The sequence below is a fragment of the Streptomyces sp. NBC_01268 genome (genome assembly GCF_036240795.1).
Classification (GTDB): domain Bacteria; phylum Actinomycetota; class Actinomycetes; order Streptomycetales; family Streptomycetaceae; genus Streptomyces.
On sequence record NZ_CP108454.1, the window covers coordinates 2,288,338 to 2,344,629 of the forward strand.

Sequence of the window (56,292 nt, forward strand, 5' to 3'; positions counted from 1 at the left end):
CCGGGCGGCAGGGTCGCCCCGTCGCCGAGGCGGACGGTGACGCCCTCCGCCTCCAGCTCCGCGGCCTGCGCCCGGGAGCGCTCGTCGTCGCCGTCGTTGACGACCGTGACGACCGCGCCCAGGCCGTGCAGGACACGGGCGGCGGGGATGCCGCTCACGCCGAGCCCGGCGACGGTGACGCGCTTGCCCTGCCAGTCCAGCTCGCTCACTTCTCTGCTGCCCATCCCGCGTAGAAGAGGCCCAGGCCCACGATCACGCACATGCCCTGGATGATCCAGAACCGGACGACGACCAGGACTTCCGACCACCCCTTGAGTTCGAAGTGGTGCTGGAGCGGTGCCATCCGGAAGACGCGCTTGCCGGTCATCTTGAACGAGCCGACCTGGATGACCACGGACATCGTGATCATCACGAAGAGGCCGCCGAGGAGGGCCAGCAGCAGCTCCGTACGGGAGCAGATGGCGAGACCGGCCAGCGCGCCGCCGAGGGCCAGCGAGCCGGTGTCACCCATGAAGATCTTGGCGGGCGAGGTGTTCCACCACAGGAAGCCGAAGCAGGCGCCCATCAGCGCGGAGGCGACGACGGCGAGGTCGAGTGGATCGCGGACCTCGAAGCAGGCGTTCGGGTTGGTCAGCGTCATCGCGTTGGCGCAGGACTCCTGGAACTGCCAGAGCCCGATGAAGGTGTACGCGCCGAAGACCATCACCGACGCGCCGGTGGCCAGGCCGTCCAGACCGTCCGTCAGGTTCACGCCGTTGGACATGGCCAGGATCATGAAGAGCGCCCAGACCACGAACAGCACCGGGCCGATGGACCAGCCGAAGTCGGTGATGAAGGAGAGCTTCGTGGAGGCCGGGGTGTTGCCGCGCAGGTCCGCGAACTGCAGCGAGAGCACGGCGAAGGCGATGCCGACGATGAGCTGGCCGGCCATCTTCGCCTTGGCCCGCAGGCCCAGCGAACGCTGCTTGACGATCTTGATGTAGTCGTCGAGGAAGCCGACCAGGCCCATTCCGGCCATCAGGAACAGCACCAGCACGCCCGAGTACGTCGGGTCCTCGCCGGTGATGACCTTGGCCAGGGCGTACGCGATGATCGTGGCCAGGATGAAGGAGATACCGCCCATGGTGGGCGTGCCCTTCTTCCCGGCGTGGCCGCGCGGGCCGTCGTCGCGGATGAACTGCCCGTATCCCTTGCGGGCGAGCAGCTTGATGAGCAGCGGGGTGCCGATCAGGGTCAGGAAGAGGCCGATGGCCCCCGCGAAGAGGATCTGCCTCATCGGCCGGCGACCTCGCCCTCGGCCGTGTCGAGCAGTGCCAGGGCGATCCGCTCCAGACCCACCGACCTGGACGCCTTCACCAGGACGATGTCCCCCGGTCGCAGCTCACTGCGCAACAGGTCGACCGCCGCCTGCGCGTCGGACACGTGCACCGACTCCTCACCCCACGAACCCTCGTTATAGGCGCCCAGTTGCAGCCAGGACGCTTCCCTGTCCCCGACCGCCACGAGCTTGCTGACGTTGAGCCGGACGGCGAGCCGTCCGACCGCGTCGTGCTCGGCGAGCGACTCGTCCCCGAGCTCGGCCATCTTGCCGAGCACCGCCCACGTCCGGGAGCCCCTGGCCTGTGCGGGCCTGCCCATGGCCGCGAGCGCGCGCAGAGCGGCTCGCATGGACTCGGGGTTCGCGTTGTAGGCGTCGTTGACGATCGTCACGCCGTCCGGACGCTCGGTGACCTCCATGCGCCAGCGGGACAGGTTGCCTGCCTCGGAGAGCGCGGTGGCGATCTCCTCGACGGGCATGCCGACCTCATGGGCGACGGCGGCCGCGGCGAGCGCGTTCGACACGTGGTGCTCACCGTACAGGCGCAAGGTCACGTCGCTGCACCCGGTGGGTGTGTGAAGCCTGAAAGAGGGCTGTCCGTTCTCTGTGAGCCGGACATTCTCGGCACGTACGGCCGCGTCCTCGGCCTCGCCGAAGAGGATGACCCGGGCCGTGGTGCGGCTCGCCATGGCCCGTACGAGCGGGTCGTCGGCGTTGAGGACGGCGACGCCGCCGTCGGCCGCGGCCGGCAGCGACTCGACCAGCTCGCCCTTGGCCTGGGCGATCTGCTCGCGGCCGCCGAACTCGCCGATGTGCGCGGTGCCCACGTTGAGGACCAGGCCGATCCGCGGCGGGGTGAGACCGGTGAGGTAGCGGATGTGGCCGATTCCGCGCGCTCCCATCTCCAGGACGAGGTGCCGGGTCCCGGCGTCGGCCTTCAGCGCGGTCAGCGGCAGGCCGATCTCGTTGTTGAGGGAGCCGGGCGTCCACACGGTCGGCGCGTGACGCTCCAGGACCTGGGCGATCAGGTCCTTGGTGGAGGTCTTGCCGGCCGATCCGGTGAGCGCGACGACGTCGGTGCCGAGGCGTTCGACCACCGCGCGGGCCAGCGCCCCGAGCGCGGCCTGCACGTCGGGCACGACGATCGAGGGCACGCCGACGGGGCGGGCGGCGAGCACCGCCGCCGCGCCCGCCTGGACGGCGCGCTCCGCGTAGGCGTGGCCGTCGACGTGCTCGCCGGCGAAGGCGGCGAAGAGGCTGCCGGGCTTCACCTCGCGGGAGTCGATGACGACGGGACCGGTGACCTGGACGGCCTGATCCGGTATGTCGTGCGGCTGCCCGCCGACGATTTCGGCGATCTCGGCGAGGGAGAGGGCGATCACTGCTTCATCCCTGACTGTTCTCGTGACGGTGTGCGTCCCGCGTGTCCTGCGCGTTCTGCGCCTGCTGTGCGTCCTGCTCGTTCCGCGGGTCCTGTCGGGCGCCGCGGGCCAGGACGGCCTCGCGCAGCACCTGGCGGTCGTCGAAGGGGCGGACCACTCCGGCGGCCTCCTGGCCCTGCTCGTGGCCCTTGCCCGCGACCAGGACGGTGTCACCGGGCCGGGCCCGGGCCACGGCCGCCGCGATGGCGGCCGCCCGGTCGGCGTCCACGAGGACCTCGCCGCGCTCGGCGGCGGGGACCTCGGCGGCACCCGCGAGCATCGCGGTGAGGATCGCGAGCGGGTCCTCGGAGCGCGGGTTGTCGGAGGTGAGCACGGCGGTGTCGGCGAGCCGGGCCGCCGCGGCGCCCATCGGGCCGCGCTTGGTGGTGTCGCGGTCGCCGCCGCAGCCGATGACGACGTGCAGCCTGCCGCGGGTCACCTCGCGCAGCGAGCGCAGGACCGATTCGACGGCGTCCGTCTTGTGCGCGTAGTCGACGACCGCGAGGTACGGCTGGCCGGCGTCGATCCGCTCCAGGCGGCCCGGGACGCCGGGGACGGCGGCGACGCCGTCGGCGGCGGTCTGCGGGTCGAGCCCGGCGGTGGCGAGGGTGACGATCGCGGCGAGGGTGTTCGCGACGTTGAACGGACCGGGCAGCGGCGCGGTGGCCGAGATCCGCTGTCCGTCCGGGCCGAGGACGGTGAAGGAGGAGTCGGCGGGGCCGGTGACGACGTCCACGGCGCGCCAGTCGGCGTCCGGGTCGCCGGCGGCGGAGAAGGAGACGACCGGGACGCCCGACTCCTTGACCAGCCGGCGGCCGTAGGCGTCGTCCAGGTTCACCACGCCGCGTTTGCTGCGCTCGGGGGTGAACAGGCGCGCCTTGGCCTGGAAGTAGTCCTCCATGTCGGAGTGGAACTCCATGTGCTCCGGGCTCAGGTTGTTGAAGACGGCGACGTCGAAGACGCAGCCGTCTACCCGGCCGAGCACGAGGGCGTGGCTGGAGACCTCCATGGCGACCGCCTCGACCCCGCGCTCGCGCATGACGGCGAAGAGGGCCTGGAGGTCGGTGGCCTCGGGGGTGGTCCGCTCGGACTTGATGCGCTCGTCGCCGATGCGCATCTCGACGGTGCCGACCAGGCCCGTCGCGCGGCCCGCGCCGCGCAGTCCGCCCTCGACGAGGTAGGCGGTGGTGGTCTTGCCGGAGGTGCCAGTGATGCCGATCTGCAGCAGGTCGGCGCCGGGCCGACCGTAGATCTCCGCGGCGAGCTCGCCCATGCGTCCGCGCGGGTCCTCGGCGACCAGGACCGGCAGGCCGGTCGCGGCGGCGCGTTCGGCGCCGGCCGGGTCGGTCAGGATCGCGGCGGCGCCGAGTCCGGCGGCCTGGGCGACGAAGTCGGCGCCGTGCATCCGGGCGCCGGGCAGGGCCGCGTACACGTCACCCGGACGCACCGCCCGGGAGTCGTGCGTGATGCCCGTGACCTCCGTGGAGCCGGTCGTGGTTCCGGCGTCGGTGGGCTCGGTGCCCAGCCGTGCGGCGAGCTCGCCCAGGGGTGTCGGGCGGAGCCGCTCCGGGCGGGGCGGGGTGGTTCGGTACTGATCAGCGTGTGGCACGGCGGTGAGCGTACCGGGCGCACCGGCCGAGGGGCTAAATGAGGCCACGGCCTCGCCGGAGTTCGATTTCCGGTTCCCGGAACGGGGGGTGATGGTGGTCACTGGTGCTCCCGGTGTGTCACGGGGTCGGTTTGAACGTCGTGGGCAGGCGGGCGGGCTCGCTGCCGGTGGGGGCGACATGGAGGGTCTTGAGGGCGAACTCCATGACCTTCTTGTAGATCGGTCCGCAGATCTGGCCGCCGAAGTAGCTGCCCTTGGTGGGGTTCTGGATGGCGCAGTAGACGGCGATCCGGGGCTGGTCGGCGGGGGCGAAGCCGGCGAAGGAGGCGGTGTAGCCCTTGTAGACGCCGAGTTCGGGGTCGACCCGGTTGGCGGTGCCGGTCTTGCCGGCGACCCGGTAGCCGGGGATGGCCGCCCTGCTGCCGGTGCCCTCCTCGTCGTCGACGACGGACTCCAGCATCTGGCCGAGGGTCTTGGCGGTCTTCTCGCTGACCACCCGGCTCTCCTTGGGCGCCGGCGCGGGGGTGAAGCGCCCGTCGGGCCCCTTGGTGCCGCGTACCAGGGTCGGCTCGATCCGTACGCCTCCGTTGGCGATGGCCTGGTAGACGGAGGTGGCCTGCATGGCGCTGAGCGAGAGGCCCTGGCCGAAGGGGATCGTGTACTGCTGCGAGGTCGACCAGTCGTCGGGCTTGGCGAGGATGCCGGGGGTCTCGCCGGGGAAGTCGAGGCCGGTCGGGCTGCCGACGCCGAACTTGCGCAGATAGCTGTAGAGCACCCGGTTGGCCTCGGCCTGGTTCTTGCCGAGCTGCCCGGTGGCGAGGATGGTGCCGATGTTGCTGGACCGGGCCAGGACGCCGTTGAGGGTCAGGTACCAGGTGATGTGGTCGATGTCGTCGCTGAAGAGGCGGTCGCCGCGGTGCAGCCGGTTGGGGACCGTGACCCGGGTGCCGGCGGTGGCGGCGCCCTCCTCCAGGACGGCGGCCATGGACATCACCTTGCTGGTGGAGCCGGGCTCGTAGGCGTCCTGGAGGGCGGCGTTGCCCATGGCGGTGGCGTTGGCCTGGGAGAGGTCGTTGGGGTCGAAGCCGGGGGCGTTGGCCATCGCGAGGACCTCGCCGGTCCTGGTGTCCTGCACGACGACGTAGCCGCGGTCGGCCTTGGACTTCCTGACCTGGTCGGTGATGGCCTGCTGGGCGGCCCACTGGATGTCCCGGTCGATGGTCAGCTCGATGTCGGAGCCGGGCACCGCCGGGGTGCCCTGGGAGCCCGCGGTGGGCACCCGGCGCCCGCCGGACTGGGCGAACCTGATCTTGCCGTCCTTGCCGGCCAGGTCCGCGTCCAGCATGGACTCCACGCCGCCGGCGCCACGGCCCTCGGCGTTGACGTAGCCCAGTATCCCGGCGGCCAGCTCGCCGTTCGGGTACACGCGCTTGGTGACCGGCTCGCTGAGGATGCCGCCGAGCAGGCTGACGCCGTTGCCGCCGTTGGCCGGCTTCGCCTTCTGCTCGTAGACCTTCTTCAGGTCCTTGATCTGGTTCCAGACCTGCGGGGTCTGCTTGCGGGCGAGCAGGGTGTAGCGGGACTTGGGGGTGCGCAGCTTCTTCGCGAGGTCGGCGGGCTCCTTGCCGAGGAGCGGGGCGAGGAGCGCGGCGGCCTGTTCGGGGGCGTCCCTGACCTTGGACTCCTCGGGCGTGAAGAGCTTGGGGTCGGCGGTGATGTCGTACGCGTCGACGCTCGCGGCCAGCGCGACGCCGGACCGGTCGGTGATCTCGCCGCGGTCGGCGGAGAGCGTGTACTCCTGGTAGCGGTGCTTCTGGGCCTTGGCCGCGTAGGCGCTGGCGTCCACGGCCTGCACCTGGAGCAGCCGCACCACGAACACCAGCATCACCAGGGTCAGCCCGAGGGAGACCAGGCGCAGCCGGGGCTTGGGGCTGCCGAGCCGGATGGTGCGCGGCCTGGCCGGCGGCCGGGGCGCGGGGCGCCGTGCCTGCGCGGGCCGCGGCGCGGGGCGGCCGGGGGCCGGGGGGCGCGGGCGGGCGGGCCGGGCGGGGCCGGGGACGCGGCGGCGCGGGGGCTCCTTGGAGGGCACGGGGTCACCTGCCGGAGGTCGTGGGGGCGGTCGCGGTGCTGTTCGGCGTGTCGGGGTTCTTCGACGCGGGCGGCTTCGGCGTGTCGCCGGATCTCGCGGGCCCGCCGGTGGCCGGGGTCCGGCCGGCCGGCGGAGTCGTGCTCGCGGCGTTCGGGGTGTTCGCGCCGGTGGCCGGGTCGGCCGCGGGCGGGGTGGGCGTCGGCGTGGGCTTCGGCGAGGCGGCCTTCGAGGGGACGCCGCGCACCGTGCCGTCGGGGTCCAGGAAGACGGGGCTGCCGCCCGGCACCATGCCGAGCTCCCGGGCGCGCCGCTCCAGGGCGTCGGGGGCGGAGCTGTCGTCCACGTCCCGCTGGAGGGCCTGCTCCTCGTCGGTGAGCTCGGTGGTCTTCTTCTTCAGCTCGCTGAGCTCGAAGGAGCCCTGGTTGAGGGCGGAGTTGAGCAGCAGCAGGCTGATCAGGCCACCGCCGAGCAGCAGCACGACGAGCAGGACGAAGGGGGTCCGGGCCGCGCTGCTCGGCCCGGACGGCATCAGCCTCCCGAGCCGCGCGGCCCGCCCTTTGAGGGGCCCCTGTCGCGTCACGCGGATTCGTCCTCGCGGATCCGCTGGGCCCCCCGGAGCCGGGCCGGGGCCGCGCGGCGGTTCTCGGCGACCTCCTCCTCGGTGGGGAGTTCGGCGCCGCGGGTGAGCAGCTTGAGGCGGGGCTGGTAGCGCTCGGGGACGACCGGGAGGCCGGGCGGCGCGGTGTTCGCGGCGCCCGCCGCGAACACCTGCTTGACCAGCCGGTCCTCCAGGGAGTGGTACGAGAGGACGGCGATCCGGCCGCCGACGGCGAGGGCCTTGACGGCCGCCGGGATCGCCTCCTCCAGGACCGAGAGCTCCCCGTTGACCTCGATGCGCAGGGCCTGGAAGGTCCGCTTGGCGGGGTTGCCGCCGGTGCGCTTGGCGGCCTGGGGCAGCGAGTCGCGGATCAGCTCGACCAGCCGCGCGCTGTTGCTGAACGGCTCCTTCTCGCGCTCGCGCACGATCGCGGAGACGATCCGCTTGGCCTGCTTCTCCTCGCCGTACGCGCGCAGGATGCGGACCAGCTCGCCGGCCGGGTAGGTGTTGAGGACCTCGGCCGCGCTGATGCCCGTCGTCTGGTCCATGCGCATGTCGAGCGGGGCGTCCTGCGCGTAGGCGAAGCCGCGGTCGGCCTCGTCCAGCTGCATGGAGGAGACGCCCAGGTCGAACAGGACGCCGTCGACGCGCGGGATGCCGAGCCGGTCCAGGACCTCGGGCAGTTCGTCGTAGACCGCGTGGACCAGCGTGGCGCGCTCCCCGTACGGGGCGAGCCGCTCGCCGGAGAGGCGCAGCGCCTCCTTGTCCCGGTCCAGGGCGACGAGCCGCGCTTCGGGGAAGTTCCGCAGCAGCGCCTCGCTGTGGCCGCCGAGGCCGAGGGTGCAGTCGACGACGACCGCGCCGGGGCGCTCCAGTGCGGGGGCCAACATGTCCAGGCACCGCTGGAGCATCACCGGGACGTGTCGGTCGTTGCTCAATGCGCCCTCTCAGGTCCGGCGGAAACAGGTACCACCGGCGAGCGGAAGGAGGCCGAGCCGCAGGTACCGCCGCACATACGGGGGAGAAACGGCGAAAATCGCTCGATGTCTCCGTGAACTCCGCGTCACTTTAGTCCACCGGCCGGGCCGGTCAACCAACCGGCTGGCGCGTCGCGCACCCCGGTCGGCGCTCCCGGAAGGCTCCCGGAACCCTCCGGGCGGCTCACCCGGACGGCCCCGTCCCCGGACGGGCTGTGGGTTCCCTCACAACAAGGTTCATTGGCGCTCTTTGTCCACTCTCACAGCGGGCTCGGACAGTCCGTGACCGTTAACGTCGGAGACATGTCGACCTCTGCGCACTCCCCTGCCGACGCCATACACGACGCGAGCGCGGTCACCGATCGCCTCGTCACGGCGAACGCGCGTTACGCCGCCGACTTCACCGACCCCGGAATGGACGCGCGCCCCGTGCTGCACGTCGCCGTGGTCGCCTGTATGGACGCCCGCCTCGACCTGCACGCCGCGCTCGGCCTGGAGCTCGGCGACTGCCACACCATCCGCAACGCCGGCGGCGTGGTCACCGACGACGTGATCCGCTCGCTCACCATCAGCCAGCGGGCGCTCGGCACCCGCAGCGTGATGCTGGTGCACCACACCAACTGCGGCCTGGAGTCGCTGACCGAGGACTTCCGGCACGAGCTGGAGGACGAGGTCGGCCAGCGTCCGGCCTGGGCCGTGGAGGCCTTCCGCGACGTCGACCAGGACGTGCGCCAGTCGATGCAGCGGGTGCGCACCTCCCCGTTCCTGCTGCACACCGACGACGTCCGCGGCTTCGTCTTCGACGTGACGACGGGGCTGCTGCGGGAGATCAGCCCGGCCTGATCAACCCGGCACAAGGCAGCAAACCCCGGCAATTCACCCCGAGTTATCCACAGGGCGGTGGCCGGCAAGTGACACAACCCGGCCACGGCAACAAGAATGCACGGGTGACACCCCCCGGACCTCGTTCCGGGGGCAGGTGTCGGTGCTGCCGGAAGGGCCGAGGAGGGCCGGGTGACGACCTATGACGATCGAGCGAGCCTCACAGATCTGACCACCACAGCGGAGCGGGTGCGCAGGTCGGTGGAAGGCGTGATCGAGGGCAAGCCCGAGGTCGTACGGCTTGCGCTGACCGTGCTGCTCGCCGAGGGACACCTCCTGATCGAGGACGTCCCCGGCGTGGGCAAGACGATGCTCGCCAAGACGCTGGCGCGGTCCATCGACTGCTCGGTCCGCCGCATCCAGTTCACGCCCGACCTGCTGCCGTCGGACATCACCGGCGTGTCGATCTTCGACCAGCAGCGGCGCGAGTTCGAGTTCAAGCCCGGCGCGATCTTCGCCCAGATCGTGATCGGCGACGAGATCAACCGGGCCTCCCCCAAGACCCAGTCCGCGCTCCTGGAGTCCATGGAGGAGCGCCAGGTCACGGTCGACGGCCAGACCTACGAGCTGCCCGGACCGTTCATGGTGGTCGCCACCCAGAACCCGGTCGAGATGGAGGGCACCTACCCGCTGCCCGAGGCGCAGCGCGACCGCTTCATGGCCCGGGTCTCCATGGGATACCCGAGCGCCGAGGCCGAGCTCCAGATGCTCGACGTGCACGGCTCGGTCTCCCCGCTGGACGACCTCCAGCCGGTCGCCCACGCCCACGACGTGGTCAAGCTGATCGACGCCGTGCGCGGGGTGCACGTGGCCGAGGCCGTCCGCAGGTACGCGGTGGACATCGTGTCCGCCACCAGAACGCACCCGGACCTCAGGCTCGGCGCCTCCCCGCGCGCCACGCTGCACCTGCTGCGCGCGGCGAAGGCCTCCGCCGCGCTCAGCGGCCGCGATTTCGTGCTGCCCGACGACCTCCAGGCGCTCGCCGCGCCCGTGCTCGCCCACCGCCTGCTGCCCACCGCGCAGGCCCAGCTCAACCGGCGCACGGCCGAGCAGGTCGTCCAGGACATCCTCCAGCGCACGCCCGTCCCGGCCGCCGCGCCCCCGGCGCCGCCCGCCGGACCGCTCTACGGCCAGCAGCAGCCCGGCGCCCGGCGGCTGTGATGACCACCGCCGCCCCGCCGGGACAGCGGGAGGACGGCGACGACGACCGGGGCGGCCTGCGGGCCGCCCTCGGCGGACTCACCACCCGCGGCCGGTCCTTCCTGGCCGCCGGGATCGCCGCCGGAGTCTGCGCCTACGTGCTCGGCCAGGCCGACCTGCTGCGCGTCGGTCTGCTGCTCGCCGTGCTGCCGCTGGTCTGCGTCGTCGTGCTGCACCGCACCCGCTACCGGGTCGCGGGCAGCCGCCGGCTCTCCCCGCAGCGCGTCGAGACCGGCACGGAGGCCCGGGTCCACCTGCGCATGGACAACGTCTCCCGGGTGCCCACCGGGCTGCTGATGCTCCAGGACCACGTGCCGTACATGCTGGGCCCCCGCCCCCGCTTCGTGCTCGACCGCGTGGAGGCGGGCGGCCGCCGCGAGGTGTCCTACCGGGTCCGCTCCGACCTGCGCGGGCGCTTCGCCCTCGGCCCGCTCCAGCTGCGGCTCAACGACCCCTTCGGCATGTGCGAGCTGACCCGCTCCTTCAGCGCGTACGACACGCTGACCGTCATCCCCCGCACCGAACCGCTGCCGCCGGTGAGGCTGGCCGGCGAGTCCGCGGGGTACGGGGAGGGCCACCAGCGGGCGCTCGCCCTCGCCGGGGACGACGACATCATCCCCCGCGCCTACCGGCACGGCGACGACCTGCGCAGGGTCCACTGGCGCTCCACGGCCCGCTACGGCGAGCTGATGGTGCGCCGTGAGGAGCAGCCGCAGCGGGCCCGCTGCACCGTGCTGCTCGACACCCGCCGGATCGCCTACGAGGGCGGCGGACCCGACTCGGCCTTCGAATGGGCCGTCTCCGGCGCCGCCTCCGTCCTCGTGCACATGCTGGAGCGCGGCTACGCGGTGCGGCTGCTCACGGACACCGGCAGCAGCCTCCCCGGCGACGGCGCGGAGGGCTTCACCGGCTCCGGGCAGAACACGGCCGAGGCCGCCGGACTGATGATGGACACCCTCGCGGTCGTCGACCACTCCGACGGGGCCGGACTCTCCCGCGCGTACGACGTGCTGCGCGGCGGACACGAGGGCCTTCTGGTCGCCTTCGTCGGCGACCTCGACGAGGAGCAGGCGGCCCTGGCCGCACGGATGCGGCAGCGCGGCGGCGCCGCGGTCGCCTTCCTGCTGGACTCCGGGACCTGGCTGACCGGCGGCGCCGTCACCGGCGCGGTCGAGGACCGGCTGCGGCGGCTGCGGGAGGCCGGCTGGACGGCCCTCGCCGTTCCCCCGGGCACCCGCCTCGCCCAGCTCTGGCAGCAGGCCGGCGGCGCACAGAACCAGGCCCCCGCGGCCGACACGTACGGAGGTTGGTCATGAGCGGGCGCGGACGGCTGACGCTCGCGGCCTTCGGCGCGACGCTCCTGGCGTCGGCCGCGCTGCTGCCGCTGGTGAAGCCGGCGACCTGGATCTTCACCGCGGCGCTCGTGCTGGGCCTGCAGAGCGCGATCGGCACGATCACCCGGCGGGTGCCGCTGGCCCGGCCGCTCACCCTCGGCGCCCAGGCGGTCGTCACGCTCCTCGTGCTGACGGTGGTCTTCGCCCGTGAGCAGGCCGTCCTCGGCCTGCTGCCCGGGCCCGAGGTCCTCAGCACCTTCGGCTCGCTCTTCCAGGCGGGCGTGGACGACGTGGGGACCTACGCGATCCCCGCCCCCGACACGGCCGGCATCCGCCTGCTCCTCGTCGTCGGCGTGGCCGCCGTCGGGCTCCTCGTGGACGCCCTCGCGGTGACCTTCCGCACCGCCGCCCCCGCGGGACTCCCGCTGCTCGCCCTGTACTCGGTGGCCGCCGGACTCTCCGGCGGCGGTGCGGGCTGGCTGTACTTCCTGCTGGCCGCCACCGGCTATCTGCTGCTGCTCCTGGCCGAGGGCCGGGACAGGCTCTCCCAGTGGGGTCGGGTCTTCGGCGGCGCGCCCCGCTCGGGCCGGGCCGGCTCGGCCGTCGGTGACAGCGACTCCGCGTCCGCTCCGGTCCGGTCCGGACGGCGGATCGGCGCGGTCGCCCTGGGCATCGCGCTGGTGGTGCCGTTCGCCCTGCCCGGGCTGAGCGGCGGCATCTTCGGCGGCGCCGGGAAGGGCGAGGGCGCCGGCGGCAAGGGCGGCACGATCTCGGCGGTGAACCCGCTGGTCTCCCTCCAGAACGACCTGCGCCAGCCGGACGACCGCGAGGTGCTGCGCTACCGGACCAACGCCCGGGACACGTCCGGGATGTATCTGCGGCTCGTGGCGCTCGACCAGTTCGACGGGACGGCGTGGAAGTCCTCGGTCCGCCCCATCCAGGACGTGCCCGAGCTGCTGCCCTGGCCGGACGGCCTCGCCCAGGACGTCACCACCACCGAGGTCACCAGCAACTTCGTCGCCTCCACGGCGTACGAGCAGAAGTGGCTGCCGATGCCGTACCCGGTCTCGAAGGTCTCCATCGGCGGCAGCTGGCGGTACGAGCCGGCCGGGCGGATGCTCGTCGGCGACAACGGGCAGAACACCAAGGGCGCGCGGTACTCGGTGACCAGCCTGGACATCCGGCCCACCGCCGATCAGCTGGCCGCGGCGGCGCCCGCGCCGGAGAAGCTGCTCCGCGAGTACACCAAGGTCCCGGCCTCGCTCCCGGCCGACGTGCGGTCGACGGCCGTCGAGGTCACCCGCGGGGCGCGCAACGGGTACGAGCGGGCGGTGAAGCTGCAGAACTGGTTCGCCCGGGACGGCGGCTTCCGCTACGACGTCGAGGTCGACTCCGGCACCGGGGTCCAGGCGATCTCCCGCTTCCTGAAGGACAGGGAGGGCTTCTGCGTCCACTTCTCCTTCTCGATGGCCGCCATGGCCCGCTCCCTGGGCATCCCCGCCCGGGTGGCGGTCGGCTTCATGCCGGGCACCCCGCAGCCGGACGGCTCCCTGTCCGTCGGCATCCGGGACGCGCACGCGTGGCCCGAGCTGTACTTCGAGGGGGCGGGCTGGACCCGCTTCGAGCCGACGCCCTCGCGCGGCACGGTGCCGGAGTACACGCGCGAGCAGTCCGCCGGCGGGGCGGCGACCCCGTCGGCGCAGCCCTCCACCGGCGCGTCGGCCCAGCCCTCGGCGGCGCCGAGCGCCGCGGAGAGCTGCCCGCCGCAGCTGCGGCGGCTGGGCGAGTGCGGGCCGGACCAGGCGGCGGGGAGCGAGGCGGCGTCCGACTCGGGCCTGCCGCCCCTGCAACTGGCCCTGCTCCTGCTGGGCGTCCTGGTCCTCCTCGCCCTGCCCCTCCTGCCCTGGCTCTGGCGCACCCGGCTGCGGGCGAGGCGGCTGGGGCAGGGGGAGGTCCTCGCGGTCTGGTCGGAGATCAAGGACACGGCCTGGGACCACGGGGTGGCCCCGGACGACTCGCTGACACCGCGCGGGACGGCGGCGCGGCTGATCCGTCTGGGTGAGCTGCCGCCGGACGCGGCCGACGCGGTGCACCGGGTGGCGCGGGCGGTCGAGCAGGCGCTGTACGCGCCGCGCCCGCAGCCGGTTCCGGGCCTCTCCGAGGAGGCCGAGCCGATCCGCCGGGGCTTCCACGCGGCGGCCTCCCGCTCGAACCGCCTGCGGGCGGTGCTGGCGCCGCGCTCGACGGTCCGGGTGGCCTGGGCGACCCGGACCCGCTGGGACGCCCTCCGCACCACCGCCTCGACCCGCGCCCGCACCCTCTTCCGGCGCCCGTCGAGCGAGTCGCCCTGACGGGGGGGCGGGGCCGCGGTGCGCGGCCCCGCCCCCCCGTCGGGCCGACGCCGCCGGGTCCCGGACATGCCCGGTGTCGGGCCGAGGCGGACGGGAGTCCCGGACCTGGCCGGTCCGGGGTCGACGCGAAACGGGAGTCCCCGGTGTGGCCGGGTGCGGGGTCCGCGCCGACGGGAGTCCCGGACATGGCTGAGCCCCGGTCGGCCGTGAAGACGGCCTCGCGGGGCTCAGCGGAGTGTGAGGGTGGGGCGGGTCAGTGGTGACCGCCGCCCTGCTCGTCGCGGCGGCGCTGCCACCGCTCTTCGATCCGGTTCATCATCGAGCGGCGCTGCCGGGCCTGTCGCCCGCCGCCGCCCACTGTCCGGGCCTGCTCGCCCGGCTTGGGCGCCTTGCGCCATCCGGTGACCGCAAGGACGGCACATCCCAGCATGATGAGGAACCCCACCACACTGAGCGGCCAGATCTGCGGAGCGATCATTCCGGCCATGAGGAGCGCGATACCCACCAGGAAGCCGGCGACTGCCTGGTAGACCCGTCGCCGGGTGTACGTACGCAGCCCGCTTCCCTCGAGCGCTGTCGCGAACTTGGGATCTTCGGCGTACAGCGCTCGCTCCATCTGCTCGAGCATTCGCTGCTCGTGCTCCGAGAGCGGCACGGAGTCCTCCTAGTCGTCGGTCGCGGGGGCGACCGGTTTGCGGCCCTTTCAGGATAGGCAGGGAATCGCCCCCGTGAAACCCGCCCTCAATGCCAAATCGCCAATCCGGGCCGCCATGCGGTTCGGATGCTGAGGCGTTGATTCCCCAGCCCCCTGCCCGTCATGCCGGATCGTGTCTCCCGATCATACGGGGACATGTCCCCGAACGGGCGGCCTGTGGCGTACTCCATGTGCGGTTGCGCCGCTGCTCAGCAGGTGCGGCGGTGTCCCGGGGGCCGGGCCCGGGGGCACCGCCGGGCGGGTGTCAGGCCCGCTTCTCGCCCAGGACGTGCAGCTGGGTGGCGATCGCGTGGAAGGACGGCAGCTCGGCCGCCGCCGCCTCCAGCTTGAGGAGCGCCTCGGCGGCGCCGGGCTCGGTGTCGACGAGGACGCCGGGCACCAGGTCGGCGAAGACCCGGACGCCGTGCACCGCGCCGACCTCCAGGCCCGCGTCCTCGGCGAGCCCGGTGAGCTGGTCCGCGCTGAAGCGCCGGGGCACGGGGTCGCCGTCGCCCCAGCGGCCCGCGGGGTCGGTCAGCGCGTGCCGCGCCTCGGTGAAGTGGCCGGCCAGCGCGCGGGCGAGCACGGCGCCGCCGAGGCCCGCGGCGAGCAGGCTGAGGCCGCCGCCGGGGCGCAGCGCGGCCACCGCGTTGCGCACGCCCTCGGCGGGGTCGTCCACGTACTCCAGGACGCCGTGGCAGAGGACGACGTCGAAGCCCTCGCGGTCGACGACGTCGAAGAGGCCGCGGATGTCCCCCTGGACCCCGCGCACCCGGTCGGCGACGCCCGCCTCGGCGGCACGCCGCTCCAGGGCGAAGAGCGCGTTGGGGCTGGGGTCGACGACGGTGACGCGGTGTCCGAGGCAGGCCGCCGGCACCGCGAAGTTCCCGGAGCCGCCGCCCGTGTCGAGGACATCGAGGCAGTCGTTCCCGGTGGCCTTGACCCGGCGGTCGAGGGCGTCTTTGAGGACGTCCCAGACGACGGCGGTGCGCAGGGAGGCGCGCGACGGGCGCGAGGTCGCCTCTCGGCCGAAGACAGGGGAAGGGTCCGACACGGTTGCTGACTCCTCGGTGACGGGGACGAACGGCTCCACCCTATGGCCTCGGGCCTCCGGTCCCGATCATCCTGTGGTCTCCTCGGCGCCCGGCTGGCGGGGCAGCACCGGCGGGAGCACCAGGAGGCGCTCGACCAGGCGCAGGAACACGGCCGCGTCCCTCAGCAGGTCGTCGGCGTCGCGTCGGCTCGCGGCGCCGGTGATCCCGGCCTCGGCCCTGGCCCGCCGGGCGGCCCCGGAGGCGAACAGGGCGCTCCATTCGGTGAGCTCGGGCGCTATCTCCGGGAGCACCTCCCAGGTGCTGCGGATGCGGGCCCGCTTGCGGGGGTCGCGCTCGGGCCGGCCGCGGACGGCGAGCACGGCGGCGGCGGTGCGCAGGGCGGCGAGGTGGGCGGTGGCGTACCGCTCGTTGGGCACGTCGAGCGCGGCGGCCTCGTCGAGTCCCGCCCTGGCCTTGGCGAGCAGGTCGAGGGCGGCGGGCGGGGCCGAGGCGCGGCGGGCGACCGGGTGGACGTCGGACGCGGGTCCGAGCTGGGCGGGGGCGGGGCGCGGCGCGGTGTGGCGCCGGGGTGCGGCTGCGGCGGAGTGGCCGGCCATGACGAGCCTCCTGTCGTCGGGTGACGGCGCTGTGGCCGTATGTGTTCATCGTGCCCGCCCCCACTGACAATCGCCCTGACCTGGTGCTTTGCCAGTTCGGCGACTCAGCGGTAACTTTTTGCACTGACTGGTCAGTTCAAAGAATTCCTAGGGGGGATCGTGGACGCGCACCCGGACGAGCCGCACGGCGCCGCCGTCGTCGCGGACGGATACGGGCTGAAGGGCCCGCGCGGCTGGGCCTTCCGCGGCATCGGCTTCGAGGCCGCGCCCGGATCGCTGGTCGCCATCGAGGGGCCCTCGGGGTCCGGCCGCACCTGCCTGCTGCTGGCTCTCACCGGCCGCATGAAGGCCCAGGAGGGCCACGCCCAGGTGGCGAGGCTCCGGCTGCCCAAGAAGATGGCGGCCGTACGGCGGATCAGCGCGCTCGGCCCGGTGCCGGGCGTCAGCGACCTCGACCCGGCCCTCACCGTCGCCGAGCACCTGCGGGAGCGGGCCCTGCTCCAGCGCCGTTTCGACGGCTCGCTCAAGGCGCTGCTCCGGCCGCCCGCCGAGCGGGCCGCCGCCACGCGGGCCCGGATCGACGAGGCCCTGAAGGCCGCCGGCCTCGACCCGGAGACCCTGCCGAAGGGCGAGCGGACCTCCGTACGGGACCTGGAGCGACTGGAGGCGCTGCGCCTGTCGCTGGCCCTCGCCCTCCTCGGGCGCCCCCGGCTGGTCGCCCTGGACGACACCGACCTGAAGCTCTCGGACGCCGACCGGGCCGAGGCCTGGGCCCTGCTCCGGTCCGTCGCCGACTCCGGCATCACCGTGCTCGCCGTGTGCAGCGAGGCCCCGGAGGACGCGCTGCGCGTCTCCACGGCGCCCGCCACCACCCGGAGCACGCCGAAGGCGCCCGAGGCCGGGACCGCGACCGCGCGCACCAAGGCCGAGGCCGAGGCCGGGACCGGGACCGGACGAGCGAAGGCCGAGCCCGAGCCCGGGACCGTACGCACCACGAAGGCCGAGCCCGAGCCCGGGACCGTACGCACGACGAAGGCCAAGCCCGGGACCGCACCCGAGCCCGAGGCCACGTCGGACGCCGCGCCCCGGCCCGAGGCCGCCACCCAGGCCCTGCCCGCCCGGCCCGGGCCCGCCGCGGACACCATCCAGAAGGACCAGAAGGGGGAGGACGATGCGTTCGCCGAGACTGGCCGCGCTTGAGCTCAAGCGGTTCGGCAGGGGGAAGCTGCCGCGGGCCGCGCTCGTCGCGATCCTGCTGCTGCCGCTGCTCTACGGCGCGCTGTACCTGTGGTCCTTCTGGGACCCGTACAGCAGGCTCGACAAGATCCCCGTCGCCCTCGTCAACGAGGACCGCGGCGCCACCGCCGGCGGGAAGAAGATCACCGCGGGCGCGGACATCACCGAGAACCTGCGCGAGAGCGCCGTCTTCGAGTGGCACGAGGTGAGCGACGACGAGGCCCGCGAGGGCGTCGAGGACGGGACGTACTACCTGTCCCTGACGATGCCGTCGGACTTCAGCCGGCGGATCGCCTCCAGCTCCGGCGACTCCCCCGAGGCCGGCGCCCTCAAGGTGCGGACGAACGACGCCAACAACTACATCGTCGGGCAGATCTCCCGCACGGTCTTCTCCGAGGTCCGCACCGCCGCCTCGACGAAGTCCTCGCGCACCTTCCTGGACAAGATCTTCATCTCCTTCTCCGACATCCACGAGGCGACCGCCAAGGCCGCCAAGGGTGCCGACGACCTGAAGGACGGCGTCGACAAGGCGAAGGCCGGCTCCAAGAGCCTCGCCGACGGCCTCAAGGACGCCAAGAAGGGCAGCGGCGACCTGGCCACCGGCATCAAGAAGCTGAACAAGGGCGCCAAGGACCTGGAGAACGGCTCCCGGAAGGTCGCCGACGGCACCCAGGCGCTCGCCGACAAGGTGAACGGCACGGCCGACAAGGTCCGCCCGTACCTGGCGAACAACGGCAAGTCGATCCGGGACACCGCCCGACTGGTCTCCGACTCCACGACCGCCGTCCGGCACAACCTGGACGACCTGGTGCGCCGCGCCCCGATCGCCCGCGGCGCCGCCCACCTGGCCGACGACAAGCTGGCCGCGTTCTACAAGAAGCGGTGCGTGACGAACCCGCTGCCCGACGCCCAGGAGTGCGAGGTCCTCAAGGAGGCCGCGGTCTCCGCCGACGACGTCGCCAAGATCGCCGACGACCTGCACGAGCTGACCAAGGACCAGAAGGGCGACCTGAAGACCCTGGACACCCGGCTCGCCAAGCTGAAGAAGGACGCCGACGAGCTGGCCCGCCGCGCCCCGCACCTGGACCGGGACGTCGAGGGCGCCGTCAAGAAGATCAACGAGCTCAACGCGGGCGCCAAGAAGGTCGCCGACGGCGCGGACCGGCTGCACACCGGCCTGACCGACGCGCGCACCGGTTCCCGCAGCCTCGACACGGGTGTCGGCAAGCTCAAGAAGGGCGCCGGCGAGCTCGACGGCGGCCTGTTCAAGCTGGCCGACGGCTCGGGCGAGCTGGCCACCGGCCTGAACGACGGGGTGAAGCAGATCCCCGACTACGACAAGCCGGACCGCGACAAGCGCACCGAGGTGATGGCCGACCCGGTCAAGCTGGCCGCCCAGTCGATGCACAAGGCGCCCAACTACGGCACCGGTTTCGCCCCGTACTTCATCCCGCTCTCCCTCTGGGTCGGCGCGATGGTCGCGTACATGATCATCCAGCCGCTCAACCGGCGCGCCCTGGCCGCCGGCGCCTCCGCCTGGCGGATCGCGCTCGCGGGCTGGCTGCCGGTCGCCGCGATCGGCGTCCTCCAGGTGGGCGCGCTGATGTCGGTGCTCCACTGGGGCCTGGGGCTCCAGATGGCGCGGGCCGCCGGGACGGTCGGCTTCCTCGCGCTGGTGACCTGCTGCTTCGCCGCCATCATCCAGTGGCTGAACGCCAAGTTCGGCGCGGCGGGACGCATCCTGGTGCTCGCGGTGCTGATGCTCCAGCTGACCTCGGCGGGCGGCACGTACCCCGTGCAGACCAGCCCGGGCTTCTTCAACGCGATCCACCCGTACCTGCCGATGACGTACGTGGTCGAGGCGCTGCGCCGGCTCATCTCGGGCGGCGGCACCGGGCCGGTCTGGCAGGCCTGCGCCGTCCTCACCGCGTTCACGGTGGGCGCGCTGGCCCTGACCGCCCTGACCGCCCGCCAGAAGCAGGTGTGGTCGCTCGACCGGCTCCACCCCGAACTGTCGCTCTGAACCTGTGAGAATCGAGCCCATGGACAGCAGCAGCACCAGACGCCGGGCCACGCGCACCAAGCTCTACGAAGCGGCCGTCACGCTCATCGCGGAGCAGGGCTTCTCGGCGACGACCGTCGACGAGATCGCCGAGCGGGCGGGCGTGGCCAAGGGCACGGTCTACTACAACTTCAAGAGCAAGACCGAGCTCTTCGAGGAGCTGCTGCGGCACGGCGTCTCCCTCCTCGCCGCCTCCCTGCGGGCGGCGGCCGAGGACACCGCCGAGCGGGGCGGCAGCCGGGTCGACGCGCTGGACGCGATGATCCGGGCGGGCCTGGTCTTCATCGACCGCTACCCGGCCTTCACCCAGCTGTACGTGGCCGAGCTCTGGCGCACCAACCGGGCGTGGAACTCGACCCTCCTGGTGGTCCGCCAGGAGGCCGTCGCGGTGGTCGAGGGCGTGCTGCGCGAGGGCGTCGAGGCCGGTGAGCTGAGCGAGGAGATCGACGTGAAGCTGACGGCGGCGGCGCTGGTCGGCATGGTCCTGGTGGCCGCGCTCGACTGGCAGGCGTTCCAGAGCGAGCGCTCCCTGGACGACGTCCACGCCGCGCTCTCGCGCCTCCTGCACGGGCGCGTGGGCGGCCGCTGAGACCTGCCGCCGGACGGCGAGGGCACGAAAGAAGCGCCGGTCCCGCGAGGCTCGATCCCCCCGAGCCACGCCGGACCGGCGCTTCGTCCGTACTCCGTCGCGGGTCCCCGTGTCCCCCGTGGACCCCGACTTCCCCCGTGGGTCCCCGTATCCCCCGTGGACCCCGTTCCGGCAGGTGCGCGACCCCGTTCCGCAGCCCCGTGCCGGCGGTGCCGGAGCCGCGCCCCTTCCGTGCGTTCCACTCTCCCTTCTCCGCAGGTCACAGCCCATCCGCGCATCTACTCATCTCGCGCTCTAGGTACGGGTACTCAGACCTGGCTACCATCGCGGACGTGTCCGTACTCCCCCTGGTGTTCACGAGCGGCTGGGCGAGCGGGATCAACGCCTACGCGGTGGTCCTGCTGCTCGGCCTGTTCGGCGCGACCGGGCTCTCCGACGAGGTGCCCGAGGCGCTGCAACGGCCCGACGTCCTGATCGCCGCCGGCGTGCTGTTCCTGTGCGAGGCGGTGGCGGACAAGATCCCGTACGTCGACTCCGTCTGGGACTCGGCGCACACGGTGATCCGGCCCCTCGCCGGCGCCGTGGTCGCCGCCCTGCTCGCGGGGCAGTCCGGTTCGCTTCCGGAGCTGGCGGCGGGCGCGGTGGGCGGGACGACGGCCCTGCTGAGCCACTTCGTGAAGGCCGGCACCCGGATGGCGGTGAACACCTCGCCCGAGCCCTTCTCCAACATCGCGGTGTCCACGGCGGAGGACCTCGGGGTCGCCGGAGTCATCACGTTCGCGATATTCCATCCGGTCGCCGCGGCCGTGATCGCGGCCGTGCTGCTCGTGCTCGGCCTGGTGATAGTGGCCTTCCTGGCCCACAGCATCCGGCGCTTCTGGCGGCGCCGGGCGCAGCGCCGCGAGGAGCGGAGGCCGGCGGCCGTCCGGGAGCGGCCACCTGCGCCGACGGACGGTTCGGAGCATTTCTGAGCGCCGGATAGGGTCGCCCCCATGGCACGGATTGTGGTGATCGGGGCGGGACTCGGCTCGATGGCGGCCGCCGCCCGACTGGCGGTGGCGGGCCACCGGGTGACGGTCTACGAGAGCGGTGCGACGTACGGGGGCGGGGTCCGCCGCTTGGAGCGGGACGGCTTCGGCTTCGACACCGGCCCCGGGCTGCTGCACCTCCCCGCGGTCTACCGCGACCTCTTCGTCAAGACCGGCAAGCAGCCGCTGGAGGAGTGCGTCACGCTGACGCAGGTGGATCCGGCGAGCCGTCACGTCTTCCCCGACGGCACCCGCGTCGACCTGCCGAACGCCTCGCGGGCCGGGACGATGGCCGCCCTGGACGCGGCGCTCGGCGCGGGCGCGGGCGCGCGCTGGGGCGAGTTCATGGTGCGGGCCCGCGAGGCCTGGGACCGCACCCGGCGCCCGCTCCTGGAGGAGCCGCAGCCCGAGGACGTCTCCGCGCTGGGCCGCGAGCCCTATCCGGCGCCCAAGGCGGGCCTGCTGCGCCGCCCGACGACCACGCTCGCGCGGATCGGCGAGCGCGAGCTGCGCGACCCCCGGCTGGCCGCGCTCCTCGGCTCGTACGCCTGGAGCTACGGCTTCGACCCGGCCACCGCCCCCGCCGCGGCGGCCGTGCTGCCGTACATGGAGCAGACCTTCGGCAGCTGGTACGTGGCCGGCGGCATCCGCGCGCTCGCCGACGCGGTGTACGAGCGGTGCCTGCAGCGGCGGGTGGAGTTCGTCTTCGGCACCGAGGTGACCGACGTCCTGGAGGAGCGGGGCCGGGCGACCGGCCTCGCTCTGGCGGGCGGCGGGACGGTGGCGGCCGACCACGTGGTCGCGGGCGCGCCCGTGCCCACGCTCTACGCCGAGCAGACCGTCGGAGGGGAGTCCGGGGACGACCGGCCGCACCACCAGCCGATGCGCACGGGCCGGGTGACGCTCTGTCTGGCCCTGCGCGGGGCCCGGGAGTCCGGCGCCGCGCACCGGACGGTCGTGCACGCCTCCGGGGAGCTGCCGACGGTGACCGTGCTGCGGCCCGACGACCCGGCGCTGCGGCCGGACGGGGCGCACGAGTCGGTGACGGTCACGGCGACGGTGGGGATCATGCCGTCCTGGGCGGAGTTCGCCGAGCGGATGCTGGTCCAGGCCGCGACGGCCGTGCCGGACCTGCGCGAGCGGCTGCTCTGGCAGGAGGTCCGCACCCCGGACGACACCCTCCTGGAGACGGGTGCCGCCGAGGTCCCGGGACCGGCGCTGGCCGGGGCGGGCGGGCAGTGGCTGCCCGCCGCCAACCGGTCGCCGCTCCCCGGCCTCTACTTCGCCGGCGGCTGGTCGCACCCGGGCGGCGGGCTCGCGCACGCGGGCATGTCCGGGGCGCTGGTCGCCGGACTGATCGTGGAGGGCGCGGACTTCCGCGGCTCGCAGTGACCGGTCCGGCGCGCGGCGCCCAGGGCGTGTCGGACCCGCCCTAGTACCGGTACTGCTGGTCCTCGCCGTAGCCGTACTGCTGCTCCTGCGGGTGCTGCGGTGCGCCGTCCTGCCCGGAGCGGCCCTGCTGCTGGGGCACCCAGACGCCGCCGGGCGGGGTGTCGTAGGTGTACGAGGGCGCGTACGGGTCGGCGTACGGCTGCTGGTAGGTGCCGTACTGCTGGCCGGCGTCGGTGTAGGCCTGCTGGCCGATGTACGGGTCGGAGTAGGCCGCGTACTGCTGCTGGCCCTCGGTGCCGTAGTCGTAGCCGGGCTGCTGCTCGTAGCCGCCCGCGTAGGCGTCGGCGTAGGGCTGCTGCTGGTCGTAGGAGGTGCCGTAGACGGCGTACTGCCCGGTGTCCTCGGGCAGCGGCTGGGGCTCGTACACGTCGGAGGCCGCGGCGTGGACCTCCTGCGGCTCCGGGAAGGCGTCCTCGGCGGAGGCGTTCTCGACGGGGGACTCCGCGGGCTCGTAGGAGAGGTCGCTGACCTCCAGCGTCGGGCCCTCCTTCGCGGCCCGTCCCCCGGACCTGCGACGGCGGCTCGCGCCGGGGCTGCCGCCGATCGCCCAGCCGGTGGAGAAGCCGCGCCGGAACGAGAGGGTCACGTAGGTCTGGCCGACGGCGAAGGCGACGGCGCCCACGACGATCACCAGCACGGAGGGCAGCAGCACGCCGACGACGACGCCGAGGAAGCCGCCGAAGGCGAGCAGCCGCCAGCGCAGCCGTGCCTTGTACTGGAGGAGCACCTCACCCAGCAGCCACAGCGCCACGACACCGAACGCGATGTAGAGGACCGTCCACCCCATGCCCGCCCCTCTCCTACGGCCACCGCCGCGGGAAGGGGCGAGTACGGCCGGTCACGACTGCTGGTGCAGTCCGAGATTCTCGTAGATCTCGAGCGTCGCCCTGGAGTTGTTCAGCGTGATGAAGTGCAGTCCGGGGACACCCTCGGAGAGCAGCCGCGCGCAGAACTCCGTCGCGAACTCGATGCCCATGGAGCGTACAGCGGCCGGATCGTCCTTGACCGCGAGGATGCGGTCTTTCACATCCTCGGGGAAGGCGGCGTTGCTCAGCTGGGGCAGCCGCTCCAGGCTCCGGACGCTCACCACGGGCATGACCTCGGGGATGATCGGGGTCTCGCAGCCCGCCTTCTCGGCGCTGTCGCGCAGCCGCAGGTAGTTCTCCGGGTCGAAGAACATCTGGGTGATGGCGTAGTCCGCCCCGGCGCGGCACTTGTCCACGAAGTGCCGGATGTCCGTGTCCCAGTCGGAGGAGCGCGGGTGCATCTCGGGGAAGGCCGCGACGCCGACGCAGAAGTCGCCGGACTCCTTGATCAGCCGGACCAGGTCGGCGGCGTAGTGGACGCCCTCGGGGTGGGCGATCCACTCCCCCAGCGGGTCGCCGGGCGGGTCGCCGCGGACGGCGAGCATGTTCCTGATGCCGGCGTCGGCGTACTGGCCGAGGATGTTGCGGAGCTCGGCGATGGAGTGGTCGACGGCCGTGAGGTGGGCGACCGGGGTGAGGGTGGTGTCGGAGGCGATCTTCTGCGTGGCCTTGACGGTGCCGCCGCGCGTGGAGCCGCCGGCCCCGTAGGTCACCGAGACGAAGCTGGGCGCGACCGCCTCGATCCGCCGCATGGCGTTCCAGAGGCTCTGCTCGCTCTTCTCGGTCCGGGGCGCGAAGAACTCGAACGAGTACGAGGTGCCACCGTCGGCGAGGATGTCCCGCACCGTGCGGGCGCGGTCCGTGCGGGTGGAAGCGGTACCAAGGGCCATACGGGCAGGTTAGACGGGGTCCAGGGGCAGACAGAAGGCGCGTCCGCGTTATGGACAGGTTCTGGACAGGTTTCCGGCCAGCCCGGCGTGTCCGGTGGGGCCGGGCCCCGGCCGGTGGCCTACGCGAGGCGGTCGCGGACCCGCTTGGCGAGCGAGGCGGTCGCGGCGGCCGGGTCGTCGGCCTCGGTGATGGCGCGGACGACGACGATCCGGCGGGCGCCCGCGTCCAGCACCTCGTCGAGGTTGCCCTCGTCGATGCCGCCGATGGCGAACCAGGGGCGGTCCTGTTCCAGGGCCGCCGTGTAGCGCACGAGGTCGAGCCCCGGCGCGTACCGCCCCGGCTTGGTGGGGGTGGGCCAGCAGGGGCCGGTGCAGAAGTAGTCCACTCCGGGCTCGGCGGCGGCCGCGGCCGCCTCGGACTCGGCGTGGCAGGAGCGCCCGATCAGCACCTCGTCGCCGAGGATCGCGCGGGCGGCGGGCACGGGGAGGTCGCCCTGGCCGAGGTGGAGCACGTCGGAGCCGATGGCGTGGGCGACGTCGGCCCGGTCGTTGACGGCGAGCAGCTTGCCGTGGCGGCGGCAGGCGTCGGCGAAGACGGCCAGGTGGTCCAGCTCCTCGCCGGCCTCCATGCCCTTGTCGCGCAGCTGCACGATGTCCACGCCGGAGGAGAGCACGGCGTCCAGGAAGGCGGGCAGGTCGCCCTGGCGCTTCCGGGCGTCGGTGCACAGGTAGAGCCGGGCGTCGGCGAGCTGTGCGCGAGGCGTGGACATGGTGGTTCCCCCCGTCGGGTGGCGCGGGTGCCGGACCGGCCCCGGTGGGGTCGGTCCGGCACCCGCGGTGGTGTCTTCGGTGGTGCTCGGTGGTACCGGGTCAGACGGCGAGCGCCTGGGCGCGGCGCTTCACCTCCGTGCCGCGATTCTCACTCAGGGCCTGCGCGGGGGTGCCGGGCAGGGTCGGGTCCGGAGTGAAGAGCCACTCCAGCATCTCTTCGTCGCTGAAGCCGTCGTCCCGCAGGAGCGTCAGGGTGCCGGCGAGGCCCTTGACGACCTTGTCGCCGTCGATGAAGGCGGCGGGCACCTGGAGCACGCTGCGCTCACCGCGGCGGACGGCGATCAGCTGGCCCTCCTTGACCAGCTGGCGCACGCGCGTCACCTCGACATCGAGCATTTCCGCGATGTCGGGGAGAAAGAGCCAGGCGGGTACGAGAGCATCGGTCTTTGCGTCAATCTCGGTCACGGGACAAGCGTGCCATCCCGGACTGACAGCCGGTAGTCGGGCCCTACCTGACTGCGGCCTTCAGGGGGACGGAGGGGTCGGCCGCCCTCGCCGGGTCGAGGGGGGTGCGGCGCTCGATCAGCCGACGCCCCTGGGCGAGGTCGCGGGGGCGGCTGACGGTCAGCAGGGCGACGGGCACCTCGTCCTGGAGCCACAGCACGGTCCAGGCCTCGTCGGCCGGGTCGCCGCGCCACAGGAGGGTGTCGGCGGCGCCGTGGTGGCCGGCGTACTGGACGAAGCGGCCGAACTGCTCGGACCAGAAGTAGGGCACCGGGTCGTACGGCGCGGGCTCCCCGGCGGGCCGGCCGAGGATGTCGGCGGCGACCGCGCGCGGCCCCTGGAGGGCGTTGTCCCAGTGGTGGACGAGGAGCCGCTCGCCGTAGCGGGCCGAGGGGAACGAGGCGCAGTCGCCGACCGCGTACACGTCGGGCAGGGAGCTGCGCAGCCGGTCGTCGGCGGTGACGGCGCCGCTCGGGTCGAGGGCGATGCCGGAGCCGTCGAGCCAGCCGGTGGCGGGGCGGGCGCCGATGCCGACGACCACGGCGTCGGCGGGCAGCTCGGCCCGCTCGCCGGAGCGGTCGGCGCCCTCGGCGAGGACCACCCGCCCCTCCTCGACGCCCGCCACGCGCGCGTTGAGCCGCAGCTCGGCGCCGCTCTCGGCGTACCAGGCGGTCATGGGCGCGGTGACCTCGGCGGGCAGGGCGCCGGCGAGGGGGCGGTCGGCGGCCTCGACGACGGTGACGGCGCAGCCGGCCGCGCGGGCGGCGGTGGCGAACTCGGCGCCGATCCAGCCGGCGCCGACGACCACGACGTCGTGGCGGCGCTCCAGGACGCCGCCCAGCCGGATGGCGTCGTCGAGGGTGCGCAGCAGGTGGACGCCGGGCACTCCTTCGGTGCCGGGCAGGGTGAGCGGGTGGGCGCCGGTGGCGAGGACCAGCGTGTCGTACGGGACGGGGCCGGCCTCGGTGTCGATCTCGCGGTCGGCGGGGCGCAGCCCGGTCACGTCGACGCCGAGGCGCAGGGTGATGTCGAGGGACGCGAAGTCGATGTCGAAGGCGGAGCCCTCGGCGGTGCCGAGGAGGACCGCCTTGGAGAGCGGGGGCCGGTCGTAGGGCTGGTGGGGTTCGGCGCCGATGAGGGTCACGGGGCCGGTGAAGCCCTGTTCGCGCAGGGCGACGGCGGTCTGGACGCCCGCCATTCCGGCGCCGACGATCACGACGTTCCGCTCGGTGTGCCGCTGGGTCTGCTTCTGCTCGCTCACCCGCCCACCTTACGCATCTGACGGATCGTCAGGAAGGGAGGGGCCTGCGACGGGCCGCGCCCTGCGGCTAGTGTGGCGGGCGTAAAGCACTCGCGGGAGCCCGGACGCACCGGGCTGAGAGGGAGGCTGTCCGGCCTCCGACCGTACGAACCTGATCCGGGTCATGCCGGCGAAGGGAGGGGCTGGACGCCCATGTCGCGTACACGCGGTACCTCTGACGTCCTCGTCATCGGGGGCGGCATCATCGGCCTGGTCACGGCCTGGCGGGCCGCGCAGCGCGGCCTGCGCACCGCCGTGGCCGACCCCGAACCGGGCGGCGGCGCCGCCCGGGTGGCGGCGGGCATGCTGGCCGCCGTCACCGAACTGCACTTCGGCGAGGAGACCCTGCTCGGGCTCAACCTCGACTCCGCCCGCCGCTATCCCGCGTTCGTCGCCGAACTCGCCGAGGCCACCGGCCACGACGTCGGCTACCGCGCCTGCGGCACCCTCGCCGTCGCCCTCGACGCCGACGACCGGGCCCATCTGCGCGAGCTGCACGCCCTGCAGACCCGCTGCGGGCTCGCCTCGGAGTGGCTGAACGGGCGCGAGTGCCGCCGGCTGGAGCCCATGCTGGCCCCGGGCGTCCGGGGCGGGCTGCGGGTGGACGGCGACCACCAGGTCGATCCGCGCCGGCTCGCCGACGCGCTGCTCGTCGCCTGCGAGCGGGCCGGGGTGGTGTTCCACCGGGCGCTCGTCGAGCGGCTCACGGTCGCCGGGGACCGGGCCCGCGGCGCCGTCCTCGCCGGCGGCGACGAGCTGGCGGCGGACCAGGTGGTGCTGGCCGCCGGCAGCCTGAGCGGCCGGCTGGCCGGCGTACCGGAGCGGGTGCTGCCGCCGGTCCGGCCCGTGAAGGGGCAGGTGCTGCGGCTGCGGGTGCCGCCCGCGTACGCGCCGTTCCTCTCCCGCACCGTCCGCGCGGTGGTCCGCGGCAGCCACGTCTACCTGGTGCCGCGCGAGAACGGGGAGCTGGTCGTCGGCGCGACCAGCGAGGAGCTGGGCTGGGACACCACCGTCACGGCGGGCGGCGTGTACGAGCTGCTGCGCGACGCGCACGAGCTGGTGCCGGGCATCACCGAGCTGCCGCTCACCGAGACCCGCGCCGGGCTGCGGCCCGGCTCCCCCGACAACGCGCCGCTGCTCGGCCCGAGCGCGCTGCCCGGTCTGCACCTGGCCACCGGCCACTACCGCAACGGGGTGCTGCTGACCCCCGTCACCGGCGACGTCATGGCCGAGGCCCTGACCACCGGGGCGCTGCCCGACGAGGCCCGCCCCTTCACCGCCCGCCGCTTCTCCCCCGTACACCTGGAGCACGCATGAACGTGTCCGTGAACGGAGCGCCCCGCGAGCTCGCGGACCCGCTCTTCCTCGACGCCCTCGTCGCGACCCTCACCGCCGCCCCCGCCGGGGTGGCCGCCGCCGTCAACGAGACGGTCGTCCCGCGCAGCCAGTGGGCCACGACCCCGCTCGGCGAGGGCGACCGGGTCGAGGTCCTCACCGCGGTGCAGGGGGGCTGAGCCGTGTCCGACGACGTGTTCCTGCTCGGCGACGCCGAGTTCTCCTCCCGCCTGATCATGGGCACCGGCGGGGCGCCCAGCCTCGACGTGCTCGACCGCTCCCTCGTCGCCAGCGGCACGCAGCTGACCACGGTCGCCATGCGCCGCCTGGACCCGACCGTGCGCGGCTCGGTGCTGTCCGTCCTGGACCGGCTCGGCATCCGCGTGCTGCCGAACACCGCGGGCTGCTACACCGCGGGCGAGGCCGTGCTCACCGCCCGGCTGGCCCGCGAGGCACTCGGCACCAACTGGATCAAGGTGGAGGTCATCGCCGACGAGCGGACCCTGCTGCCCGACCCGGTGGAGCTGCTGGACGCGGCCGAGACGCTGGTCGACGACGGTTTCGTCGTGCTGCCCTACACCAACGACGACCCGGTCCTCGCGCAGAAGCTGGAGGACGTGGGCTGTGCCGCGATCATGCCGCTGGGCTCGCCGATCGGCTCCGGGCTCGGCATCCGCAACCCGCACAACTTCGAGCTGATCGTGGAGCGGGCCGGGGTGCCGGTGATCCTGGACGCGGGCGCCGGGACGGCCTCCGACGCGGCCCTGGCGATGGAGCTGGGCTGCTCGGCGGTGATGCTGGCCTCGGCGGTGACCCGGGCCCAGGAGCCCGTCCTGATGGCCGAGGCGATGCGCCACGCGGTGGAGGCGGGCCGCCTCGCCCACCGCGCGGGCCGCATCCCGCGCCGCCGTTTCGCCGAGGCCTCCTCGCCGCACGAGGGCCGCGCCCGGCTCGACCCGGAACGGCCGGCGTTCTAGCGCGGGCCCGGCCGGGACCGCACGGCCCGGGCGGGTCGCCGCCCGGGTCCCCACGGGGGGCGCGCACGGGGGTCGCGCGCGTCACAACCGCGCTGCAGAGCGCCCGACGCGGGCGGGGGGCCCGTACGCGGCTCGTAGACTCGACGCCGTGGACACGACCCTTCAGGACCCCCTCGTCGGGCGGCTGCTCGACGGCCGCTACCGCGTCGACGCGCGCATCGCCGTCGGCGGGATGGCCACGGTCTACCGGGCCGTCGACACCCGCCTCGACCGGGTGCTCGCCCTCAAGGTGATGCACCCGGACCTCGCCACGGACGCCGCGTTCGTGGAGCGGTTCATGCGCGAGGCCAAGTCGGTCGCGCGCCTGGCGCACCCCAATGTCGTCGGGGTCTTCGACCAGGGCGCGGACGGCGCGTACGTGTACCTGGCGATGGAGTACGTCGCCGGGTGCACCCTCCGTGACGTGCTGCGCGAGCGCGGCGCGCTCGCGCCGCGGGCCGCCCTCGACATCCTGGAGCCGGTGCTGGCCGCGCTCGGCGCCGCGCACCGGGCCGGGTTCGTGCACCGGGACATGAAGCCCGAGAACGTCCTCATAGGGGACGACGGCCGGGTGAAGGTCGCCGACTTCGGTCTCGTACGGGCCGTGGGCTCGGCCACCGACACCACCGGCGCGGTCCTCGGCACCGTCTCCTACCTCGCCCCGGAGCAGATCGAGCACGGCACCGCGGACACCCGCGCCGACGTGTACGCGTGCGGGGTCGTCCTGTACGAGATGCTGACGGGCGCCAAGCCGCACTCCGGGGACACCCCCGCCCAGGTGCTCTACCAGCACCTGAACACCGACGTGCCGGCGCCGTCCGCCGCCTTCCCGGGGCTCGCGCCGGAGCTGGACGACCTGGTGGCGGGCGCCACGGCGCGCGACCCGGAGCTGCGGCCGTACGACGCGGTCGCCCTGCTGGCGCTGCTCCGCGAGGCCCGCGCCGGGCTCGACGACGGGCAGCTGGACGCCGTACCGCCACGGGCGCACACGCCGGGGGGCTCCGGCTCCGAGGACCGCACCAGCGTCATCCCGCGACTGCTGCCCCAGCCGGTGGAGCACACCAGCCTGCTGCCGACCCCGCCGCCCGCGCCCCCGGCGTCACGACGCCGGACGGCACCCCGGGGGCCGTTCCTGATCGTCGCCGCCGTCCTGCTGGCCCTCGGCATCGGGGCCGGCGTCTGGTACATCAACTCGGGCCAGTTCACCCGGGTCCCCGCCGTCCTCGGCCAGAGCGAGGCGCAGGCCACCCGGCGCCTCGCGGACGCCGGCCTCGACGTGGGCGCGACCAAGCGCGCGTTCAGCGACGTGTACGAGCGGGGCACGGTCATGGCCACCGACCCCGGCACCGGCGAGCGCATCCGCGGCAACGGCACGGTGACGCTGACCGTCTCCCGCGGCCCCGAGATCGTGAAGGTCCCGAACCTGAAGGGCGTCCCCCTCGCCGACGCGAGGAAGCAGCTGACCGACGAGGGACTGGCCCCCGGGGTGATCACGTACGCCTTCAGCCAGGCCGTCGCGCAGGGCGCCGTCATCAGCTCGGACCCGGAGCCCGGCACGGAGCGCGCCCCGGAGTCGGCCATCGCCCTGGTGGTCAGCAAGGGCACGCCGATCGACGTCCCGGACGTCACGGGCGAGTCGGTGGCCGACGCCACCGCCACGCTCCAGGACGCCGGCCTCACGGTGACGGTGGCCCCGGAGCGGATCAACTCGCCCGAGGACGCCGGGGCCGTCGCCGCGCAGTCCCTCGCCGAGGGCAGCCGGGCCGCCAAGGGCGACACGATCACCCTCACCGTCTCCAAGGGCCCCCGGATGGTCGAGGTGCCGGACGTCGTCGACATGAAGACCGACGAGGCCCGCGCCGAGCTGGAGTCGGCCGGCTTCGAGGTGAGGATCGAGAAGACCTTCCCCTTCCTCGGCGACACGGTCACCGGCCAGTCCGCGGAGGGCGGCTCCACCGCCGCCGAGGGCTCCACCATCACGCTCACGATCAAGGGACTGTAGAGACTCATGCGCAACCCCGTCGGCGGACATGTCCCCGTGGCCGGCGGCCTCGCCACGACCGGTCTCGGCTACGCGCGCGAGCTCGGCGCCGAGACCGTGCAGGTCTTCGTCGCCAACCCGCGCGGCTGGGCCACCCCGGTCGGCAACCCGGCCCAGGACGAGCTGTTCCGGGCCGGCTGCGAGGCCGAGGGCCTGTCCGCCTGGGTGCACGCCCCGTACCTGATCAACTTCGGCTCGCACACCGAGGCCACGGTGGACAGGTCGGTGGAGTCGATGCGCCACTCGCTGCGCCGCGGCCGGGAGATCGGCGCCAAGGGCGTGGTGGTGCACACCGGCTCGGCGACCGGCGGACGTCCGCGCGCCCAGGCGCTCGCGCAGGTGCGGGAGCGGATGCTGCCGCTGCTCGACGAGCTGACCCACGAGGACGACCCGTTCCTGCTGCTGGAGTCGACCGCCGGGCAGGGCTTCTCGCTCTGCTCGCGGGCGGAGGACTTCGGGCCGTACTTCGACGCGCTGGACCACCACCCGAAGCTGGGCATCTGCCTCGACACCTGCCACATCTTCGCCGCCGGGCACGACCTGACCGGCCCGGACGGCGCCGCCCGCACCCTGGACGAGCTGGTCGCGGTGGTCGGCGAGGGCCGGCTGAGACTGATCCACGCCAACGACTCCAAGGACGTGGTCGGAGCCCACAAGGACCGGCACGCGAACATCGGCGCGGGGCACATCGGCCAGGAGGCCTTCGGGAACCTCCTGAGCCACCCCGCCACCGACGGCGTGCCGTTGATCATCGAGACTCCGGGCGGCCCCGAGGGGCACCGGGCGGACGTGGAGCTGTTGAAGAAACTGCGTTGAGGAATACCCCAGGGGGGTATAACGTTCCCGTGTAGGCAGGAACGGCTACCCGACCTTTGGGGGCACCCATGCAGCACGACCCGCACACCGGTCACGAGCACCCCGCCACCCACGAGGGACACCACGAGCACCACGAAAACCACGCCCACCACCAGGGACACGAGGACCACGGACACCACGGTCACCACCTGGGCACGGGCAAGGTCTCCTGGTCCATGGCGGCCAAGGCGACGCTCCACTGCCTCACCGGCTGCGCCATCGGCGAGGTCCTGGGCATGATCATCGGCACCGCGCTCGGCTGGGGCAACCTGTCGACGATGATCCTGGCGATCGCCCTGGCCTTCTTCTTCGGCTACGCGCTCACCCTGCGCGGCATCCTCGCGGCCGGCGTCGACTTCAAGACCGCCTTCAAGGTCGCGCTCGCCGCCGACACCCTGTCCATCGCCGTCATGGAGCTCATCGACAACGGCGTCATCGCGCTGTGGCCGGGCGCCATGGACGCGCACCTGACCGAGTCGCTGTTCTGGATCGTCCTGGCGATCTCACTGGCGGTCGCCTTCGTCGTGACCACGCCCGTCAACAAGTGGATGATCGGCCGCGGCAAGGGCCACGCCGTCGTCCACCAGTACCACTAGAGCTCGGGGCCGTCGCCCGGCTCCTCCTGGTACGAGTAGCGCTGCTCCGTCCACGGGTCACCGATGTTGTGGTAGCCGCGCTCCTCCCAGAAGCCACGCCGGTCGGCGGCCATGTACTCCACGCCCCGCACCCACTTCGGGCCCTTCCAGGCATACAGGTGGGGCACCACGAGCCGCAGCGGGAAGCCGTGCTCGGCGGTGAGCAGCTCGCCGTCCTTGTGCGTGGCGAAGATCGTGCTCTCCGCGGCGAAGTCGGCCAGCCGCATGTTGGCGCTGTAGCCGTACTCCGCCCAGACCATCACGTGCGTGACACCGGGCGCGGGCGGGGCGAGCTCCAGGATCGTGCGGGCGGGGATCCCGCCCCATTCGGCCCCGACCATGCTGAACTTCGTCACGCAGTGCAGATCGGCCACGACGGAGCCGAAGGGCAGCGCCGAGAACTCCTCGTGGTTCCAGCAGTGCTTGTCGCCGTCGGCGGTCGCCCCGAAGACCCGGAACTCCCAGCGCTCCGGCTTGAAGCGCGGCACGGGACCGTAGTGGGTGACCGGCCAGCCGCGCTGAAGGCGTTGCCCCGGCGGAAGATCCGTCGCTCCTGCTTCCCGGCGTACTCCGCCCTCCGGCTGACCCATGTCATCCATGGTGACAGACGGCGAGGGGTGGTCATGACCAGTGACCGCCCGACATCCCGGGACATCCCGGCGTTCGGTACAACTCACAGTAAGCGTGCACTTACTGGACGCCACCCATGCGCACTGCGAGGATGCGGCCATCCTGCCCAGTGGCGGCGGTTACATACGTGGAAGGATCCTGAAGCGATGCAGGGCGACCCCGAGGTCCTCGAGTTCCTCAACGAGCAGCTGACCGGCGAACTCACCGCGATCAACCAGTACTGGCTGCACTACCGCATCCAGGACAACAAGGGCTGGACCAAGCTGGCCAAGTACACCCGCGAAGAGTCCATCGACGAGATGAAGCACGCGGACAAGCTGACCGAGCGCATCCTCATGCTCGACGGCCTGCCCAACTACCAGCGTCTCTTCCACGTCCGGGTGGGCCAGACGGTCAAGGAGATGTTCGAGGCCGACCGCCAGGTCGAGGTCGAGGCGATCGACCGGCTGCGGCGCGGGATCGAGGTCATGCGGGCCAAGGGCGACGTCACCTCGGCCAACCTCTTCGAGGAGATCCTGGCCGACGAGGAGCACCACATCGACTACCTGGACACCCAGCTGGAGCTGATCGAGCAGCTGGGCGAGGCGCTCTACTGCTCGACGCTCATCGAGCAGCCGAGCTAAGCGGCCTCGGACAGGTCCGCCGCCAGGGCCGGCACGCCCTGGTCCAGCAGCTCGCGCCGTGGGCAGTTGCCGCGCCCGAGGAGGGCCTGGATGCGCTTCACGCACGAACCGCAGTCCGTGCCGGCCTTGCAGGCCGAGGCGATCTGGCGGGGCGTGCAGGCGCCCGCCTCGGCATGGTCCTTCACCTGCTTCTCCGTGACACCGAAGCATGAGCAGACGTACACGCGGTTCACCTCCCGCCGGGATCGATAAGGCTAACCTAACCTTACCCGGCGGTCCGGGGCCGTAAAAGACCCGGATACGACGATGGGGCGCGGATCACATGGATCCGCGCCCCATCCTCGTAGGAAGCTCCCTACTGATCGCGGTACATCTCCGCGACCAGGAAGGCGAGGTCGAGCGACTGGCTGCGGTTGAGGCGCGGGTCGCAGGCGGTCTCGTAGCGCTGGTGCAGGTCGTCGACGAAGATCTCGTCGCCGCCGCCCACGCACTCGGTGACGTCGTCGCCGGTCAGCTCCACGTGGATGCCGCCGGGGTGGGTGCCGAGCTCCTTGTGGACCTCGAAGAAGCCCTTGACCTCGTCGAGCACGTCGTCGAAGCGACGGGTCTTGTGACCCGAGGCCGCCTCGAAGGTGTTGCCGTGCATCGGGTCGGTCACCCAGGCGACGGTCGCGCCCGAGGCGGTGACCTTCTCGACCAGCTCGGGCAGCTTGTCGCGGACCTTGTCGGCGCCCATGCGGACGATGAAGGTCAGCCGGCCGGGCTCGCGGTCGGGGTCGAGGCGGTCGATGTAGGTGAGCGCCTCCTCCGCGGTCGTCGTCGGACCCAGCTTGATGCCGATCGGGTTGGCGATCCGCGCGGCGAACTCGACGTGCGCGTGGTCCAGCTGACGGGTGCGCTCGCCGATCCAGACCATGTGGCCGGAGGTGTCGTAGAGCTTGCCGGTCCGCGAGTCCGTACGGGTCAGCGCGCCCTCGTAGTCGAGCAGCAGCGCCTCGTGCGAGGAGTAGAACTCCACGGCCTTGAACTCGGCCGGGTCGGTGCCACAGGCCTTCATGAAGTTCAGCGCGTTGTCGATCTCGCGGGCGAGCGCCTCGTAGCGCTGGCCCGACGGGGAGGACTTCACGAAGTCCTGGTTCCAGGCGTGCACCTGGCGCAGGTCGGCGTAGCCACCGGTGGTGAAGGCGCGGACCAGGTTCAGCGTCGACGAAGAGGCGTGGTACATCCGCTTCAGGCGCTCGGGGTCCGGGACGCGGGCGGCCTCGGTGAAGTCGAAGCCGTTGACGGAGTCGCCGCGGTAGGTCGGCAGGGTCACCCCGTCACGGGTCTCGGTGCCCTTGGAGCGCGGCTTGGAGTACTGCCCGGCGATGCGGCCGACCTTGACCACGGGCACGGAGGCCGCGTAGGTCAGGACGGCGCTCATCTGGAGCAGCGTCTTCAGCTTGGCGCGGATGTGGTCGGCGGACACGGCGTCGAAGGCCTCGGCGCAGTCACCGCCCTGGAGGAGGAACGCCTCGCCACGGGCGACGGCTCCCATCCGGGCGCGCAGCTGGTCGCACTCGCCCGCGAAGACGAGGGGGGGATAGCTCTGGAGCTCCGCGACGACGTCGCGCAGAGCCTCGGCATCGGGGTACTCAGGCTGCTGCGCCGCGGGCAGGTCTCGCCAGGTCGCCTTGGCGACGGCGTGGGTATCAGCGTTCACGGTCACGCCACCACAGTACGGTGCCGGAGGCCGCGTCCACGCCAGTGACCGATGGATGAGACGGGTGTGATCCGGCTCATGCGCTACGATCGGCGCCATGTTCACGCAGACGACCCAGAACTGGTGGTGGACCGCTCATCCGGCGGCCCACTGACTGCGCGTACACCGAAATCACGCGAAGGCCGCCCGAGGGGCGGCCTTTCTCGTACCCCGAGGCCGTTCCTCTCCGCATCCGAACCCCCATCGGAAGGAACGACACCCGCCATGGACCTCCCCCGTCTCCTCTCCCGCCTCCTCGACGACTCCTGCCCGCCGTTCGCCCTGCTGCGCCGGCGCACACCGGGCCGGGACCACGACACCGTCGAGGTGCTGATCGGCCCGGTGCACGAGGCCGGGCGGCTCGCCGAGCTGCCGGTGGGCCCGCGGCCGACGCTGGCGCTCGTCCCGTTCCGGCAGATCCGCGAGCGCGGCTTCGAGGTGCGCGACGACGGCACCCCGCTCTCCGTACTGGTCGCCGAGGAGGCCTACGAGCTGCCGCTCGCCGAGGTCCTGGACCGGCTGCCGGCCCATGACGTACGGGTCGAGGGCGGCGGGTTCGACGTCGGCGACGAGGAGTACGGCCGGATCGTGCGGCGGGTGATCGACGAGGAGATCGGCGGCGGCGAGGGCGCGAACTTCGTCATCCGGCGCACCTACACCGGCGAGATCCCGGGCTTCGGGCGGGCCGACGCGCTGGCCCTGTTCCGGCGGCTGCTCGCCGGCGAGCGGGGGGCGTACTGGACCTTCGTGGTGCACACAGGGGACAGGACGCTCGTGGGCGCGAGCCCGGAGGTGCACGTGCGGATGTCCGGCGGGACGGTCGTGATGAACCCGATCAGCGGCACCTTCCGCTACCCGTCGGGGGCCGCGCCGACCGCCGAGCAGCTGCTGTCGTTCCTCTCCGACCGGAAGGAGACCGAGGAGCTCTCCATGGTGGTCGACGAGGAGCTGAAGATGATGTGCACCGTCGGCGACCGGGGCGGGGTGGTGATCGGGCCCCGTCTGAAGGAGATGGCCCACCTCGCCCATACGGAGTACGAGCTGCGCGGCCGGTCCTCGCTCGACGTGCGCGAGGTGCTGCGCGAGACGATGTTCGCGGCGACCGTGACCGGCTCCCCGGTGCAGAACGCCTGCCGGGTGATCGAGCGGCACGAGGTCGGGGGCCGCGGCTACTACGCGGGGGCGTTGGCCCTGCTCGGCACCGACGAGAACGGGGCGCAGACCCTCGACTCCCCCATCCTGATCCGCACCGCCGACATCTCGCCCGGGGGGCGGCTGCGGGTCCCGGTCGGCGCGACCCTCGTCCGGCACTCCGACCCTGCGGGCGAGGTCGCCGAGACCCACGCCAAGGCGGCGGGCGTGCTGACCGCGCTCGGCGTGCGGGAGGGGCGCCCCGCCGACGCGGGCACGGTGCCGCCGCGACTGGCGGAGGACCCCAGGGTCCGGGCGGCGCTCGACGCGCGCCGGGCGGACCTGGCGCCGTTCTGGCTGAGGATGCAGGCCCGTTCCGCGGAGCTGTCGGGGCACGCGCTGGTCGTGGACGCCGAGGACACCTTCACGGCGATGCTGGCGCACCTGCTGCGCTCCTCGGGCCTGGAGGTGTCGGTGCTGCGCTACGACGAGCCGGGGCTGCGCGAGCTGGCGCTGGCGCACGAGGGGCCCGTGGTGCTCGGGCCCGGTCCCGGGGACCCCTCGGACGCCGCCGACCCGAAGATGCGCTTCCTGCGCGGGCTCACCGCCGAGCTCCTGCGCGGGCACCGGCACGGTCTGCTCGGGGTCTGCCTGGGCCATGAGCTGATCGCGGCCGAACTGGGCCTGGAGATCGTCCGCAAGCGGGTCCCGTTCCAGGGCGCGCAGGTGCGGATCGACCTGTTCGGGCAGGAGCGCACGGTCGGCTTCTACAACAGCTTCACGGCGCGGTGCGACGAGCGGACGGCGACCGAGCTGGCGCTGCACCGGATCGAGGTGAGCCGGGACACGGGCACGGACGAGGTGCACGCGCTGCGCGGGCCGGGCTTCGCGGGCGTGCAGTTCCACCCGGAGTCGGTCCTGACGAAGGAGGGGGCCGCCGTGACCGCCTCGCTCCTCGCGGGCGTGCTCGTCTAGTCGCTACGGCGTCGTCGGCGGCGTCTGCGTACGCGGCACCAGGACGTTCTCGTCGCGCCGCCGCGCGAGGTAGTTGAGGACGTTCTGGACCGTGGTGTCGATGATCTGCCCGACCGCGTCGACCGTGTAGTAGGCCTGGTGGGAGGTGACCACCACGTTGGGGAAGGTCACCAGGCGGGCCAGGGTGTCGTCCTCGACGACCTCCAGGGACCTGTCGAGGAAGAAGAGCCCGGCCTCCGCCTCGTACACGTCGAGTCCGACGCCCGTGAAGCGGCCCGCGCGCAGTTCGCGGACGAGGGCCTCGGTGTCGACGAGGCCGCCGCGGCTGGAGTTCACCAGGATGGCGTCGCCCTTCATCATGCCGAGCGCGGCGGCGTCGATGAGGTGGTGGGTGGCCGGGAGCAGCGGCACGTGCAGGCTGATGAGGTCGGCCTCGGCGAGGAGCTGCTCCTTCTCCACGTACTTCATGCCGAGTTCGAGGCAGGCGGGGTTCTCGACGACGTCCCAGCCGAGCAGGTTCATGCCGAAGCCGTGGGCGATCCGGGTGAACGACTCGCCGATCTTGCCGGTGCCGAGGACGCCGACCGTGCGCCCGCGCAGGTCGCGGCCCATGAGCCCGTCGAGCCGGAAGTCGAAGTCCCGGGTGCGGTTGGAGGCGCGGACGATCCGCCGGTTGACGCCCATCGCGAGGGTCCAGGCGAACTCGGCGACGGAGTAGGGCGAGTAGTACGAGACGCGGGCGACCGTGAGCCCCAGCCGCTCGGCCACGTCGAGGTCGATGTTGTTGAAGCCGGTGGAGCGCTGGGCGATCATCTGGGTCCCGCCGGCCGCGAGGGACTGCAGCACCCGGTGGTTGAGGTTGGCGTTGACGCTGGTCGACACGACCTCGTAGCCGGCGGCGATGGGGGCGGTGTCCTCGGTGAGGAAGACGTCCACGCAGCGCACCTCGTGGTGCCCCGCGAAGGCCTTCTCGATCAGCGGCTTCTCGTCCGTCTGCACACCGAATGCCAGGATCTCCACGGGCCCTCCAGGGATTGCGCCGTATATGTCTGGTTACGGGAGCGAATATACGGGCTCCCCCGGCGGGCCGCCCTCAGCCGAAGAACACCCCCGCCTCCGCGTACAGCGCGGGGTCGACCGTCTTGAGCCGGGCGGTGGCGGCGGCCAGCGGGACCCGGACCACCTCCGTGCCGCGCAGCGCCACCATCGTGCCGTGCGCCCCGTCCCGTACGGCGTCCACGGCGTGCAGCCCGAACCGGGTGGCCAGCCAGCGGTCGAAGGCGCTCGGGCTGCCGCCGCGCTGGACGTGCCCGAGCACGGTGGTGCGGGCCTCCTTGCCGGTGCGCCGCTCGATCGCGGCCGCCAGCCACACCCCCACCGAGCCCTCGACCACGAGGCCGTCGCGTGGCCGCGCCCCCTCGGCGACGACGAGGATCGGGGCGTACGTGGCCTCGAAGCGGGAGGCGACCCAGGCGCAGACCTGGTCGAGGTCGAAGCGCTGCTCGGGGACGAGGATGACGTTGGCCCCGCCGGCCAGCCCGGCGTGCAGCGCGATCCAGCCGGTGTGCCGGCCCATCACCTCCACGACGAGGACCCGCCGGTGGGAGTCGGCGGTGGTGTGCAGCCGGTCGATGGCCTGGGTGGCGATGCCGACGGCGGTGTCGAAGCCGAAGGTCCAGTCGGTGGCCGACAGGTCGTTGTCGATGGTCTTCGGCACGCCCACGCACGGCACCCCGTGCTCGGCGTGCAGCCGGGCGGCGATGGCCAGGGTGCCGCGCCCGCCGATGGCGATCAGCGCGTCGGTCCGGCGCTTGGCCAGCTGCTCCCCGATCCGCCGCACCCCGTCCGGGACGCCGAAGGGGTCGGTGCGGGAGGAGCCGAGCACGGTGCCGCCGCGCGGCAGGATGCCGCGGACGGCCCGCACGTCCAGCGGGACCGTGTCGCCCTCGACGACCCCGCGCCAGCCGTCGCGGAAACCGGTGAAGCTCCAGCCGTGCTCCTGGACGCCCTTGCGGACGACCGCTCGGATCACCGCGTTGAGCCCGGGGCAGTCGCCGCCGCCGGTCAGCACACCGACGTGCATGGGCACTCCTTCGCCGTACGTGGGGGGATGCGGCCCACGCTAGTGGTGGGCCGGGTCGCCCCGACACGGCGAACCGAGTGAATCAGGCGTCGTCGAGGCCGCGCTCGATGGCGTACCGGACGAGCTCGACCCGGTTGTGCAGCTGCAGCTTGCCGAGGGTGTTCTGGACGTGGTTCTGCACCGTGCGGTGCGAGATGACCAGCCGCTCGGCGATCTGCTTGTAGCTCAGCCCCTTGGCGACCAGGCGCAGCACCTCGGTCTCCCGCTCGGTCAGCTGCGGCGCCTTCGGCTCGTCGGCGCCGGCCGCCGGGAGCGGCTCGGAGGCGAGCCGCCGGTACTCGCCGAGGACCAGGCCCGCCAGGCCCGGCGTGAAGACGGGGTCGCCGACGGACGTGCGGCGCACCGCGTCGATCAGCTCCTCGGTGCTGGCCGACTTCAGCAGGTAGCCGGTGGCGCCGGACTTCACCGCCTCCAGGACGTCGGCGTGCTCGCCGCTCGCGGAGAGCACCAGGACCCGCAGCCGCGGGTCGGCGCCGACGAGCTCCTTGCAGACCTGGACGCCCGGCTTGAGCGGCAGGTTCAGGTCGAGGACCAGGACGTCCGGGCCGGCGGCCGCCGCGCGCCGCACCGCCTGCTCGCCGTCGCCCGCGGTGGCCACCACGTCGAGGCCCGCCTCGGCGAGGTCGCGGGCCACCGCGTCCCGCCACATCGGGTGGTCGTCGACGACCATCACCTTGATCTGCTGCTGCTCGCTCACTTCGTTCCCGCCTTCCCCCGCCGCTCCCGCGGTGCCCGCGGGACTTTCAGTTCCACTTCGGTGCCCTGGCCCGGGACCGAGATCAGTTCGGCGCTGCCGCCGAGGTCCCGCAGTCTGCCCCGGATGGACAGGGCGACGCCCATCCGGCCCTCGCCCTCGGCCTGGGCGAGCCGGCCCTCGGGGATCCCGGGGCCGTCGTCCCGGACCGTCACGATCACCTCGTCGCCCCAGTCCTCGACCAGGATCCAGGCCCGCGCGCCGTCGCCCGCGTGCACCCGCACATTGTCCAGGGCGGCGCCGACGGCGGCGGCCAGTTCGCGGGCGGCGGGGGGCGGCAGGAGGACCGGGGTGCCCGGGTCGGACAGGGTCACCCGGGAGCCGGCGCGCGGCACGAGCAGGGCGCGCAGGTCGAGGTCGGCGCCGGAGCGGAGCTCGTCGTCGGGCTCCTCCACGACCCGGACGACCGCGCCCTCGGACTCGTCCTCGGAGACGTACGAGGTACGGGTGAGCCCGCCGGCGACCAGGGTGCGCAGGGCGACCTCCTGCTCGCCGGCCATCCGGCCCAGCTCGGCCGCCTCGCCGCCGAGCGCGGTGCCGCGCCGCTGCACCATGGCGAGGACCTGGAGCACGCTGTCGTGGATGTCGCGGGCGAGCCGCTCCCGCTCGCGGGTCGCGGCCTCGATCTCCAGGGCGCGGGCGAGGGTGCGCTCGGAGGCGCGGGCGACCTCGACCACGTACCCGATGGCGATGGAGGCGACCCAGACGAGCAGCACGTTGTGCAGGGTGTCGCGGCTGGGGTGGCCGCGCTCGATGATGTTGGCGACGGCCACGAGGGAGGAGGCGAAGCCCGCCCAGCGCCAGCCGCCCTTGATCGCGTACGCGAGGACGGCGCCCGCCGTCCATATGGAGGGGAGGGTGGTGCCGTCCATCGACTGGGCCTGCTCGTCGGCGAGCGGGGTGAGGAGGATGCCGGCGAGGGCGAGGGTGAGGTCGGCGACGAGGAAGCGCCGGGTGCAGCTGACCGCGCTCGCCACCTTGGGGAGGGTGGCGAGGGTCCAGACGCACATGACGGCGAGGAAGCCGACCGCCACCCAGGGGCGTTCGTAGCGGCCGTGCCCGAAGGCGAAGAGCAGTACCGCGTAGATCATCGTCAGGACGCGGTACGCGGTGAGCGCGCGCCACAACGGCTGCTCGACCGACATGCGCACGACCCGTTCGCGCCTGGCCATCTTCCCCACCCCTGGGCGCTCCCCTCGTCAGAGGGTCAGGCGCCGGACTCTTCCCGTGCCGCGATCTCGGCCTTGACGGCCTCCTTGGCGGCCTTCTGGGCATCGGCGATCTGCCGCTTGGCGGCGGTCGCGTAGATGTCCACGTACTCCTGGCCGGAGAGCTTCATGATCTCGTACATGACCTCGTCCGTCACCGAGCGCAGGATGAAGCGGTCGCCCTCCATGCCCTGGTAGCGGGTGAAGTCGAGCGGCTTGCCGATCCGGATGCCCGGGCGCATCAGCTTGGGGACGACCTTGCCGGGCGGCTGGATCTTCTCGGTGTCGATCATGGCGATCGGGATCACGGGGGCGCCGGTGGCGAGCGCCACGCGGGCGAGGCCGCCGGGCTTGCCGCGGTACAGGCGTCCGTCGGGCGAGCGGGTGCCCTCGGGGTAGATGCCGAAGAGGCCGCCGCCCTCGATGACCTCGATGCCGGCCTTGATCGCCGCCTCGCCCGCGCCGCGGGCTCCGGAGCGGTCCACCGGGAGCTGGCCGACGCCCTTGAAGAAGGCGGCCGTCAGCTTGCCCTTGACGCCGGGGGTGGTGAAGTACTCGGCCTTGGCGATGAAGGTCACCTTGCGGTCGAGGACCGCGGGCAGGAAGAAGGAGTCCGAGAAGGAGAGGTGGTTGCTCGCGAGGATCGCCGGCCCCTCGGCGGGGATGTTCTCCAGGCCCTCCACCCAGGGCCTGAAGGCGAGCTTCAGGGACCCGCCGAGAGAGAACTTCATTGCGCCGTAGATCAACTCGCCATGCCTTCCGTGTGCCGTCACGACGACTTTATCCCGTACGGGCCCGGCCGGACCGCCGTGGGCGGCGCGGGCGCACCGGGCCGTCGTGCTCCTTCGTGCGAACGGCCCTGGTCGGTGTCGGTCCGGTCGCGTACGGTGAAAGCCTTCCCCTTTCCGTCGCCGCTTCGGGCGTCCGCGAGAGCCAGGCCCGAAGTCGAACCCGAACAGGAGACCCCGTGCCGGTCCTTCCTGGAGCCGAGCCGTACCGCCACGAGGGCGGAGAGGTCGGCGTACTCCTCTGTCACGGATTCACCGGTTCCCCGCAGTCGCTGCGTCCCTGGGCCGAGTACCTGGCCGAGCGCGGCCTCACGGTGTCGCTGCCGCTGCTGCCCGGGCACGGCACGCGCTGGCAGGACATGCAGCTCACCACCTGGGAGGACTGGTACGCGGAGGTCGACCAGGCCCTGCGCGAGCTGTCCGCCCGCTGCGAGCGGGTCTTCGTCATGGGCCTGTCGATGGGAGGGGCGCTGACCCTGCGGCTCGCGGCACGGCACGGCGAGGCGGTCAGCGGCATCGTCCTGGTCAACCCGGGCAACAAGGTGCACGGCCTGGCCGCGAAGGCGCTGCCGGTGGTCCGGCACCTGGTGCCGTCGACCAAGGGCATCGCCAGCGACATCGCGAAGCCGGGCGCGGCCGAGGTCGGCTACGACCGGGTGCCGCTGCACGCGGCGCACTCGCTGCGGCGCTTCTTCCAGGTCGTGGACGCGGAGCTGCCGCAGGTGACGCAGCCGATGGTGCTGCTGCACAGCCCGCGGGACCACGTGGTGCCGCCGGTGGACTCGGCGCGCGTGCTGAGCCGGGTCTCGTCGACGGACGTGAAGGAGGTCCTGCTGGAACAGAGCTACCACGTGGCGACGTTGGACCACGACGCGGAGCGGATCTTCGATGAGAGCTGGGCGTTCGTGTCCCGGCTCGCTCCGGAACTCGTCGGCGAGAAGGGGAGCGCGAGCGGTGGCTGAGCAGCAGGACGGGGAGCGCGAGCCGCAGCCCATCGACGAGGAGGCGGCCTGGGCCGCGATCGTCGCGGGCTACGGCGAGGAGCCGGTGGACCCGCCGGGCACCAGGCCGTTCCGGCCGGTGGAGGACCTGGCGCTGCCGCCGATGCCCGAAAAGGGCGGGGCGGCGGCGAAGCCGGACAAGTTCAGGAAGCCGGCGGCCGAGGACGAGGGCGCGGCGGGCGCGGCGGGCACGGAGGACGCCGAGGGCGGGGCGGACGACGCCGACGGCGCGAACGGCACCGACGGCACCGACGGTGGCTCCGAGGGGGCCGGGCGGCCCGCGCTCGGCTCGTCGATCGTCTTCGCGCCGGGTGTGGGCGTCGGCCCGCGCGACTACTCGGTGGCCGACCCGGACGAGGCGCCGGAGGGCGCGAAGGGCAAGGGCCGCAAGGGCGCGGACGATTCCGACGAGGGCCATTTCGTCCCGCCGGAGCCGCCGCCGCTGCCGGAGGCCGACACGACGACCAAGTTCGCCTGGCTCGCGGTGGTCGGGGGCCCGGTCCTGCTGCTGCTCGCGGTGCTGCTCCAGTGGGACATGACCTGGTGGCTGACCACCCTGTGCGTGGGCGGCTTCCTGGGCGGCTTCGTGACGCTGGTGGCCCGGATGAAGCACGACGACGAGGACGAGGACGGCTTCGACGACCCGGGGCGCGGGGCGGTCGTGTAGCTCCTCAGGAGGGGGACGCGGCAGGGATACGGACCACCGCCAGCACCGGCAGGTGGTCCGTCGCCGTTCTCAGGTCGTGCGGGTCGAGGTCCGTGGGGACGCCGCAGGTGAGGATCTCGATGCCCGGGGTGGCGAGGACCGCGTCGATGCGCTGGTGCGGGGCGGTCGTGCCGAAGGTGTGTTCGGCGCCCCAGGGGCTGGTGGCCCAGCCGTCCTGGAGCTCCTTGGCGAGGCGGCCGAAGCCGCGCCCGCCGGGGCCCTCGTTGAGGTCGCCGGCGACGATCACGTGCGGGGTGCCGAGGGCGGCGACCCGGTCGAGGACGAGCCCGGCCTGGGCGTAGCGCTCGTCGGCGCGCAGGCTCAGGTGGCAGCTGACGAGTCCGACCCGGGCGCCGCCGAGGCGGACCACGGCGGTGGCGAGGCCGCGCCGGTGGAGTCCCGGGGTGAGCGGGAGGAGGACGTCCTCGGTGCGTTCGACGGTGGCCCGCAGGGAGCACAGCAGCATGGGTCCGGCGGCGGTGGCGCCGCCGCCGAGGACCACGAGTTCGCTCTTGGCCGCGAGCCGGGCCGCGTGCTTGCGCCAGCGGAAGAAGCGCGGGGCCTCCTGGACGAAGACCAGGTCGGGGGCGCAGGCCCGGATCACCCGGGCGAGGGCGTCCTCGTCGTCGCGCATCGAGCGGATGTTGTAGGACAGGACCCGGACGACGGCCGAACCGTCCGATTCCGTACGGGACTTGGGCAGCTCGCTGATCGAGGTGTTCGCACCGGTCGCCATGGGCCCAAGATAGGCGCAGTGCCCGCCGCGCCCCAGAGGGCGCGACGGGCACTGCCGCGAAGGGGTGGCCGCCGGGAGTCAGCCCTGGCGGGCCAGGTCGGCCGCGCCGACCAGTCCGGCCTTGTTGCCGAGCTGCGCGGCGAGCACCTGCGCGTGCGGACGCCACTGGCCGCCGATCAGCCAGCGCCGGAAGGACTTGCGGATCGGGTCCAGGACCAGCTCGCCCTCGTCGGAGACGCCGCCGCCGACGATGAACGCCGAGGGGTCGAAGAGCGAGGCCAGGTCGGCGAGGCCCGCTCCGGCCCAACGGGCCAGCTCGCGGAAGGAGTCGACGGCGACCGGGTCGCCCGCGCGGGCGGCCTCGCTGATGTGCTTGCCCTCGATGCCCTCGGGGGTGCCGTCGCCGAGCCCGAGCAGGACCGCGGCGTGCTCGGGGGTGGCGGCGGCGCGCTGCTTCGCGTACCGGACGAGGGCGCGGCCGGAGGCGTACTGCTCCCAGCAGCCCTGGCTGCCGCAGCCGCACAGCAGGCCGTCGGGGACGACCCGGATGTGGCCGAACTCGGCGGCGACGCCGAAGCGGCCGCGGCGCAGCTTGTTGCCGATGATGATGCCGCCGCCGAGGCCGGTGCCGAGGGTGATGCAGATGACGTCCTCGTGGCCCTGGCCGGCGCCGAAGCGGTACTCGCCCCAGGCGGCGGCGTTGGCGTCGTTCTCCACGACCACGGGGAGGCCGACCCGCTGCTCGACCTTGTCCTTCAGCGGCTCGTGCCGCCAGTCGATGTTCGGCGCGAAGAGGACGGTGGCGCGCTTGTCGTCGACGTAGCCCGCGGCTCCGATGCCGACGGCCTCGATCTGGTGCCCCTTGCCGGCCTCGGAGACCGCGGCGCAGATGGCGTCGACGATGCCCTCGGGGGTCGGCGGGGTGGGCACGGTGTGGGTGTCGAGGATCTTGCCGTCCTCGTCGACCACGCCGGCCGCGATCTTCGTGCCGCCGATGTCGACGCCGATGGTGAGTGCCATGTGTCCCTCAGTTTTCGGTCGAGCCCCGCTAGGGCCAACCGTACCCGAGGGGGAGGGCGCTCCCGATCAGTCCAGATCGATGTGCTGCCCGGTTCCCGGGCCTTCGTCGCGGCCCTCGTCGCGCGGATCACCCGGTTCCGTGCCGCGGGTGTCGCCGCGGGTCCAGCGGGTCTCGTGGCCCTGGACGGCCGAGCGGTAGGCGGCGAGGAGCTCGTTGCCGGCGGCCGCAAGGTGGTCGAAGACCTCCGGATTGCGCTCGATGACGGGCTCGACCAGGGACTTCGCCTGGTTGACGACCTGGTGGACGGTCTCGGCGGCCTGGCCGCCGAGGAGGGGGCCGCCGAGGGTGCCGGAGAACTTCTCGGCGACGGCCTCGAACAGCTTGCGGAACTCCTCGGCCGGGGTGCCGGGCTCCTCGCCGCGCTCGGCACGGCGGCGGGCCTTCTCGGCCTCCAGGTCCTCGGCGCAGGCCTTGGCCCAGGCGTCCCCATCGCTCATGGCGTACTCCTCAGGTTCTCTACCGTCGACGGTACACGCCTCGCGGGGGCTCAGGGAGCGGCCTTCGGCCAGAGTCCGGGGTCGGGAGTGAAGCGGATCCGGAGGTCGCCCTCGACGAGTCCGGCGCCGGTGACGGCGCAGCGGCGCAGTACGGCCGGGAGCGGGACGTTGCGGCGGAAGGGTCCGGCGGAGAGGAGCAGTTCGTCGCCGCGGCGGACCAGGGAGAGGGCCTCCTTGACGGCGCCGGGCAGCGGGACGTGCCAGACCAGGATGCCGTCCGCCTCGCGCCGGTCCTCGACCCGCCAGCCGGGCGCGGGGGCGGCGGGCCGGTCCTCGACGGCGAGCAGGGCGAGGTCCTCGGGGCCGCGGGGCGCCCGTCCGAGGTGCGGCAGCTCGCGCACGGCGGGGTGCTCCTCGCGCAGGGCGGCGAGGTGTCGGTGCTGCTCGGCGGCGAGGCCGGCGAACCAGGGGTCCGCGGAGTCGGCGGGCAGCACCCGGTTGGCGACGACGGCGTCGAGGGCGAGGCCCTGGAGGGCGAGGCCGAGGCGGGCGGTGCGCAGGGCGTCGGAGGCGGCGGGTCCGGGCTCGACGACGAGCCGGACGCGGGTGTCCGGGGAGTCGACGACGTCCTGGACGGCGGCGAGCTCCGCCTCCCAGCGGGCGGTGGTCTCGTACAGCCACTGTGCGGGCAGGGGTACGCCGGCGAGCTGGGCGAGCATGGGGCGCAGCGCGCGGGCGGCCTGCCGCTCGGGGGGCAGCAGGCGGCGCAGGTAGCGGCGCAGCTGTTCGGGCAGGGCGAGCAGGGCGAGGGCCTCGCGCAGCGGGGGCAGGTCGACGACGACCAGGTCGGCGTCGGTGGCCGCCGCGTCCCGTACGGCCCTGAGCAGGGCGAACTGGGCGCTGCCGGGGAGCTCGGTGAGCTCGGCGTCCTCGAAGGGGGTGGTGCCGAGGAGGTCCAGGGCGGTGGCGGAGCGGGACTGGAGGGCGAGGAACTCCCTGCGGAAGTCCGCGGCGGGTTCGGGGGTGAGGAGGCGGAGGGTGTCCGCGGAGGTCGTCGACGCGGGGTCGGCGTCCGCCGACACCAGCTGGACACGGCGGCCCGCCTTCGCCTCGGCGAGGGCCGTGCCCGTGGCGACGGCGGTGCGTCCGGCTCCGCCGGTTCCGGTGACGAGGATGATCCGCATGGGGCGACCGTACCGGTGCCCCGCGCCGTCCCGTGCGCCCACCCGTCCCGCCCCGGCGGGACGAGCCCCCACGGGGCCGGAGCCGGGGGCGGGCAGGCAGACGGACGGGCGGACGGACAGGGCCAGGGTGGAGATCCCGGGAAGGTCGGTCTCTCGGTTACTTCGCCGACTCGACGCGCTGCTTCAGGCCCTGGAGGGCGCGGTCGATGATGACCTTCTCGGCCTTGCGCTTGATCATGCCGAGCATGGGGATCTTGACGTCGACGGTCAGCTGGTAGGTGACCTCGGTGCGGGCGCCGCCGGCGGCCGGGGCGAGGCGGTAGGAGCCGTCGAGGGAGCGGAGCATCTGGGACTTGACGAGGGTCCAGCTGACCTCGTCGTCGCCGGTCCAGGTGTAGGCGAGAGTGTGGTCGTCCTTGATGGCGCCCGCGTCGAGGAGGAGGCGGACCTTCTCCGCGCGGCCGGCCCCGTCGGTCTCCAGGACCTCGGCCTCCTTCACCTCGCCCGTCCACTCGGGGTAGCGCGCGAAGTCGGCGATCACGCTCATGACCTCGGCCGGGGCCGCCTCGATGGTGATGCTCGAGCTGGTGTGTTCCGCCATCGCGGGCGCTCCTCGTAAGGACAGGTGGGGGACGGTACGGATCGTGCGGTGACCTACGTCGGAAAAGAGGCTATCGCGCCGTCATCGGGCATCCGTCACCACTCCAGCGTCCACGGCCGGCCGGTCGCCGCGAAGTGGCCGACGTTCACGCACTCGGTCGCGCCGATCCGCATCCGGCGGGCCAGCGGCTGGTGGACGTGGCCGAAGAGGGCGTAGCGGGGGCGGACCCGGTGGATGGCGTCGAGCAGGGCGCGGCTGCCGCGTTCGAAGCGGCGGGCGACGGTGTCGTAGGTGAGCTCGGCGACGTCCGGCGGGATGTGGGAGCAGAGCACGTCGACCTCGCCGAGGGCCTCGACCTTGGCCGCGTACTCCTCTTCGGAGATCTCGTACGGGGTGCGCATGGGGCTGTGCAGGCCGCCGCCGACGAAGCCGAAGACGAGGCCGCCCAGCTCGATCCGGTCGCCGTCGAGGACGGTGGTGCCGGGGCGGGCGTACTCGGGCCAGAGGCCGGGGACGTCGACGTTGCCGTAGGTCGCGTACGTGGGGGTGGGGAAGGCGGCGAACATCTCGGCGTACTGGCGGCGGACGGCGGACTCGATGGCGGTGGCGCGGTCGATGCCGAGCTCGGCCCAGAGACGGCGGCCCAGGTCGCGGGCCTCGTCGAAGCGGCGGGCGGTGCGCAGTTCGACGATGAGGTCGGCGTTCTCCACGCCGAAGAGGTCGGGGAAGATTCCGCGCGCGTGATCGGCGTAGTCGAGGAAGAGCACCAGGTCCCCGAGGCATATGAGGGCGTCGGCGCCCTCCCCCGCCGTGGCGAGGGCCCCGGTGTTGCCGTGTACGTCGCTCACCACGTTGATCCTCATGGCGTCAGCGTAGGGGGCGGGGCCTCCCGTGTGGTGCCGCACGGTCGGACCTGCGGTTACTTCCGAGTCGGGAAAGCGGTGGATTACTGTGCGCGAAGCAACGCCATACACGTGTGACGCATGGAACATCTGGCCAGGACCCCCTATCCGGAACCGCGTACTGATGGGTAACGTCCGGGCAGTCCGGTCGTGCTCACCCCCACTGAGCACCTGCCCGATCTTGGACCGCACCGACGCATCACACAGAGCCGTGGCGCCGGCGCCCGATGAGGAGCAGCAGTCTTGCGCGAGTTCAGCCTTCCGGCCCTGTACGAGGTCCCCACGGACGGCAACCTGACGGATCTCATCCGCCGCAACGCCGCACAGCACCCAGATGTCGCCGTGATGGGACGCAAGGTGGCCGGCGGCTGGGAGGACGTCACCGCCAAGCAGTTCCTCGCCGAGGTCCGCGGGGCCGCCAAGGGCCTGATCGCCGCCGGCGTCGAGCCCGGCGACCGGGTCGCGCTGCTCTCCCGCACCCGCTACGAGTGGGTGCTCCTCGACTTCGCGATCTGGAGCGCGGGCGCCGTGACGGTGCCGGTGTACGAGACCAGCTCGCCGGAGCAGATCCAGTGGATCCTCGGCGACTCGGGCGCCTCGCTCGCCCTCGTCGAGTCCGCCGCGCACGAGGCCTCGGTGGCGTCGGTCCGGGCCGGTCTGCCCGACCTCAAGGGTGTCTGGCAGATCGACGCGGACGCCGTCGCGCGGCTGACGGAGAGCGGTGCGGAGGTCTCCGACGAGGCGCTGGACCGCCGGATGTCCTCCGCGCACGCGGACGACCCGGCCACGATCGTCTACACCTCGGGCACCACGGGCCGCCCCAAGGGCTGCGTGCTGACGCACCGCGCCTTCTTCGCCGAGTGCGGCAACGTCGTCGAGCGGCTGAAGCCGCTGTTCCGTACGGGCGAGTGCTCGGTCCTGCTCTTCCTGCCGGCCGCGCACGTCTTCGGCCGGCTGGTCGAGGTCGCCTCCGTGATGGCGCCGATCAAGCTGGGCTGCCTGCCCGACATCAAGAACCTCACCGACGAGCTGGCCTCCTTCCGGCCGACGCTGATCCTCGGTGTGCCGCGGGTCTTCGAGAAGGTCTACAACTCGGCGCGGGCCAAGGCGCAGGCGGACGGCAAGGGCAAGATCTTCGACAGGGCCGCGCACACGGCCATCGCGTACAGCCGGGCGCTGAGCACCCCGCAGGGCCCGTCCTTCGGTCTGAAGCTGAAGCACAAGGTCTTCGACAAGCTGGTCTTCTCGAAGCTGCGCGCGGTCCTCGGCGGCCGGGGCGAGTACGCGATCTCGGGCGGCGCGCCGCTGGGCGAGCGGCTCGGGCACTTCTTCCGCGGCATCGGCTTCACGGTCCTGGAGGGCTACGGCCTGACGGAGTCCTGCGCGGCGACCGCGTTCAACCCGTGGGACCGGCAGAAGATCGGCACGGTCGGGCAGCCGCTGCCGGGTTCGGTGGTGCGGATCGCCGACGACGGCGAGGTCCTGCTGCACGGCGAGCACATCTTCTCCGGCTACTGGAACAACGAGGCCGCGACGGCCGAGGCGCTGGCGGACGGCTGGTTCCACACCGGTGACATCGGCACCCTCGACGAGGACGGCTACCTCGCGATCACCGGCCGCAAGAAGGAGATCCTGGTGACGGCGGGCGGCAAGAACGTCGCCCCGGCGGTCATCGAGGACCGGATCCGTGCGCACGCGCTGGTCGCCGAGTGCATGGTGGTCGGCGACGGACGCCCGTTCGTGGGCGCGCTCGTCACCGTCGACGAGGAGTTCCTGGGCCGCTGGGCGGCCGAGCACGGCAAGCCGGCCGGCGCGACGGCGGCGACGCTGCGCGACGACCCGGAGCTGATCGCCGAGGTGCAGCGCGCGATCGACGACGGCAACGCGGCGGTCTCGAAGGCGGAGTCGGTGCGGAAGTTCCGTATCCTGTCCGCGCAGTTCACCGAGGAGGCGGGGCACATCACCCCGTCGCTGAAGCTGAAGCGGAACGTGGTGGCGAAGGACTTCGCCGACGAGATCGAGGCGATCTACCAGGGCTGACAAGCCCTCGGAGCGCCCCTGGCGGGCCCGCATCGCGGGCCGGCCGGGGGCGCTCGCGCGCGTCGGGATCGGAACGGACGATTCCACCACACCGATACGAAACGGAAGCAGGAAGTCATGCGGCTCAAGCGCACCGCCGCCGTCCTGGGCACGGCTCTCACCGCCCTCGTCACGCTCACCGGGTGCAGCAGCGCCTGGGGCGAGGACGCCGGTCTGCCCGCGGCCGACGACATGGCGGCGATGGAGAAACTGGTCGGCGCCCACACCATGTGCAGCGACCTGCGCACCAACGGCGGCGGCGCCATGCGCGAGCAGTCCGCGGACCCGGCCTGGGCGATATCCGAGCGCGGGGTGTGCGGCGACGACGACAGGGACACCGTCACGCTGCTGTCCGTCTCCGACATGGAGAAGTTCCAGCAGGCGAACAAGGCCGCCGCCGCCCACGGCAAGGGCGTGCGGGTGCTGGTCGGCCAGAACTTCGCGCTGTTCCCCGGCGACGAGAAGACCGCGAAGGCCCTGCTCGACTCCGACGTCCTCCTCTTCACCTGCGAGAAGGGCTTCAAGGTCCCCGACGGCTACCGCAACGAGAAGCTGCTCGTCGACGGCTGCGCCCTGACCGACTACCTGCCCGGCTAGCCGCGAGCGGGGGGGCGGCCGGTCCGGTCGCCCCCGCCCGGGACGCCCGCTAGAGCAGTTCCCTCAGCCGTTCGGCCAGCAGGTCCCAGCGCCAGCGCTCCTCGACCCAGCGGCGGCCGCGCTCGCCCATGCGGGCGCGCAGCTCGGGGTCGAGGAGGAGGGTCGCGATCCGGTCGGCGGACTCCTCCGGGACGCCGCCGCGGACGACCCAGCCGGTCTCGCCGTCGAGGACGGCGTCCGGGGCGCCGCCCGAGTCGCCCGCGACGACCGGCAGGCCGGTGGCCGAGGCCTCCAGGTAGACGATGCCGAGGCCCTCGACGTCGAGGCCGCCGCGGCGGGTGCGGCAGGGCATCGCGAAGACGTCGCCCGCCCCGTAGTGCGCGGGCAGCTCCGCCCACGGCACGGCGCCGGTGAACCGCACGGACGCGGCCACGCCGGTGCGGGCCGCCAGCTTGCGCAGCTCCTGCTCGTACGGACCGCCGCCGACGATCAGCAGCACCGCGTCCGGCACCCGGCGCAGGATCTCGGGCAGGGCGAGGATCAGGGTGTCCTGGCCCTTGCGCGGGACGAGCCGGGAGACGCACACCACCACCGGGCGGTCGCTGAGCCCGAGCCGCTCGCGCACCTCGGCGCCGCCCGAGTCGGGGTGGAAGGTCTTCTCGTCGACGCCCGGCGGCAGCTGCGCCATGCGCCCGGCTGCGGCCGGGGTGAGCGCGGCGGCGATCCGGGAGCGGGTGTACTCGCCGAGGTAGGTGATCGTGTCGGTGCCCTCGCCGATCCGCCGCAGCAGCTGCCGGGAGGCCGGCAGCTGGGCCCAGCCCGCCTCGTGGCCGTGGGTGGTGGCGACCAGGCGCCGGGCGCCCGCGCGGCGCAGGGCCGGGGCCATCAGGCCGAGCGGGGCCGCCGCGCCGAACCAGACGGACTCGCAGCCGTGCTCGCGCAGCAGCGCGGTGGCCCGGGCGGTGACCCGCGGCGTCGGCAACAGCATGGTGGTGCGGTCGCGGACGACCGTGAAAGGCTGTTCCGCGTCGAACGCGGCGGTCGCCTCGATGCCCTCACGGCTGCGCTTCCACGTGGAGGCGTAGACGACGATCCGCTCGGGATCCAGGCGCAGCGCCATGTTGTGCAGGAAGGCCTGGATTCCACCGGGTCGCGGCGGGAAGTCGTTCGTTACGATCAGGGTCTTGTGCATCGTGGCCGACAGTACCGCGACCGCGCCCCCGGCCCGGCACCACCACCCTCCGCCCCGGCGGACCGAAGGACAGGAACAGGACAGGTATGACGGGCGCAGTGGGCACGACGGCACCGGACCGCCCGGCACGCGATCGGCTGCGGCTGCCCGTCGGCATCTGGGCCGTCACCCGGGTCCTGCTGCTGCTCTGCGTCTTCAAGGTCGTGGTGATCCCGGGCCCGGACGTGACGAGCGACGTCGAGCAGATCTACCAGGGCTGGTACGAGGTCCTGCGGACCGGCACGTTCCCGCTGGACGACGTCACCTGGCAGTACCCGCCGGCCGCCGCGCTGGCGATCCTCTCCCCCGCGCTGCTGCCCTTCCTCGGCTACTCGGCCGCCTTCTTCGTGCTCAGCCTGGTGTGCGACGCCGTCGTCTTCGGGCTGCTCGTGTACGCGGGGCGGCGGCCGGGCCGCTCGATGCGCGGGGCGTGGCTGTGGATCGCCGGCGTCGCGCTGCTCGGGCCGACCGCGTACGCGCGCTACGACCTGATGGTGACGGCGGTGGCGGTGGCGGGCCTGCTGGCGGCGGTGCGCAGGCCGGCGGTGCTCGGTGCGCTGGCCGGGTTCGGGGCGATGCTGAAGGTCTGGCCGGTGCTGCTGCTCGCGGGCACCGCGCGCGGCCGGGCCACCCTGCGCTCCTGGCCCGCGGCGGCCAGCACGGCGGCCGGGGTGCTGCTGCTGTGCGTGCTCGCGGCACCCGGGGCGCTCGCCTTCCTCGGCTTCCAGCGGGACCGGGGCACCGAGGTCGAGTCACTGGGCGCGCTCGTGTTCCACGTGGCCAGGAACTTCGGCTGGGAGGGCGAGGCGCGGATGAACTACGGCTCGATCGAGTTCCTGGGCCCGGGGGTCTCCGCGGTGTCCACGGCGGCGATGGTGCTGACGTTCGCCGCCTTCGGCTGGCTCCTGGTGTGGCGGCTGCGGACCCGACGTTCCACCACGTCCACGACGGCGGACGCGGCCTTCGTGGCGGTGCTGCTGTTCGTGACGACGAGCCGGGTGATCAGCCCCCAGTACATGATCTGGCTGGTGGGCCTGGCGGCGGTGTGCCTGGTGTACCGGGCGAGCCGGATGCGGCGGCCCGCGCATCTGGTGCTGTGGGCGACGGCGGTGACGCAGTTCGAGTTCCCGGTGTGGTTCTCGCACGTCTCGCACAGCGACCCGCTGGGCATCGCGCTGCTCCTGGTCCGCAACGGCCTGCTCGTCGCGGCCTGCCTGTCGGCCTGCCGGATCCTGTGGCGCCAGACGGTGACGGAGCCGCGCCTGGCGCCGGTACCGGTCCCGGTTCAGGCGGACCGCGAGAAGACCCCGGTCACCACCGCCTCCTGACCGGCCGCCACCCCGTCGTCGGCTCCGTGCGTACGGCGGTGCAGCAGCCCGAGCGCGGCGCACTGGCCGGCCATCGCGAGCGCCATCGCCAGGCTGACCCCGGCGAGGCCGAGGGCCGCCGACAGCACGTACGCGAGGGGCAGCTGGACCAGGACCCCGGCGACGGTGATCCGGGCCAGCAGCGGTGAGCCGCCGCCGCCCTCGAAGACCCCGGCCAGGGCGATGAACCCGGCCATCAGCAGCAGGTAGGGGCCCAGGCAGCGCAGGAACAGCGCCCCGGCCCCGGCGACGGCGGGCTCCGCTCCGAAGCCGCGCATGACGGGTCCGGCGGCGCACAGCAGCAGCACGCCCGCGCCGGCGCCGAGCACGACGCCGAGGAGGAGGGCCTGGCGTCCGACGGCCCGGCGCTCGTCCCTGCCGGCGCCGAGCAGATGGGCGGTGTGGATCGACGCGGCCTGCCGGACCGCGTAGAAGGCCATCGTGGCGACGTACATGGCCTTGGTGGCGATGCCGTACGCGGCGATCTCGGTGACGCCGAGCCGGGCGACGACGCAGACCAGGGCGAGCGCCCCGGCCATGCGGACGACGAAGTCGACGGACATGGGCAGTCCGGTGGCGGCGGTGCGGCGCAGCGCGGCCGGGGTGGTCTCGGCGGGGCGCGCCGCGCGGGCGGCCCGCAGCGGCGCGTTGCGGCGCAGGACGAACAGGCCGACGGCGAGGGCGGCGGTGCGTCCGAGGATCGTGGAGACGGCGGCGCCCTCCACTCCGTACGCGTGCACGAGCAGCGGGTCGAGGAGCAGGATCAGCCCGTTGGAGAGGAAGGCGAGCCGCATCGGGGTGCGGGTGTCGCCGGTGCCCTTGAGGACGCCGTCGAGGACGGTGGTGGCGAAGAAGACGGCCGTGCCGGGGAGCGAGATGGCGAAGTAGGCGGCGGCGAGGGCGTGCGCCGGATGGTCCGCGCCGCCGAGCAGGAGCGCGGCGAGCGGGTCGCGCAGCAGATACCCGCAGATCGCGACGGGCGGCACGAGGAGCGCACCGAGCGCGGTGCCGCCGCGGACGGCGGAGCGCAGCGCCCCGGGGTCGTCGGCGCCCCGGGCCCGGGCGACCAGGACGGTGGTGCCGGAGGCGGCCATGAGGACGACGCCGAGAAGCAGGTTCTCGACGTTGGTGGCGACGGCGACGGCGGCGACGGCGTCCCCGCCGAGGCGGGCGACCCAGACCATGTTGATGACGCCGGCGGCGACTCCGGCGAGGAGTTCGAGATAGACGGGCCCGGCGAGCCGGACGAGTGTGCCGCGGTGTGCGCGCATGGACGGATTCCCCCTCGGTCTCCGAGATACCTCGATTAGAGGTACCTCGAAAAGAGGTACCATGGTCCACTGGTTCCCGACAAGCGCGAAGGGAGCAGACCGGTGTTGGAGCTGACGATCCTCGGGTTCCTCTACGAGCGGCCGCTGCACGGCTACGAGCTCAAGGAGCGCATCCAGTCACTGAGCGGCCACGTCCGCCCGGTGAGCGACGGCGCGCTCTATCCGGCGATCACCCGGCTGGCGAAGAACGGCCTGGTCGACAGCCGTACGGAGCCGGGCGCGGGCGCGGCGCCCCGCCGCACCCTCTCGCTCACCGCCGAGGGCCGGGCCGAGCTCCTCGCCCGGCTGCGCTCCCCCAAGGACATCGAGATCAGCGACGGCCAGCGCTTCTTCACCCTGCTC

55 protein-coding genes and 1 riboswitch (2 of these 56 cut by a window edge) are annotated in these 56,292 nt (G+C 73.2%); of the genes, 24 read left to right on the top strand and 31 right to left on the bottom strand.

What is annotated here, in order from left to right; genetic code table 11:
• The 7 genes in view from murD to rsmH are tightly spaced (at most 47 nt apart) and all read right to left on the bottom strand, a layout consistent with a single transcriptional unit that may run on beyond the window.
• Positions 1–224: the beginning of a UDP-N-acetylmuramoyl-L-alanine--D-glutamate ligase gene (murD, locus tag OG309_RS09995; protein ID WP_329419856.1), read on the bottom strand. The gene continues 1,225 nt to the left of window position 1, outside the view; 224 of the gene's 1,449 nt are visible here — the first part of the coding sequence; the start codon lies at positions 222–224; its stop codon lies beyond the left edge, outside the window.
• A complete protein-coding gene (gene mraY, locus OG309_RS10000) occupies positions 206–1,276 on the bottom strand; it encodes a phospho-N-acetylmuramoyl-pentapeptide-transferase (RefSeq protein ID WP_329419858.1) in 1,071 nt (356 codons plus the stop codon). Before mraY ends, murD begins: the two co-directional genes overlap by 19 nt.
• Complete coding sequence (locus OG309_RS10005; protein ID WP_329419859.1) at positions 1,273–2,700, bottom strand: UDP-N-acetylmuramoyl-tripeptide--D-alanyl-D-alanine ligase; 1,428 nt, start codon at positions 2,698–2,700, stop codon at positions 1,273–1,275. Before OG309_RS10005 ends, mraY begins: the two co-directional genes overlap by 4 nt.
• 4 nt (positions 2,701–2,704) lie before the next feature.
• Positions 2,705–4,450 (bottom strand): UDP-N-acetylmuramoyl-L-alanyl-D-glutamate--2,6-diaminopimelate ligase, encoded by a 1,746-nt coding sequence (locus OG309_RS10010; protein WP_402546508.1) that lies wholly within the window; start codon positions 4,448–4,450, stop codon positions 2,705–2,707.
• Positions 4,451–4,466: 16 nt separating this feature from the next.
• The gene (locus OG309_RS10015) at positions 4,467–6,437 is read right to left on the bottom strand and encodes a peptidoglycan D,D-transpeptidase FtsI family protein (RefSeq protein ID WP_329419861.1); all 1,971 of its coding nucleotides are present in this window, start codon (positions 6,435–6,437) and stop codon (positions 4,467–4,469) included.
• A 4-nt stretch (positions 6,438–6,441) separates the two neighbouring features.
• Entirely contained in the window at positions 6,442–6,966 is a 525-nt protein-coding gene (locus OG309_RS10020) for an FtsB family cell division protein (protein WP_329419863.1), read from the bottom strand.
• A 47-nt stretch (positions 6,967–7,013) separates the two neighbouring features.
• Complete coding sequence (gene rsmH, locus OG309_RS10025) at positions 7,014–7,973, bottom strand: 16S rRNA (cytosine(1402)-N(4))-methyltransferase RsmH (protein ID WP_329419864.1); 960 nt, start codon at positions 7,971–7,973, stop codon at positions 7,014–7,016.
• Between the two features lie 342 nt (positions 7,974–8,315).
• Between rsmH and OG309_RS10030 the strand changes: the two genes are divergently transcribed.
• From OG309_RS10030 to OG309_RS10045, 4 genes are all read left to right on the top strand, one after another.
• A complete protein-coding gene (locus tag OG309_RS10030; RefSeq protein ID WP_329419865.1) occupies positions 8,316–8,855 on the top strand; it encodes a beta-class carbonic anhydrase in 540 nt (179 codons plus the stop codon).
• Between the two features lie 171 nt (positions 8,856–9,026).
• Positions 9,027–10,055 (top strand): AAA family ATPase, encoded by a 1,029-nt coding sequence (locus tag OG309_RS10035; RefSeq protein ID WP_329419866.1) that lies wholly within the window; start codon positions 9,027–9,029, stop codon positions 10,053–10,055.
• Positions 10,055–11,410: a DUF58 domain-containing protein gene (locus tag OG309_RS10040; protein WP_329419868.1), complete on the top strand. Its 1,356-nt coding sequence runs from the start codon at positions 10,055–10,057 to the stop codon at positions 11,408–11,410. The genes OG309_RS10035 and OG309_RS10040 overlap by 1 nt, the downstream gene beginning before the upstream one ends.
• On the top strand, positions 11,407–13,779 hold the full coding sequence (locus OG309_RS10045; protein WP_329419869.1) for a transglutaminase TgpA family protein: 2,373 nt from the start codon (positions 11,407–11,409) through the stop codon (positions 13,777–13,779). The genes OG309_RS10040 and OG309_RS10045 overlap by 4 nt, the downstream gene beginning before the upstream one ends.
• Before the next feature lie 253 nt (positions 13,780–14,032).
• On the opposite strand, the gene OG309_RS10050 is transcribed toward OG309_RS10045, so the two are convergent.
• The 3 genes from OG309_RS10050 to OG309_RS10060 all read right to left on the bottom strand — a co-directional run bounded on the left by OG309_RS10050 (position 14,033) and on the right by OG309_RS10060 (position 16,124).
• Complete coding sequence (locus OG309_RS10050) at positions 14,033–14,434, bottom strand: DUF3040 domain-containing protein (RefSeq protein WP_329419871.1); 402 nt, start codon at positions 14,432–14,434, stop codon at positions 14,033–14,035.
• A 304-nt stretch (positions 14,435–14,738) separates the two neighbouring features.
• On the bottom strand, positions 14,739–15,527 hold the full coding sequence (locus OG309_RS10055; protein WP_329419872.1) for a methyltransferase: 789 nt from the start codon (positions 15,525–15,527) through the stop codon (positions 14,739–14,741).
• A gap of 66 nt (positions 15,528–15,593) precedes the next feature.
• The gene (locus tag OG309_RS10060) at positions 15,594–16,124 is read right to left on the bottom strand and encodes an SAV_6107 family HEPN domain-containing protein (protein WP_329419873.1); all 531 of its coding nucleotides are present in this window, start codon (positions 16,122–16,124) and stop codon (positions 15,594–15,596) included.
• Between the two features lie 159 nt (positions 16,125–16,283).
• Here OG309_RS10060 and OG309_RS10065 point away from each other — a divergent pair, with 159 nt between their 5' ends.
• The 5 genes from OG309_RS10065 to OG309_RS10085 all read left to right on the top strand — a co-directional run bounded on the left by OG309_RS10065 (position 16,284) and on the right by OG309_RS10085 (position 22,431).
• Positions 16,284–17,324 (top strand): ATP-binding cassette domain-containing protein, encoded by a 1,041-nt coding sequence (locus OG309_RS10065; RefSeq protein WP_329419875.1) that lies wholly within the window; start codon positions 16,284–16,286, stop codon positions 17,322–17,324.
• Positions 17,296–19,383: a YhgE/Pip domain-containing protein gene (locus tag OG309_RS10070; RefSeq protein WP_329419877.1), complete on the top strand. Its 2,088-nt coding sequence runs from the start codon at positions 17,296–17,298 to the stop codon at positions 19,381–19,383. The genes OG309_RS10065 and OG309_RS10070 overlap by 29 nt, the downstream gene beginning before the upstream one ends.
• A 19-nt stretch (positions 19,384–19,402) precedes the next feature.
• Positions 19,403–20,011, top strand: a complete 609-nt coding sequence (locus OG309_RS10075; protein WP_329419878.1) for a TetR/AcrR family transcriptional regulator — start codon at positions 19,403–19,405, stop codon at positions 20,009–20,011.
• A 332-nt stretch (positions 20,012–20,343) separates the two neighbouring features.
• Positions 20,344–20,982 (top strand): DUF4126 domain-containing protein, encoded by a 639-nt coding sequence (locus OG309_RS10080; protein WP_329419880.1) that lies wholly within the window; start codon positions 20,344–20,346, stop codon positions 20,980–20,982.
• 21 nt (positions 20,983–21,003) lie between these two features.
• The gene (locus OG309_RS10085) at positions 21,004–22,431 is read left to right on the top strand and encodes a phytoene desaturase family protein (protein ID WP_329419881.1); all 1,428 of its coding nucleotides are present in this window, start codon (positions 21,004–21,006) and stop codon (positions 22,429–22,431) included.
• A 40-nt stretch (positions 22,432–22,471) separates the two neighbouring features.
• On the opposite strand, the gene OG309_RS10090 is transcribed toward OG309_RS10085, so the two are convergent.
• From OG309_RS10090 to OG309_RS10110, 5 genes are all read right to left on the bottom strand, one after another.
• A complete protein-coding gene (locus tag OG309_RS10090) occupies positions 22,472–23,278 on the bottom strand; it encodes a hypothetical protein (protein WP_329419882.1) in 807 nt (268 codons plus the stop codon).
• A gap of 51 nt (positions 23,279–23,329) precedes the next feature.
• Positions 23,330–24,247, bottom strand: a complete 918-nt coding sequence (gene metF / locus OG309_RS10095; RefSeq protein WP_329419884.1) for a methylenetetrahydrofolate reductase [NAD(P)H] — start codon at positions 24,245–24,247, stop codon at positions 23,330–23,332.
• Between the two features lie 119 nt (positions 24,248–24,366).
• Entirely contained in the window at positions 24,367–25,017 is a 651-nt protein-coding gene (gene thiE, locus OG309_RS10100) for a thiamine phosphate synthase (protein WP_329419886.1), read from the bottom strand.
• Positions 25,018–25,117: 100 nt separating this feature from the next.
• Positions 25,118–25,483, bottom strand: a complete 366-nt coding sequence (locus tag OG309_RS10105; protein WP_329419889.1) for an Rv2175c family DNA-binding protein — start codon at positions 25,481–25,483, stop codon at positions 25,118–25,120.
• Positions 25,484–25,526: 43 nt separating this feature from the next.
• A complete protein-coding gene (locus OG309_RS10110; protein WP_329419891.1) occupies positions 25,527–26,783 on the bottom strand; it encodes an NAD(P)/FAD-dependent oxidoreductase in 1,257 nt (418 codons plus the stop codon).
• Between the two features lie 82 nt (positions 26,784–26,865).
• Positions 26,866–26,978, top strand: a riboswitch (TPP riboswitch).
• Here OG309_RS10110 and thiO point away from each other — a divergent pair.
• The 6 genes from thiO to OG309_RS10140 all read left to right on the top strand — a co-directional run bounded on the left by thiO (position 26,976) and on the right by OG309_RS10140 (position 32,665).
• Positions 26,976–28,139 carry a glycine oxidase ThiO gene (gene thiO, locus OG309_RS10115; protein WP_329419892.1) on the top strand — a complete coding sequence of 388 codons (1,164 nt, stop codon included), beginning with the start codon at positions 26,976–26,978 and terminating at the stop codon, positions 28,137–28,139. Its footprint overlaps the riboswitch before it by 3 nt.
• Positions 28,136–28,336: a sulfur carrier protein ThiS gene (gene thiS, locus OG309_RS10120; protein ID WP_329419894.1), complete on the top strand. Its 201-nt coding sequence runs from the start codon at positions 28,136–28,138 to the stop codon at positions 28,334–28,336. The genes thiO and thiS overlap by 4 nt, the downstream gene beginning before the upstream one ends.
• A gap of 3 nt (positions 28,337–28,339) precedes the next feature.
• A complete protein-coding gene (locus OG309_RS10125) occupies positions 28,340–29,134 on the top strand; it encodes a thiazole synthase (RefSeq protein ID WP_329419896.1) in 795 nt (264 codons plus the stop codon).
• Between the two features lie 148 nt (positions 29,135–29,282).
• Positions 29,283–31,175, top strand: a complete 1,893-nt coding sequence (pknB, locus tag OG309_RS10130) for a Stk1 family PASTA domain-containing Ser/Thr kinase (protein ID WP_329419897.1) — start codon at positions 29,283–29,285, stop codon at positions 31,173–31,175.
• Positions 31,176–31,181: 6 nt separating this feature from the next.
• On the top strand, positions 31,182–32,030 hold the full coding sequence (locus OG309_RS10135) for a deoxyribonuclease IV (protein WP_329419898.1): 849 nt from the start codon (positions 31,182–31,184) through the stop codon (positions 32,028–32,030).
• Positions 32,031–32,098: 68 nt separating this feature from the next.
• The gene (locus OG309_RS10140) at positions 32,099–32,665 is read left to right on the top strand and encodes a DUF4396 domain-containing protein (RefSeq protein WP_329419900.1); all 567 of its coding nucleotides are present in this window, start codon (positions 32,099–32,101) and stop codon (positions 32,663–32,665) included.
• Here OG309_RS10140 and OG309_RS10145 read toward each other — a convergent pair.
• On the bottom strand, positions 32,662–33,294 hold the full coding sequence (locus OG309_RS10145) for a sulfite oxidase-like oxidoreductase (protein WP_329419902.1): 633 nt from the start codon (positions 33,292–33,294) through the stop codon (positions 32,662–32,664). The genes OG309_RS10140 and OG309_RS10145 overlap by 4 nt on opposite strands.
• Positions 33,295–33,480: 186 nt before the next feature.
• Between OG309_RS10145 and bfr the strand changes: the two genes are divergently transcribed.
• Positions 33,481–33,957, top strand: a complete 477-nt coding sequence (gene bfr, locus OG309_RS10150) for a bacterioferritin (protein ID WP_132915621.1) — start codon at positions 33,481–33,483, stop codon at positions 33,955–33,957.
• On the opposite strand, the gene OG309_RS10155 is transcribed toward bfr, so the two are convergent.
• Together OG309_RS10155 and OG309_RS10160 are read right to left on the bottom strand one after the other, a co-directional pair.
• On the bottom strand, positions 33,954–34,190 hold the full coding sequence (locus tag OG309_RS10155; protein ID WP_329419903.1) for a (2Fe-2S)-binding protein: 237 nt from the start codon (positions 34,188–34,190) through the stop codon (positions 33,954–33,956). The genes bfr and OG309_RS10155 overlap by 4 nt on opposite strands.
• 122 nt (positions 34,191–34,312) lie before the next feature.
• Positions 34,313–35,665: a class II 3-deoxy-7-phosphoheptulonate synthase gene (locus tag OG309_RS10160; RefSeq protein ID WP_329419905.1), complete on the bottom strand. Its 1,353-nt coding sequence runs from the start codon at positions 35,663–35,665 to the stop codon at positions 34,313–34,315.
• A 91-nt stretch (positions 35,666–35,756) separates the two neighbouring features.
• On the opposite strand from OG309_RS10160, the gene OG309_RS38135 reads away from it, so the two are divergent.
• Both OG309_RS38135 and OG309_RS10165 read left to right on the top strand, forming a co-directional pair.
• Positions 35,757–35,813, top strand: a complete 57-nt coding sequence (locus OG309_RS38135) for a trp operon leader peptide (RefSeq protein WP_123954659.1) — start codon at positions 35,757–35,759, stop codon at positions 35,811–35,813.
• A gap of 110 nt (positions 35,814–35,923) precedes the next feature.
• Entirely contained in the window at positions 35,924–37,804 is a 1,881-nt protein-coding gene (locus tag OG309_RS10165) for an anthranilate synthase family protein (RefSeq protein ID WP_329419906.1), read from the top strand.
• Between the two features lie 3 nt (positions 37,805–37,807).
• On the opposite strand, the gene OG309_RS10170 is transcribed toward OG309_RS10165, so the two are convergent.
• The 5 genes from OG309_RS10170 to OG309_RS10190 form a co-directional block, all read right to left on the bottom strand.
• A complete protein-coding gene (locus tag OG309_RS10170; RefSeq protein ID WP_329419907.1) occupies positions 37,808–38,824 on the bottom strand; it encodes a 2-hydroxyacid dehydrogenase in 1,017 nt (338 codons plus the stop codon).
• 73 nt (positions 38,825–38,897) lie between these two features.
• Positions 38,898–39,887, bottom strand: a complete 990-nt coding sequence (locus OG309_RS10175) for an ATP-dependent 6-phosphofructokinase (protein WP_329419909.1) — start codon at positions 39,885–39,887, stop codon at positions 38,898–38,900.
• 82 nt (positions 39,888–39,969) lie between these two features.
• Entirely contained in the window at positions 39,970–40,644 is a 675-nt protein-coding gene (locus tag OG309_RS10180; RefSeq protein ID WP_402546522.1) for a response regulator, read from the bottom strand.
• Entirely contained in the window at positions 40,641–41,873 is a 1,233-nt protein-coding gene (macS, locus tag OG309_RS10185) for a MacS family sensor histidine kinase (RefSeq protein ID WP_329419911.1), read from the bottom strand. Before macS ends, OG309_RS10180 begins: the two co-directional genes overlap by 4 nt.
• Positions 41,874–41,908: 35 nt before the next feature.
• Entirely contained in the window at positions 41,909–42,640 is a 732-nt protein-coding gene (locus OG309_RS10190; protein ID WP_402546524.1) for a lysophospholipid acyltransferase family protein, read from the bottom strand.
• Between the two features lie 236 nt (positions 42,641–42,876).
• On the opposite strand from OG309_RS10190, the gene OG309_RS10195 reads away from it, so the two are divergent.
• Both OG309_RS10195 and OG309_RS10200 read left to right on the top strand, forming a co-directional pair.
• A complete protein-coding gene (locus tag OG309_RS10195; RefSeq protein ID WP_329419913.1) occupies positions 42,877–43,659 on the top strand; it encodes an alpha/beta hydrolase in 783 nt (260 codons plus the stop codon).
• Complete coding sequence (locus tag OG309_RS10200) at positions 43,652–44,365, top strand: hypothetical protein (RefSeq protein WP_329419915.1); 714 nt, start codon at positions 43,652–43,654, stop codon at positions 44,363–44,365. The genes OG309_RS10195 and OG309_RS10200 overlap by 8 nt, the downstream gene beginning before the upstream one ends.
• 4 nt (positions 44,366–44,369) lie before the next feature.
• On the opposite strand, the gene OG309_RS10205 is transcribed toward OG309_RS10200, so the two are convergent.
• The 6 genes from OG309_RS10205 to OG309_RS10230 all read right to left on the bottom strand — a co-directional run bounded on the left by OG309_RS10205 (position 44,370) and on the right by OG309_RS10230 (position 49,294).
• Entirely contained in the window at positions 44,370–45,140 is a 771-nt protein-coding gene (locus tag OG309_RS10205) for an endonuclease/exonuclease/phosphatase family protein (RefSeq protein ID WP_329419917.1), read from the bottom strand.
• A 78-nt stretch (positions 45,141–45,218) separates the two neighbouring features.
• On the bottom strand, positions 45,219–46,160 hold the full coding sequence (locus OG309_RS10210; RefSeq protein ID WP_329419919.1) for an ROK family glucokinase: 942 nt from the start codon (positions 46,158–46,160) through the stop codon (positions 45,219–45,221).
• A gap of 66 nt (positions 46,161–46,226) precedes the next feature.
• Positions 46,227–46,658 carry a DUF5304 domain-containing protein gene (locus OG309_RS10215; RefSeq protein WP_329419920.1) on the bottom strand — a complete coding sequence of 144 codons (432 nt, stop codon included), beginning with the start codon at positions 46,656–46,658 and terminating at the stop codon, positions 46,227–46,229.
• A gap of 50 nt (positions 46,659–46,708) precedes the next feature.
• Positions 46,709–47,842, bottom strand: coding sequence for an ArsA family ATPase (locus tag OG309_RS10220; RefSeq protein ID WP_329419921.1), 1,134 nt, complete (start codon positions 47,840–47,842; stop codon positions 46,709–46,711).
• A gap of 157 nt (positions 47,843–47,999) precedes the next feature.
• Entirely contained in the window at positions 48,000–48,443 is a 444-nt protein-coding gene (locus OG309_RS10225) for an SRPBCC family protein (RefSeq protein ID WP_329419922.1), read from the bottom strand.
• A 95-nt stretch (positions 48,444–48,538) separates the two neighbouring features.
• Positions 48,539–49,294, bottom strand: coding sequence for a metallophosphoesterase family protein (locus OG309_RS10230; RefSeq protein WP_329428245.1), 756 nt, complete (start codon positions 49,292–49,294; stop codon positions 48,539–48,541).
• A 294-nt stretch (positions 49,295–49,588) separates the two neighbouring features.
• Here OG309_RS10230 and OG309_RS10235 point away from each other — a divergent pair, with 294 nt between their 5' ends.
• A complete protein-coding gene (locus OG309_RS10235) occupies positions 49,589–51,385 on the top strand; it encodes an AMP-dependent synthetase/ligase (protein ID WP_329419923.1) in 1,797 nt (598 codons plus the stop codon).
• A gap of 117 nt (positions 51,386–51,502) precedes the next feature.
• Positions 51,503–52,021: a hypothetical protein gene (locus tag OG309_RS10240; protein WP_329419924.1), complete on the top strand. Its 519-nt coding sequence runs from the start codon at positions 51,503–51,505 to the stop codon at positions 52,019–52,021.
• 49 nt (positions 52,022–52,070) lie between these two features.
• On the opposite strand, the gene OG309_RS10245 is transcribed toward OG309_RS10240, so the two are convergent.
• A complete protein-coding gene (locus OG309_RS10245) occupies positions 52,071–53,213 on the bottom strand; it encodes a glycosyltransferase family 4 protein (RefSeq protein ID WP_329419926.1) in 1,143 nt (380 codons plus the stop codon).
• Positions 53,214–53,299: 86 nt separating this feature from the next.
• Between OG309_RS10245 and OG309_RS10250 the strand changes: the two genes are divergently transcribed.
• Positions 53,300–54,580 carry a glycosyltransferase family 87 protein gene (locus tag OG309_RS10250; RefSeq protein WP_329419927.1) on the top strand — a complete coding sequence of 427 codons (1,281 nt, stop codon included), beginning with the start codon at positions 53,300–53,302 and terminating at the stop codon, positions 54,578–54,580.
• Here OG309_RS10250 and OG309_RS10255 read toward each other — a convergent pair.
• A complete protein-coding gene (locus OG309_RS10255; RefSeq protein WP_329419928.1) occupies positions 54,538–55,890 on the bottom strand; it encodes an MATE family efflux transporter in 1,353 nt (450 codons plus the stop codon). The genes OG309_RS10250 and OG309_RS10255 overlap by 43 nt on opposite strands.
• 102 nt (positions 55,891–55,992) lie before the next feature.
• On the opposite strand from OG309_RS10255, the gene OG309_RS10260 reads away from it, so the two are divergent.
• On the top strand, positions 55,993–56,292 hold the 5' portion of the coding sequence (locus OG309_RS10260; RefSeq protein WP_329419930.1) for a PadR family transcriptional regulator. It continues 240 nt past the right edge of the window; the window shows 300 of its 540 coding nt (coding positions 1–300); the start codon lies at positions 55,993–55,995; its stop codon lies beyond the right edge, outside the window.

Coding starts and splice junctions, on each gene's coding strand:
- mraY (WP_329419858.1), bottom strand. CDS start 1,276: ATGAGGCAGATCCTCTTCGCGGGGGCCATCGGCCTCTTCCTGACCCTG.
- OG309_RS10020 (WP_329419863.1), bottom strand. CDS start 6,966: ATGCCGTCCGGGCCGAGCAGCGCGGCCCGGACCCCCTTCGTCCTGCTC.
- OG309_RS10030 (WP_329419865.1), top strand. CDS start 8,316: ATGTCGACCTCTGCGCACTCCCCTGCCGACGCCATACACGACGCGAGC.
- OG309_RS10040 (WP_329419868.1), top strand. CDS start 10,055: ATGACCACCGCCGCCCCGCCGGGACAGCGGGAGGACGGCGACGACGAC.
- OG309_RS10045 (WP_329419869.1), top strand. CDS start 11,407: ATGAGCGGGCGCGGACGGCTGACGCTCGCGGCCTTCGGCGCGACGCTC.
- OG309_RS10060 (WP_329419873.1), bottom strand. CDS start 16,124: ATGGCCGGCCACTCCGCCGCAGCCGCACCCCGGCGCCACACCGCGCCG.
- OG309_RS10070 (WP_329419877.1), top strand. CDS start 17,296: ATGCGTTCGCCGAGACTGGCCGCGCTTGAGCTCAAGCGGTTCGGCAGG.
- OG309_RS10075 (WP_329419878.1), top strand. CDS start 19,403: ATGGACAGCAGCAGCACCAGACGCCGGGCCACGCGCACCAAGCTCTAC.
- OG309_RS10085 (WP_329419881.1), top strand. CDS start 21,004: ATGGCACGGATTGTGGTGATCGGGGCGGGACTCGGCTCGATGGCGGCC.
- OG309_RS10090 (WP_329419882.1), bottom strand. CDS start 23,278: ATGGGGTGGACGGTCCTCTACATCGCGTTCGGTGTCGTGGCGCTGTGG.
- metF (WP_329419884.1), bottom strand. CDS start 24,247: ATGGCCCTTGGTACCGCTTCCACCCGCACGGACCGCGCCCGCACGGTG.
- thiE (WP_329419886.1), bottom strand. CDS start 25,017: ATGTCCACGCCTCGCGCACAGCTCGCCGACGCCCGGCTCTACCTGTGC.
- thiO (WP_329419892.1), top strand. CDS start 26,976: ATGTCGCGTACACGCGGTACCTCTGACGTCCTCGTCATCGGGGGCGGC.
- thiS (WP_329419894.1), top strand. CDS start 28,136: ATGAACGTGTCCGTGAACGGAGCGCCCCGCGAGCTCGCGGACCCGCTC.
- OG309_RS10135 (WP_329419898.1), top strand. CDS start 31,182: ATGCGCAACCCCGTCGGCGGACATGTCCCCGTGGCCGGCGGCCTCGCC.
- OG309_RS10140 (WP_329419900.1), top strand. CDS start 32,099: ATGCAGCACGACCCGCACACCGGTCACGAGCACCCCGCCACCCACGAG.
- OG309_RS10145 (WP_329419902.1), bottom strand. CDS start 33,294: ATGGGTCAGCCGGAGGGCGGAGTACGCCGGGAAGCAGGAGCGACGGAT.
- bfr (WP_132915621.1), top strand. CDS start 33,481: ATGCAGGGCGACCCCGAGGTCCTCGAGTTCCTCAACGAGCAGCTGACC.
- OG309_RS10165 (WP_329419906.1), top strand. CDS start 35,924: ATGGACCTCCCCCGTCTCCTCTCCCGCCTCCTCGACGACTCCTGCCCG.
- OG309_RS10175 (WP_329419909.1), bottom strand. CDS start 39,887: ATGCACGTCGGTGTGCTGACCGGCGGCGGCGACTGCCCCGGGCTCAAC.
- macS (WP_329419911.1), bottom strand. CDS start 41,873: ATGGCCAGGCGCGAACGGGTCGTGCGCATGTCGGTCGAGCAGCCGTTG.
- OG309_RS10190 (WP_402546524.1), bottom strand. CDS start 42,640: ATGAAGTTCTCTCTCGGCGGGTCCCTGAAGCTCGCCTTCAGGCCCTGG.
- OG309_RS10205 (WP_329419917.1), bottom strand. CDS start 45,140: ATGGCGACCGGTGCGAACACCTCGATCAGCGAGCTGCCCAAGTCCCGT.
- OG309_RS10210 (WP_329419919.1), bottom strand. CDS start 46,160: ATGGCACTCACCATCGGCGTCGACATCGGCGGCACGAAGATCGCGGCC.
- OG309_RS10215 (WP_329419920.1), bottom strand. CDS start 46,658: ATGAGCGATGGGGACGCCTGGGCCAAGGCCTGCGCCGAGGACCTGGAG.
- OG309_RS10220 (WP_329419921.1), bottom strand. CDS start 47,842: ATGCGGATCATCCTCGTCACCGGAACCGGCGGAGCCGGACGCACCGCC.
- OG309_RS10225 (WP_329419922.1), bottom strand. CDS start 48,443: ATGGCGGAACACACCAGCTCGAGCATCACCATCGAGGCGGCCCCGGCC.
- OG309_RS10240 (WP_329419924.1), top strand. CDS start 51,503: ATGCGGCTCAAGCGCACCGCCGCCGTCCTGGGCACGGCTCTCACCGCC.
- OG309_RS10245 (WP_329419926.1), bottom strand. CDS start 53,213: ATGCACAAGACCCTGATCGTAACGAACGACTTCCCGCCGCGACCCGGT.
- OG309_RS10250 (WP_329419927.1), top strand. CDS start 53,300: ATGACGGGCGCAGTGGGCACGACGGCACCGGACCGCCCGGCACGCGAT.
- OG309_RS10255 (WP_329419928.1), bottom strand. CDS start 55,890: ATGCGCGCACACCGCGGCACACTCGTCCGGCTCGCCGGGCCCGTCTAT.